The organism is Pseudomonas sp. UBA6315, from assembly GCF_002438125.1.
Lineage (GTDB): Bacteria > Pseudomonadota > Gammaproteobacteria > Pseudomonadales > Pseudomonadaceae > Aquipseudomonas > Aquipseudomonas faucium.
Map to the genome: position 1 here is coordinate 49955 of NZ_DJTF01000076.1, position 40998 is coordinate 90952.

Here is a 40998-nt window from a genome sequence, read left to right on the forward strand (position 1 = left end):
GGTCAGACGATCACCGCCCAGGGCAGCGATATCACCAACATAAAGGCTTCAATCTCGGCGCAGTCCGGCGAGAACCTTGTGCTTGATCCTGATTTCGCAGCAGGGCGTGATGCATTACCGGCTACCAGCAACGTGACGGTCACGATCGTCAATCGGAACGATGGCGCTGTGCCGGTCGGCGCGCCTTCTGCGAGACTGGCAAAGCTCGTCTACGCCTCGTCTCCATCGGCCAACCTGTATCAGCGGTTGCAATGGGCCGCGTCCGCTCGTGACAACACCACCGTGCGGCTAGCGGTGCGGGAAGGTGAGGTATTGGATGTCGCAGTGCAGATCTATCGAGAGGGGGCTTCGGCACGTCAGCTTGGCCTGTGGGCTCAGCCCTATGACGCATCAGGCGTTGCGGTGAATCATGGCTGGGTAGTTCCAACCTCAACGAGCGTCACGGCTGCAAACGGGCAATGGCTGACGTTGAGTGGTGCTATCACCATGCCGACTGGCGCAACGACTGTGCAGCTCAATCTTCGAGCCAGCACGGGCGCCGATGAGCTGACAGCTTGGATTGGGCGCCCTGTCGTAAACAGGAGAAGCGTGCAACAGTCGTCTCAGGCTGCGGCTTTGCAAGCGATCGACGCGCGCGTTACGTCCGCCGAGGGCGCAATCTCTAGCCAAGGCTCCGCGCTCACCCAGCTCAACAACACGGTGGCAGGCAAGGCCGACAACAGCGCTTTGCAGGCCCTGCAGAGCACCGTAACCCAGCAGGGTAACACCCTGACTTCCCAGGGCCAGGCGGTTACCCAGCTGCAGAGCACCATTGGCGGTATCGGCGGCAGCGGCGCCAACCTGCTGGGAGACGACTACAGCTGGTTGACCTCGACAACGCTTCCAGCCACGTCGATCGGGAGCGGTGTCACTCGTGTGGGCGTGGTGGTGCCGGAGGCCGATTCCGGCTTCGGCTACCAGGCGGGCAGCAGTACCAACAGCTTTCTGATGCTGACCCCGACCAACAATTTGGCCGGCTGGAACGTTCGGATCGAGCCGGGCGTTTACCTGGTCTCGATGTACATCCAGTCCAGTGCCCCCACCAATGGCCGGATTTCGCTGTACAACGGCACGCACCGCTACTCGCCGACCATAGCTCTGCCGACCACGCGTACCCGCATCACCTTCCCGGTCACCGTGACGGACAGTGCGAAGATCGGCATCACCATCTACTTCAACATGAGCGCCGTCGCGGGGCTCACGTCGATTATCGACTCGGTGATGATTGAGAAACGGGTAGGCGAGAGCAACATGCCTTCGCCGTTCGTGGCTGGGCCATCGGCTCGGGCGGTGAGTGGGCAGGCCACAGCTATCAGCCAGCTGAACACCACTGTGAACCAGCAGGGAACGGCAATTACCGCCCAGGCGGAGCGGATCGACGGGCTCTATGTCCAGGTCAACCCGGAAATGGAGGGTGATTCTAGCGGCCTGGCTGGCGCAGTCGGGAGCTTTGTCGGCGTCTGGACGGAGCAGTCCGCTCGGATCGAGGGCGGTATTGCCACCGGCAAGCGCATCGACACGGTGCAGTCACAAGTTGGTGAGGTCGAGGGATCGGTCCAGGCAGTCAGCGCGACTGTTCAGCAGGTCTCCGAGACGATCGCAGGAGTAGATGGGCGAGTTTCGGCCATGACGACCATCAAGGCCGAAACGATCTCTGGTGGTCGCCGAGTGATGGCCGGGCTGGCGCTGGGAAGCAACGGTGAAACAGGCGAAATTCTTGCCTATGCCCAGCGCTTCGCGATCGTTGACCAGTCGTCTGGCCAGGTGACGCTCCCGTTTGTGGTTTCGAACGGTCAGGTGTTCATCAACCAGGCGGTGATCAACACGGCCTTCATCCAGAACCTGGTGCTCGGCATGACGCTGAAATCCCAGGCGGTCAACTCACAGGGCTTGCCGCTCATTGAGATCAACTTGGTTACCGGGGCGTTCACCGTTCGCGGCCAGGACGGCAACGGCTCGACGCTGCTGAACAACGGCGGCTTGTATGTGTACGACGCCAACGGCGTAGAGCGTACAGCCGTGGGCAGGCTAACTCAGTACGTCTATAGCTTGGCCTATAACTCTGCGGGAGGAGTAAGTTAATGGCTGATTTGTATGGGCTCCGGACGCGAGATGCGGCCGGAGTCATCACCTTCGATACGACCATCACGCCAATTCGCTCGCTGAAAATGATGCAGGTAACAGGCAACAATGCTTTGGATCAATACATAGCCATTCCGGAGATCCAGGCGGCGTCATTTGTCGTTGTTGATTCCCTTTTTGATGGTGGAGACACCGGCTCTTACAGCCCGCAGGCATGGTATTCCCAAGGGCAGCTCCAGTTGCGGCGACCGATGAGTCGGCAGTGGCAGGTGATGATCTTGTCACAAGGTGGCGAGCCTTTCTCAGCAGCAGGGAGTTACGGCATACGGTCGAGCAATAACAATGTCCGCACGCAGATTGACGCCATCAACAAGGTGCTGACGGTTCGGTACAACGGCGCGTTCAACCTAGGACTGCAAGGGCCCTCTGGCAGCTTTATCGAGTGGGGCGAAGTTGTGTTTCCTTCGCCGGTCACCACCTACGAGCGGCCGCTGATCTTCTTCAATGCCGCCGACTACATGATGATTGGAAGTTTCCACGTCAAGGGGTCGCCGGGTAACTGGACTGGGTTTCGAATTAAGGGGTTTCCGTCCAGATCAGCTCATGGAGACGTAGCGCTGTACCCCATGGCCATCAAATGGTTTTGCGCGAGTTACTTGACGCCAATCACTCCCGCCGGGGGCTATGGCGCCTCGATCAAGGATGCCGAGGGAAACCGCCTGTTCGTAACCTCAGCCAACCTCTCTCTGCTGAATAGTCAGCCAGCTACCAACTCATTCTCCACGGCAGGGACGCCGATTACAGGGATCGGGTACTACGCTTCCCCGGCGCAGATGTCCTGGACGGGCAGCTATGACGATTACGTGCTGGGAAATGCTCTTTTTTCCAGCACACATGTAGGCCAAACAACTCAGCAGATAAGAGCCAATTTCGGCGGTTTTTTATCAGGGAATAGAAGCGTTCTGCAGATGTACTGCGAGAATTTCGACGGCATCAACCCTGCAAGCGTGAATGGGCGAACGCTTTTCGCCTCCCGTCCCATGAAACCTCTTTAAGGTAACGATATGGCAAAGCAAGTAATCAATCTCGGCGCTTCGCCAACGGGCGCAGGTGGCGACGATCGCCGGTCCGCCTGGGTAAAGGCGAGGGCAAACTTTACAGAGGTGTACAACTGGATCGCCGGCGTCTCTCAAGGTGATGACGTTGCGACTGCGCTGCCGGCCGCACTTCCGGTGGCAAAGGGCGGAACGGGCGGGACCACGCCGGCGGCCGCGAGGGCGGGACTTCAGTTGGGCAGCGCGGCTGTGGCCACGATCGGTACAGGCGCCGGCCAAGTGCTTACTGCACCTGCACTTGGGCTTGGCGATAAATCCGTTGTCGGAAATTCCTCGATAATGGGATCTATCGATACATGGAGCACGAGTTTTGGCGTAATCACCCCGGATACCCGTAATGGGCCAGTGGCTTTCGGAACCATGCTCAATTTGGCCTTCCCAGGAGCTGGATACCTAGGGTCACAACTGTTCATGGGGGTATCGCCAGCAGGCATATTGGGTTTCCGCTCTGGCGACTATAGCCAGAGCGCCGCCTTTAATGTCGTTTACCACACTGGCAATACCACCCGAGCCGCTGACGGCACATTGAAGGCGATCTGACCATGGCAAGAGCAGCAATCAACCTCAAGGGCGACGGCTCGATCCTCGACATCACGTCGCTCGGCAAGTCCGATATCACCGTCGAGCACCCTGGCCCCGGCCAGTACCTGGTGGCCGGCACGTTGGGCATGTGCCCGCCGCCTGAAGGTTGGGGCTATGTGATCAACCAGATGGACGCCGGTTCATCGGTGGCCACCAGCTTTGCCGATGGCGTCCTGCTAGTGAGCGTGACCAAGGATGGCGAGCCGGCAGATTTGCTTCACAGCATCACTCTGCATGTGTCAGTCGAGAATCCTCCCGCGATCGAGCTGCCTCAGCCGTTACCGCCTGAGCCGGTGGACCCGCTGCAGGTCGTGCAGGCAGAGGCTGCCCGGCTTCGGTTGATCGCGGATGCCGCCATTGCTCCTTTGCAGGACGCAGTAGACCTGGAAGAAGCTACCGATGCTGAGATAGCTCGGCTCAAGGAATGGAAGCACTACCGTGTGGCGCTGAACCGCTTGCCTGAGAAATCCGGCTATCCCGTCGAGATTGACTGGCCCGCGTTGCCGGCCTGAATACATCCAACTCACCGACCGCCGCCTGGCGGTATTTTTTTGCCTGGAGAAAACCCATGCCGTTCATCGTCATCAACCGCACCAATGCTCTGGACCCGACCCGCACCGTTGAGTACACCACCGAGGCCGAGGCGGATGCCGCCGCCAGGGAGCTGCTGAAAGTCCAACCCGGCGCCGAAGTTCTGACCGCACAGCTGATCAAACGCTACTCCGCCCAGGTCAACGTCACTGTTCAGGAGGCGGCGGACATCGTGTCCGAAACTACGGGAGAGGAGGAGGTCTGATGCCGATCACCGAGCAGCAGCTGCTGCAGATCCTCCCCAATGCCCGCCCAGTCGCGGGCATTTTTGTGGCTGCACTGAACCGGGCGATGGCGCGCTGGAAGATCGACAGCCGAATCCGGCAGGCTGCCTTCCTGGCCCAGGTCGGCCACGAGTCCGGCCAGCTGCGCAACCTGGTGGAGAACCTGAACTACAGCGCCGAGGCGCTGGTGCGGACCTGGCCCTCTCGGTTCACCATCCAGACCGCAACCGGCTACGCCCGGCAGCCGGAGAAGATTGCCAATAAGGTGTACGGCGGCCGCATGGGTAACGGCCCCGAGTCGTCCGGGGATGGTCATCGATATCGTGGGCGCGGCCTCCTGCAGGTCACCGGGCGCAACAACTACCGCGAGGCCGGCGCCGGCATGGGTCTGCCGCTGGAGGCTGAGCCGCAACTGCTCGAGCAGCCTGAGCATGCCGCCCAGTCCGCCGCCTGGTGGTGGGCGAAACGCGGGCTGAACGAAATGGCCGACGCCGGCCGCATCCGCGACATCGGCAGCATCATCAACACCGGGCAGCCTGGCAAGGTGCCTTTCGGCGCAGCCGAGCGCCTGGCGCTGTATGACCTGGCGCTGCGGGTGCTGGTATGAATTCCTGGGCCATCAGGTGTGCGCTGCTACTGGCGCTCCTGGGTAGTTACTGGCTGACGTACCAGCACGGCCGTTCGGTTGAGCGTGCCGAGGCCGCTGCCGCGTCAGCACAACGGGACGCCGGCGACCGCCTGGCCGAGGTGATCGGCGAGCGTGCCGCCCGACAGGAAGAACAACGACGCGCCCAGGCGCAGGAGGAAGCGAGAGCCCATGCTCAGGAAGAAAGAACAATTGCTGATGTTGGCACTGCTGGCGCCGATGTTGCTGGGCAGCGGCTGCGCAGTGACGCCACCCAGTTCGCCGCCACCGTCAGTTGTCCCGGCACGGATACCGCCGCTATCGCCCGAGGCCAGGCAGCCACCCGCGCCGCCATGGTGCTCTCTGACCTGTTCGCACGGGCTGATGCTCGAGCGGGAGAGCTGGCGAAAGCATATGACCGAGCCAGAATAGCCGGCTTGGCCTGCGAAGCCTCCTATAATGCGCTGATCAATTGATCAGGGTAGGGCAGTGGAAAAGCGCACTTTAATCGGAATGGTTGAGGCTGGCGAGCCCCTCATCCAGCAGGCTGTGGATGCTATGCGGATGTACCATGAGGCCGAGGCAGCTGGCCAGCCTCATGAAGAGGTCGAACGCCTTCGCCTGCTCGCGGAATCGCTGTTCCAGGCGGTCTCCGATTACCAGCTCCGCGTCGTGGCCAAGGCCCGAGGCAAGGATCTGCCGCCGCTTCACTGAGCCGCTGATCGGCAATTGCCCGAGTCCAGGTCCGTCTATACCATACTGTTTTTTTATACAGTGCTGGTGCCCTATGTACTTCCTCCTCGTGCGCCGCCGAGAGCGCGGCGTGGCAATCCCAAGCGACAAGCTCAAGAAGCTCACGCCATTGCGCGCCGACGTGCACATCGAGTACGGCGACAGCAAAGTGCTGGGGCGGCCGTGCATCGAGGCCTGGGTCTTCAATCCAACGCCGAGCGGCGACATCATCCCCCGGCTGCACGACGCTTGCGTGAACGGCATGGGCACGCTCGGGATGAATATCACCGGCTTCGAGGAAATCGACGGCGTGGTCTACGCGCAGTCCTGGTGGTGCAGGACAGGATGATGAGCAGATTGCCGACAGCATGGCTGGATGAGCTCAATGACCAGTGCGCCCTGGCTACCGACCCAGATGGACGGGCGGCCGTCCTGAGCGAGATGGCGATGGCCGCGCACCGGCGCCGAGAGGTGGATGCCGATCAGCTGTGTGAGATGCTCGAGTTTGTCGAGTCGGCGCGCCTGTACGGTCTGACCGAGCACGAGGAGTGGTACGCGTGCGGCCTGTTCAAATACACCGAGTCTGAGCCGAATTACTACGTTCACGAAATCTTGCGGCCGGCCAAGAGGTAGCCCGCCTGCGAGGGTTTCTACAGGGAATGGGGTGGTCGGCAGAACGCCGGAGGAGGGTGCTTAGGCTGTCTAAAACCGTGATTCAGTTTCTCGGTTTTACTGAGTGAAGTCGCCCAAAGTCGCCAATGCATATTAGACAGGTTCGACGCATAGGCCGCGAGCGGTGCGGCCTGAGGTCGCTTTTTCCACACTACTGCTGCAGTACTGGGAAGATGCGAGGGCGGCCGAATGCGGGTAAAAGTCAGATTTCCCAAAACCTAATTGCTCTATCCACTCCTCACAGATAAAATATACGCCGTATATTTAAAGTGAGAACCCAACCAATGACGACCGGACATGCCTTCATCGCAACCAGCCTGGATGGGTTCATCGCCCGGCTCAACGGCGATGTGAACTGGCTGATGGAGCGAGACGACCCATCCGAAGATCATGGCTACGGAGATTTCATCGCTGACATAGACCTGATCGTAATGGGCCGCGGAACTTACGAAAAGGTGTTAGACCTGGGGCCTTGGCCCTATGACCGCCCCGTACTGGTTTTGTCTGCAAGACTCAGCGAAGAACCTGTGCCTGATGCGCTAGTGGGCAAGGTCAATTTCACCAGCAAACAGCCTACAGAGCTTATGGCGGATCTGGCATCGCAAGGTATACGCCGGATCTATGTAGACGGAGGGAAGGTAGTGCAAGCCTTCTTGCGCGAGGGGCTTATCTCAGACCTTGTTATTACCGTCGTCCCGGTACTGCTGGGCCAGGGGAGACGTCTGTTTGGTGCAATGGAAGCTGATGTGGACTTGAAGCTTGTCAACAGCCGTAGTTTTCCTTCGGGGCTGGTACAGTCCAACTACAAGGTGCTCGGATGAAGCGAGCACGTGGCAGGCCTGCTCAAGGTAACGAGCTTGTACGAGCCGACATTATCAACGCTGCACTAGAGTTGATGCGCGAAAGTGGTGAAGTGGGCTTGACAATGCGCGCCCTCGCAAGCCGGCTCGGGGTCAGCCCAATGGCACTCTATCGTCATGTTGAGGACAAGGCCGGGCTTATCCGAGTGCTTTCGGATCATGTTTATGCAGGAGTATTAAAGGAGGTTCCGCATGAAGCTAATGCCATCTCAGTGATCCGGACGGTGTTGTCGCGATATCACGACGCAGTGAGCCATCATCCTCAATTGACGTTGGCAATTTTTGCTAACCCGGAAGCACTTGCTGGCGTGACGGCTCAGCTCACTGAGCTCCTTGCTACATGCTTGGAGCAGGTCGCTAAGAGTCCGTTGATATGGCGTGATGTTCTGATCGACCATGCGCATGGCAGCGCCCTAGCGCTTGTTTCGTCTCAGGGTGAGCAATTACATGTGCAGGCGCTGAGGTTGCATTATCAGGAAGCACTTGAGCTACTTCTTGAGTCCATGATTCGTGCTTGAAGTGCCTTATGTCCTTTCGGCAGGACTGCTGGAGCCAGCGATACAGTTAGATTGATGTTATGTAAACGGATGCTTTTTCGGTCAGTGCGGCACCGAGGATGGCTGAAATATCGATTCCAAAACTGAAAGCGTGAGCCTTGCAGTACGCGGCCTGTAGACGTGCCATTTCGTCTACATTTTGGAATCGATTTCAATGCTGACGCCTCATGGATTGGGCGCTTGTAGCACGGACTTGAAATCCGTTGAGCCGCACCTGGTGCACCCCTGGATTTTCACCTGAAGTCTTGGGCCAATTCTTGGGCCAATGAATGCGTTTTGGTGCGGTGTGGTGAGGCTGGAGCCCGCGAAAACAGGCACTGTACACCGCTCAAAACCGCGAAAATAATCGCATGGTGATGTTGGCGGTGGAGATCAAAGGGCTTACCTATCAGTAACTTACGACGCTGGATTTTCAGCTGATAGCGATTAGATACCAGTCTGCGGGCTTTCCAGCTCGCTCCAGTGGGAGCTTGAGTTGAGCCAACGGGCATACGTCGACAGCAGCATCTGAACGCTGTGACCCAGCTGTTGGGTGATGAATGCGGGGTTGAGGCCGGACATTGCGCCTATTGTCGCATAGGTGTGACGGCAGTTGTATGGGGGCCGACGCCTGATCCTCAATTCCCTCGGCACCGGCAGACCGCGCTGAGCGGTGATGGGGGGTGATATGCTTCGCCACCTACCAGGCAGGGACAGTGGCGATGAGAAAAACGCTGGATGCAATGCGCGAATGGCTAACGCCACGCAGGCGCCTTTGGGCAGGCATAGGCCTGTTCACGGTCACGCTTGTGGTTCCGGCTATCAGCCCAGGAACCAGCGTCAGTTGGCTGGTGGGGCCAGCCTGTGTTTTCTTCCTGAGTAGTTTCATGCCTGTATCGAGCGCAAAGCGTTAAGGCGCTTTCGGGCGATGCCGGAAAGTTCATCGAGGGTACGCTGAAGCGAGCGGTGTCTTGCGTTTTGTCGAACGGCGTCATGCCAGTTGTACTAGAGAGCAGTCATCAACAAGGAGGTTCTGATGAGCCAGAGCAAAGACAACAAGATCGATAACATCGAGTTCAACGTAGCGAACATCGAGCGCAGCAAGGCTTTCTATGGCAAGGCGTTCGGCTGGAACTTTGTGGATTATGGCCCCAGCTACACCGAATTCAGCGATGGGCGTCTTACCGGTGGTTTTACGACCGGCGAGCCTGTGCGACCTGGAGGCCCGCTGGTGATTCTGTACTCGGAGGATCTCGAAGCGTCGCAGCGTAAACTTATTTCAGCAGGTGCCAGTATCAGCCGAGAGACATTCTCCTTCCCTGGAGGACAAAGGTTCCACTTCATCGACCCCGATGGATACGAGTTGGCCGTTTGGAGTGCCGAGGCTCCTTAACGTTAGCGCTGGCACGCACCATAGTGGCAAAGTGATAGGTGGTGGAATTCAGAAATAGTCGTCAAAGGTGGCGATTTTCTTGCGAACTGGCTGTTATATTCCAACTCTCGCCGCGCCAAGGCTGGCAAAAGAGTGAGAAGCCAATGACTAATAATAATTCAACAAGTCTGAGTTCCTGCCACCCGCCTGTAGAGGCGATCCTGAATGCGCCTGGCGCGTGGGTGGAGCCCCCAAACATTCGACGAGGCGGGGAGAGTGGTGTGCTCCGTGTCGAGCTGGAGGGCCTGACGTTCTACAAGAAGCAGCAAGTTGGGCATGTCTATCGAAGTTTTCTGCACCCGTTGGGCTATCCAACCGTTGCCCGCGAAGCGAAGGCCCTTCGTGCGGCTGCGTTGTTGGGCGTATCAACGCCAGCACTTGTGCACGCCCATGTCGGTAAACAGCGCGGCGAGTGGCATGCGGTGATGGTGACGGCCGCGCTGGACGGTTATTTGTCGCTGGAAGACTTCTATCGCAACAAACTGGACCAAACACTTGGGTCCAGGCGCCACCATGAGATTCTAGAAGCGTATGGCCAAGCACTTGCCAGGTTGAACTTTGGCCGTTGGCAACATGGCTGCTTGTATCTCAAACATGTCTTCGTCGATTTCAGCGAGCCGAGCGTGAAAGTGGCATTGCTTGATCTTGAAAAGGCCAGGCAACGACTCACCGCGAAACGGGCCGCCCGCCATGACTTGCGGCAAGTCAAACGCAGGTCGGGATGGCCAGGCGAAGAGTGGGAAGCGTTTTGCCGAGGCTATCGATACGCGTTTGGATCGAATGCAGAGCGGCTCCTGGTCGCGTGCTGAGGCTCCAGCACCCTTGACGTCTATTCCTGCTGCCAAGGGTGCTTTTCGCTCATGCATTGCTCGAAAGCCCGCATCATCCTGCGCCTGGTCAACTCATCGGCCGGTATCAGATGTTCGATGCGCAGCGACTCCACGGTGATGTCCAGGGGCATTCCAAAGGTCGTGAACGTTGACATGAAGCTCAGCTCTCCCTCGGGCGTGTAAACGCGGGTCAGCAGCACAGGGTTGGCAGGCTGAGCCTGCAAGGCAATGGCAGGCGCTGGCAGGTCGCGCAAGCGCTTCGCCAGCAGCGGGTTGCCGACCGCCTCTCGGGACGCGCGTTGCCACGCCGCAGCGCGGACATCCTGCGGGTTGGCCAAGCGATCGCCGAGCCCGCCCGGGCGCAGCAGCGTCTCCAGCAGATTGAAACCTGAAGCCGCCTGCTGTGCCACGCCTGCCATTGCCAGCAGCAGCCCCGTGCTCACATTGGCCGCCGTGACATCCCAGTTGCTGTCGATCACGATGGCTGGCGCCGGATTGTTTGCCTGCAGGATGTGGTCGATTGCCGTGTGCACCATTTCCATGGCAGGTGCATCGAACGGCGTTGCGCTGTAGCGAGGTGCGAAGCCTGCGGCAAGGAAGACTTCGTTGCAGTGATCCAGCGGTGCGCCCAGGGCCCAGAGCAGGGCGTGCAAGGTACGGGGGCTGGCCTTGGCGCGGCCGGTCTCGATGCAGCTGAGGTGGCGCTGTGAAACCCCGGCCATCAGCGACAGGTCGAGCTGGCTGAGCCCTGCCTGGCGGCGCAGCAAGCGCAGGTGCTGGCCTGCCGATGGGGCTTGCGGCGGGCATTGATGATGGAGCAGGTGATGACGCATGTTTCGCCTCTGGCCGTCCTTGGGGTTTGGCGTTCATGACCTCACAGGTCATTGAGCCTGCGCAACCCTATCACTATCGTGCCAGCGAACCCTACCTAGGACCTGGTTATGGCACTTCGTTTGATTGCATTGAGCGCGCTGGTGCTCTTCTCGCTGTACACCGCCTGGACGATGCTGATCGCCGAGCAGTCGCTGGTGGCATTCGGGCTCGAGCTGATTTCCCAACCAGACACCGCGCAACTGGTCATCGACTTGTACCTGATGGCTGCGCTGGCCTGTATCTGGATGGCCGACGATAACCGTGCGCGTGGCAACTCGCTGGTGACGTTGCTTCCCTATCTGCTCCTGACGGCGGTGTTCGTTTCCGTGGGGCCGCTGCTGTACCTCGTGGTCAGAGGGTTTGGGCGGGAGCGCCAAGCATGACCGGTGGCTTGCAGATGAGTGGCGCACGGCTGCATGAACCTTGAGCTTGCACAGGGTCAAATCTATGCAGGGCCAGGTTTCGCCTGGCTGGAGACACTCAGATGAAACGTAAAGCAGCGTGGGCCGCCATTTTGTCGGCCGTTGTCTTACTCAGCGGTTGCTGGCCGTATTGGCATGATGGCGATCATCACCGGCACTACTACGATGACCGCGGTGGCCACGAGTACCGGCGCTACTGATCGCGGCTCAGGCCATCTGGCTGAGGGTGCGCCGGAAGCGGCGTAGCGAGGCCACGAACAGCAGCGTGCCGATCACCAGCAATGCCAGAAATGGCTTCCACACCGTTTCCAGCCCCGCGCCACGGAACAGGATGGCCTGGCCGAGGCTGACGAAATGGGTGGTGGGGGCTGCCAGCATCACGTGCTGCACCAGCTCCGGCATGCTTTCTCTGGGCGTTTGCCCGCCCGAGAGCATGTTCATCGGCATCAGCGTCAGCATCAGCAGCAAGCCGAACTGCGGCATGCTGCGCGCCAGCGTGGCCATGTAGATGCCCATCGAGGTCATGGCGAACAGGCACAGCGCCACCCCGCACAAGAACAGCCCGATCGAGCCCTGGATGGGCACGTGGAGCAACCCGCGCACCACGATATTGAGCGACAGCGCGGTGGCCACCAGCACCACCAGCCCCATCGCCAGCACTTTCGAAGCCATGATTTCCCCGGGCGTCACCGGCATCACCAGGATGTGCTCGATGGTGCCGTGTTCGCGCTCGCGAATCAGCGCCGCGCCCGTGAGGATGATCGACAGCATCGCCACCGAGTTGATGATCTCGGCGATGCTGCCGAACCAGGCTTTCTCCAGCGTGGGGTTGAACCGCGCACGCAGCACCAGCTCCACCGGCAGCGCGCTGCTGACCCGGTGGCGGCTGGCGAACTCGCTGACTTCGCCCATCACCACCTGCTGGATGTAGCCATTGCCGGTAAACGCCTGGCTCATGCGCGTGGCGTCGATGTTCAGCTGTATCTGCGGGTCGCGCCCGGCCAGCAGGTCGCGCTGGAAGTTGGGTGGGATGTTGAGGACGAAGGTGAAGTTGCCGTTGTTCATGCCGGGGTCCACCTCGTCCAGGGCGATCATGCGCGGGATGTTGAACTCCGGCGGGTAGAACGCCGTGGCAATGCGTGCGGACAGCGGCGAGTGGTCCTCGTCGACGATGGCGATGGGGGCGTTGTGCAGGGTTTCCGGCACGGCGGTGGCGGAGGTGTAGATCGACACGCTGAACACGTACACCACCAATATCAGCATCACCGGGTCGCGCAGCAGGCTCCACAGCTCCTTGCGGCCCAGGCGCAGGATGTTCTTCAGTTTGCGCATGTCATCGCTCCTGCTTCTTGAGCAAGGCCACCGCGGCGCCGAGGATCACCGGCACCGCCAGCAGCAGGTTGCCGATGGCGCCGCGCAGGTCCTCGAAGCCCAAGCCCTTGCTGAACACGCCGCGGCTGATATTGAACATGTGCGTGGCCGGGTACGCCTCGCCGACAAGGCGGCCCATGCCCTCCATCGACGACACCGGGTTGAGCAGGCCGGCCAGTTGGGTGGCCGGCAGCATGGTGCCGATCATGGCGAAGAACATCGCTGCAATCTGGCTGCTGGTGACCGTGGATGCCAGCAGGCCCATGCCGGTGGAGATGATGCAGAAGATGAACATCGCCACCACCAGCGTCAGGTAGCTGCCGGTCACCGGCACACCGAACGCGGTGACCGCCAGGAGGCTCATGCAGAAGAAGTTGACCATCGCCAGCAGCACGTAGGGCAACTGCTTGCCCAGCAGAAACTCGGTACGGGTGATGGGCGTGACGTACAGGTTGAGGATCGAGCCCAGCTCCTTCTCGCGCACCACCGACAGCGCCGTGAGCATGGCCGGCAGCATCAGCAGCAACAGCGGGATGACCGCCGGCACCATGGCCGGCAGGCTGGCGATGTCGGGGTTGTAGCGGTAGCGGCTCTGGATATCCACCCGTTGCGCAGCGCCGGCCCCGCGCAGGTGGCGCGTCTGCTCCTGCAGCCAGTGCTGGTGGATGCCTTGCACATAGCCCTGCACGGTTTCGGCGCGTTGCGGCATCGAGCCATCGATCCAGGCGCCGATCTGCACGTTGCGCCCCGCCACCAGGTCGCGCCCGAAGCCTGAAGGGATCTCGATGGCCAGGGCGATCTCGCCGCGGCGCATGCGCTGGTCCAGGTCCTCGTAGCTGGTCAGGGGCGGGCGCTCGATGAAGTAGCGCGAGCCTTCCAGGCTCAGGGTGTAGCTGTGGCTGAAGGTGGTCTGGTCGCGGTCGAGCACGGCGTAGGTGAGGTTCTCCACTTCCATGTTGATGCCGAAGCCGATCACGAACATCAGCAGCAGCGAACCGGCCAGGGCCAGGGTGGCACGGATGGGGTCGCGCCTGAGTTCCAGGGCTTCCCGCCAGCTGTAGCTGAGCAGGCGTTGCAGGCTGAACCGGCGCTGCCTGGCAAGCGGCGGCGCAGGCTCGGCTGGCGTGCCGGTAGCAGGCCCGGGTGGCTCGGCGGCAGTTTCACCGCTCGCTTCGATGAGGTAGCCGATGAAGGCTTGTTCAAGGCTGCTGGCGCCGCGCTTTTCCACCAGCTTGGCGGGGGTGTCGCTGTCCAGCACCTTGCCAGCGTGCATCATCGACATGCGGTCGCAGCGCTGGGCTTCGTTCATGAAGTGGGTCGAGATGAAGATGGTGACCTTGTCGCGCCGCGACAGCGCCACCAGCAAATTCCAGAAATTGTCGCGGGCCACCGGGTCGACGCCGGAGGTGGGCTCGTCGAGGATCAGCAGTTCGGGCTTGTGCACCATGGCCACGGCCAGCGACAGGCGCTGGCGCATGCCCAGCGGGATCGCGGCCGGCAGGCGGTCCAGCACCTGGCCCAGGCCAAAGCGCTCGACCATTTCCTCCACGCGCCCCGGCACCTCGGCGTCCGGTACATGGAACAGCTGGGCATGCAGCACCAGGTTCTGGCGCACGGTCAGCTCGCCATACAGGGAAAACGCCTGGGACATGTAGCCCACCCGGCTGCGGGTGTCGATGTCCCTGGGGTCGATCTCCTTGCCGAACAGCCAGGCCCGGCCTTCGCTGGCCGGCAGCAGGCCGGTGAGCATCTTCATGGTGGTGGACTTGCCGCAGCCGTTGGAGCCGAGGAAGCCGAAGATCTCGCCACGGCGGATGCGAAACGACACCTGGTCGACGGCCGTGAAGTCGCCAAAGCGCATGGTCAGGCCCTGGGCCTCGATGGCGATATCGTTTTCGTCGGCCTGCAGCGGCGGGATCAGCACCGGTTGATGGCCGCGCTTCTTGTCGTCGGGCAGCAGCGCGATGAAGGCCTCTTCAAGCGATGGGCAGCGGGTGCGCGCCAGCAGCGCCTCGGGCGTGCCGGTGGCGAGGATGCGGCCGTCGTCCATGGCCACCAGCCAGTCGAAGCGCTGGGCTTCGTCCATGTAGGCGGTGGCGACGATCACGCTCATGCCCGGGCGTTCCAGGCGGATGCGCGCGATCAGCTCCCAGAACTGCGCACGGGCCAGCGGGTCGACGCCTGTGGTGGGCTCGTCGAGCAGCAGGAAATCGGGGTCGTGGATCAAGGCGCAACACAGGCCCAGCTTCTGTTTCATGCCCCCCGACAGCTTGCCGGCGGGGCGGGCGAGAAACGGCAAGAGGCCGGTGCTGCGGGTCAGCTCGTCGATGCGCCGGCGGCGTTCATCGGCCGCGTGGCCGAACAGGCGGGCGAAGAACTGCAGGTTCTCTTCCACCGAAAGCGTGGGGTAGAGGTTCTTGCCCAGGCCCTGGGGCATGTAGGCGATGCGCGGGCATACGGCATCGCGGTGGCGTTTGCTGGCCATGTCGCCTTGCAGCACCTGGATGTGGCCCTGCTGGATCACCCGGGCGCCCGCCAGCAGCGACAGCAGGCTCGACTTGCCGACGCCGTCGGGGCCGATCAGGCCGATCATGCGGCCACTGGGGACGTCCAGGCTCAGGTCATCGAGCGCGACGGTAGCGCCATAGCGCAGGGTGACGTGCTCGACCTGAGCCACCAGGCCAGGGGGCGAAACGCGCATGGCTTACTCCGTGAGCTTCGAGTTCAGCGAGGCCGGCCACTGGGCCTCGGCGTCGAGCTTGACCCAGGCCACGCCGGGCAGGCCGGTCTTGACGTATTCCAGGTAGCGTTGCAGCAGATGTGGCGGGAGCTGGGCCTTGACCCTGAACATCAGCTTCTGCCGCTCGGAGGCAGTTTCCACGGTCTTGGGCGTGAACTGCGCGGCGCTGGCGACGAACGACACGGTGGCAGGCAGCGGCGTGTCCGGCGCCGCATCGAGGACGATGCGCACCTCACTGCCCAGGGCCACCTGGCCGGCGACTTCGTTGGGCAGGAAGAAGGTCATGTACACGTCCGCCAGATCGATCACGTTCAATACCCGGCCACCGGCGGCGAGCACCTCGCCGGGCTGGGCCACGCGGAACTGCACGCGGCCGCTGCGTGGGGTCTTGAGTTCGCTGTCGCGGATATCGGCCTCGACCCGGTGCAACGAGGCCCTGGCGGCGCCGACGGCAGACTGGGCACCGATGCGCTGGGCTTCGGCGGCCTTGATTGCCGCCTTGGCGGCCCTGACCTGGGCCTTGGCGGCAGCCAGGGCAGCCTGGGCGCCGCGCAGGTTGGCGCGGTCATCGTCCAGTTGTTGCTGCGAGGTGGCGCCTTCTTTGGCCAGGGTTTGCGTGCGGCCGTGGCGGCGCTGGGCGGCGTCCAGTTCGGCATCGCGCTGGCCGACCAGAGCCTCGGCGGCGGCAGCATCGCTTTCGCGCAGGGCAACCTGGGCCTCGGCGGCGGCCACCGCGTGCTCGGCCTGGTGCAGGGTGGCTTCGGCTTCGTCGCGCTGCGCCTGCAGGGTGTCGAGTTGCATGGTGGCCAGCACCTGGCCGGCTTTGACGAAGTCACCTTCGTTGACCAGGATGTCCTGGATACGCCCGGGCAGCTTGGTGGCCACGTCGATCTCGGTGGCTTCGATACGCCCGTTGCCACTGACGAAGCCGTCGCCGGGCCCGGTGTGCGCCAGGTTCTGCCAGGCCCACCAGCCCAGCGCCAGGGCGCCGGCGGCAATGGCGGCGACGAGGAGTTTGTTCTTGGGCAAAGCGGATAGCAGGGTCATGGGCAGCTCGACGCGTTTACGAGGTTGGGTTCGGTGACGGGCGAGAGGGGCGGTATCGACTTCGCCCGATGCTGCACAGCGTGCCAGTTTGCGCAAAGCGCATGTTGACTTGAGGCAAGGCTTGGGTGGGGGGCACTACTCAGTCAGTTCCGCGATAAACCGATATAGCGAACCAGCATATTGCCCCGATAGTTAGCAGGCGTACTATGTTCGGCATAGAGAATTAAAACAGGGGCTTTATGCAGTTGCGGGTTTGTACAGCGTTATCGACGGGGCAGCAGGAGTGTGTCGCGTGAAGCGTTCAAGTTCATTCGCAGGCGCAATACTGGTATCGGCGTTGGCCACCGTATTCATGGCGGGGTGCGCACAGAACCCTGATGTACGTGACGGCCACGATTACACCTCCGGTACCACCCAACGAAGTGCACCCGATTATTTGGGATGTGTAAAAGGAGAACTGCAAAGCAATACCGCCACCTTCGAAGAGGGCACCGGCGATTCGGTCAAGCTCTATGTGGACAGCACCGACCCCAACAAGGCCAATGGCCTGGTGGAAGTGCAGGGCAGTGGCGCCCAGCGTCACTTCACGGCCTATCAGCGCGATGCCTGGTATGACCATGGCCGGTTGCTCGATGCCGCGTTGATGTGTTCCAAAGCCTGATTGCAAGTAAGACAGAACAAAAAGCCCGCACCCTGGAGCGCGGGCTTTTTGCGATGGGTGCTGATCCATCAGCGCCGCGAATTCTACGCAAGTTGCCGGCGATTGAAATGCGACGGAAGTCTGGCGCGGCGGCGCAGGCATAAGCCACTACCTTGGTTGATTAGTACTTTTGCGCAAGCCTGGCTAAAATAGCGCACGTCCCTATCGGTCAATTGCAAATGCCTACTTTTCGCATTCTTTTCTGTGCCGCTCTGGCTTTGGGCCTTGCCGGCTGCGCCAACCCTGGCAAACCTACCGCCAGTAAGCTGACTCCAAAGTCGCCCAGTGAATATGCGGCCTGTGTGCTGCCAAAGTGGCAAGCCGTGGCCCCGGCCACCACCCAGAAGTCCATCGCCCATGGTTACCGGCTGACCGCTCCCAGCGCCTTGAGGTCGGACGAGGTGCTGGAAGTGGTCAGTTACCGCGAAGGTAGCCGTGCCACCTTCTACAAGGGCAGCTTCCTGTCTGGCGACAAACTGCGCGAGGCCGCCAGGGATTGCCTGGAGTGATGCCAGCCGGTGCTTCATTGCGCCAGTCTGCCCTTCATCATGCGTTTGTACTGACGCACTCTTCGTAACGTGCACCACTGCTCCTGCAGCAGCGCCCGCAGGGGCGAGGCCTGTGTGCCCGGTTGGTTGCCCGCGACCAGGCGGCGCATCTGCAGCTTGACCAGGGCCATGTAGGCCAATGCGGCGAATGCCTTGCGCTTCCAGCGGATGGGCTGCAGTGCAGCACTGGCGCTGCTATCGCCTTGCTGCCAGCGCTTGGGCAAGGCCGGGTCGACGGCCAGCGCCGTGGCAATGCCGGCCATGGCCACGCCACTGGCAAGTACCTCTTCGACCACCGGCAGGCGGCGGATACCGCCTGTGACCATCACCGGCATCCTGGCGATAGCGGCGATATCCCGGGCAAAGTCGAGGAAGTACGCTTCGCGCGCCAGGGTTCGCCCGTCACGGGCATCGCCTTGCATCGCCGGCGCTTCGTAGCTGCCACCAGAAAGCTCCACCAGGTCCACAGCCAGGTCGTTGAGCCAGAGCACCACCTGGCGAGCATCCGCCGGCTCGAACCCACCGCGCTGGAAGTCGGCCGAGTTGAGTTTGACGGCCACGCAGAAGCCGGGCGACACCGCCGCACGTACCGCCTTGACCACTTCCAGCAGCAGCCGCGCACGGTTTTCCAGGCTGCCGCCCCAGCGGTCCTGGCGCCGGTTGCTCAAGGGCGAGAGGAACTGGCTGAGCAGGTAGCCATGTGCGGCGTGGATCTGCACGCCAGTGAAGCCCGAGGCTTCGGCCAGGGCTGCAGTGCGGGCGAAGCGCTGGATCAATGCGCCGATTTGCGCTTCGTCCAGTGGCTGGGGCAAGGGAAACAGCTTGGACAAGCCGCCCATCTCCAGGCCAACGGCCGAAGGCGCCACGGTCGGCTGGCCGAGGTTGGCCTGCATCTGCCGCCCCGGGTGGTTGATCTGCATCCAGAACTGCGCGCCCTGCGCCCGGCCGATGCTTGCCCACTGGCGAAAACGCTGCAGTGGCTGGCTGTCGTCGAGCATCACGCCGCCTGGGCCGGTCATGGCGCTGGGGTCGATCATGACATTGCCGGTCAGCAGCAACCCGGCGCCGCCCTCGGCCCAGGCCTGGTATAGGCGCAGCAGTTGATCGGACGGGGTCTGGTCGGGGTTGGCGAGGTTTTCTTCCATGGCGGCCTTGGCGATGCGGTTGGCCAGGGTGCTGCCATTGGGCAAGAGCAGGGGGGTGAATGGGGTCATGGGTAGTCTCCAAAAAGGGCGCCGCGTATCGGCCGACACGCCGATCGCCTGGGCTTTGGAGAAGGCTAAGGTTAAAGTAAACCTTAAGGTCAAGAGGGAGAGTGCACATCATGAAAATCGGTGAACTGGCCCGGCGCACGGGCCTGACGGCCTCGCGCATTCGTTTCTATGAAGCCAGCGGGCTGATCGAGGCCCGCCGGCTGGGCAATGGCTACCGCGATTACCCGGAGCAGACGGTGCGCGCGCTGGAGATCATCGCCTGTGGCCAGCAGGCCGGCTTCAGCCTGGAGGAAATGCGCAAGCTCACCGGCGCATCGGCCGTCGGTGCCGAGCGTCATGGCCTGCTGCTGGCGAGCCTCAAGCGCAAAGTGGCGGAAATCGAAGCGATGCAGCAGCGCCTGGCGCACAACCGCGCGCAGTTGCTGGCGGTGATCGCCGGTATGGAGGGCAAGCCCGAAGGCATGGATTGCGAGCAGAATGCCGAGCGGCTGATCGGTGGCTGGCAGGCGGGCGAGGGGGCAGGAACAGGCCAGAGCCGTGCGTGAACCAATGCCCCCGCGGCGTTATTCGGCGTTCATGTTCAAGCGCTGGCATTGCAGCTCTGCAGCGGTCTTGCTGGGATAACTGGGTTTCAGGCGCTCCTTCGCATGGTTGTCGTAGATGTCGAAGCCGCCGCATACGGTCGCTGCGAAGCACCTGCTACCGATGCGCAATGACTCCTTTTCGAGGGGTACAGCCGGAACGATAACGAATCTCGGTTGCATCTTTCGTGCCTCCCCAGGCAGAGACTTAAGTATTAGTCTCTGGGTTGGTATGCATCAAGGCAGCTCATGAATTAAAGCTGGAGAGTAATGCGCGGAGAATGGGTAGGCCTAAATGAGACTCATTAGTCTAATTAGGTAAGGAATTTGTAAAAAAGTTTTAAGAAGACTTTAAGGCGCGTATCCTGTACGGGTTTACAGACCTGACAAATACCTGAATGAACACACTTCCGTCGCAGCAGCACACTGCTGAACGCGGGGCGTTCTCCAGTTTCGAGGCGTGTCGCAATACCCAGAAGGGCCCCGTGGTGATTCTTGCTTCGGGCGCTTCCGCTAAACATTTCCCCATGGGTGAGTTCGCTCACTTGCCAGTGATTGCCATGAACGGCTCCATCGCGCTCACTGCCGCCAGTGGCGTAAAACCGTTCTTTTACGTCTGTACCGACAAGAGCTTTCGCCAGCAACAGCCGGCACTGTTTGCCCAAGCCATGGGTGACAGCCAGCGCGTGGCCCTGTGGCCCGAACAGTTCGCCAATACCGACATACCGAGCGACACCCAGTGTTTCCCCTTGCGCAAGGCAGAAATCCCCGGCTTGTTCGACAGCCTGCGTGGGCATGGCGGCAGCCATGTCTGCAGCCGCACATTGTGGAGCAAACGGGCCCGTTCGATCGCCTTCAGCAAAGATTTGTCGACCGGCTTCTACGATGCCCGCACAGTCGCCTACGTTGCCCTGCAACTGGCTTACCACCTGGGCTTCGAGCAGGTGCTGCTGGTGGGCGTGGACCTCGACCAGTCGGTTGGGCGTTTCTACGAAGAGGAAGGCGCAGAGGGCGAACGCTCGCCGTGCGGGCTGGACCAGCACTGGGACAGCCGCATCCTGCCCTCGCTGACCTTGATGGCCCGGGAAGTGGTGAACGAGCATTTTCGCGTTTACAACCTGTCGGCCACCTCGCGCATACCGCAAGCGGTGATCCCCAAGATCGGCCTCACTGAAGCCCGACGCATCGCGGCCTGAAGATTGCCTGCGCAAGAAAGCGGATGCGCAGGCTGCCCTGCAGCGCTAGAGTGCGGGCAACCTTCGTTGCGGTGGAAACCTGCCCATGTCCTGCGCCTTCACGTTCCTGCAATCCCCCGTCGGCACCTTGACCCTGGTCGCGCGCGGCGAGCGGCTGGCGGCCGTGCTGTGGGAGGAAGAACGGGAAAACCGCGTGCGCCTGGGTGAACTGCACCGTGATGACCAGCTGCCGATACTGCGCGAGGCCGCACGCCAGCTGGGCGAGTACTTCGCCGGCACGCGCCGGCGCTTCGACCTGGCGCTGGATTTTGCCGGCACCGAGTTCCAGCGCCAGGTGTGGGCCGCGCTGCTGACCATACCGTTCGGCGAAACCCGCAGTTACAGCGATATCGCCCGGCAGATCGGCAACCCCAGCGCGGTGCGTGCAGTGGGCGCGGCCAACGGGCGCAACCCGATTTCGATCATTGCCCCTTGCCACCGGGTGATTGGCGCTTCCGGCAGCCTGACCGGCTTTGCCGGCGGCCTACCGGCCAAGCAATACCTGCTGGCGCTGGAAGGGCGCCAGAGCCTGGCCCTGGACCTCTAGCCCAGCCAATAGGCAACCAGGCAGGTCAGCAACGCCAGCAGCGAGCCCGCCATCAGCGTGTAGTGCCGCTGCGCCCGCCGGGCGAGTGGCCGTGCTTCGCGCAGGTACTGGTCAGGTGTCGGCGCATCGGGGCGGTGGCGCAGGCCCTCGGCGATGTCGGCCAACTGGCCTTGGATCAACAGCCCGACCAGGTAGTAGGTGGCAGCGAAGCTGCCCAGGGTCAAGAACAGATACTTCATGCAGCCATGGCATCCAGCCGGGCACAGCGTTCCATTTGCATTCGTTTGCACCTTCAGATCAAGGTGAAGAGCATACTACTGCGACACAACGGGTTACCAGCCATGGGACAAGTGCCCCTCGACCTGCGCGGGTCAGGGCCATGTGCCATGCTGTTGACTGTCAGCGCCATGAGCAGGTGCGCCTGCCCCGGCGCGGTAGCCGAGGAACACTGCAATGAGCCGGTTTCGGCGGGTAGCCGCCAATAGCAATGGACGCGACCTGGCCGTGGGCGATATCCACGGGCACTTCCAACGCCTGCAGGCGTGCCTGGACCAAGTGGGGTTCGACCCAGCGGTAGACCGCCTGTTCAGCGTCGGCGACCTGGTCGACCGCGGCCCGCACAGCGCGCAAGCGTTGGCGTGGCTGGCCAAGCCGTGGTTCCACGCGGTGCAGGGCAACCATGAGTCGCTGGCGATCACCCACTTTCATGGTGGGCGCCTGGATCTGGAGATGTACCGCGCTGCCGGCGGCGGGTGGTTCCTCGACCTGCCCAGGGACGAGCAAGAGGTGTTCGTCGAACAGTTCCTGCAATTGCCCATTGCCCTGGAGGTGCAGACCACTGCCGGCCTGGTCGGGCTGCTGCATGCCGACAGCCCCTTCAACGATTGGGCGGCATTGCGCGACAGCCTGCTGTTCGATGACGACGCCCAGGTGCGCGAAGTGTGCCAATGGTCCCGGCAACGCCTCAAGGATGGCGGTACCGAGCCCGTCGCAGGTTTGCGAGCGTTACTGGTTGGCCATACGCCGGTGTTGCAGGCCAAGCGCCTGGGCAATGTCTGGCACCTGGACACCGGCGGCTGGGCCAGCGGCCATTTCAGCCTGATGGACATGGCCAGCCTGACGCTGCTCAGCCCCGCAGCAAATGAATGAGCAGTGCCGCGCCCAACAGCACCAGCATCAGCCCCGACGCACGCTGCAACCCGGGCAGGGCGCGTGAGAAGCGCCGCAGCAGGCGCTGGTTGCCGATGGCCATGGCCACCAGCAAGTCCCAGCCCAGCACGATGCCGAACATCCAGGCCCCATACAGCCACTTCCAGCCCACGCTGCTGCTGGCGACCATGCTGGCAAGGCTGGCATAGAACAACCCGTTCTTGGGGTTGAGAAACCCCGACAGAAAACCCATGCCCAGGCCGCGCCACCCGCTGCTATGGGCCCGCCCAGCGCCGACGGCGGTGAGCTCGGCCTGCCCGGCGTGGCGCCAGAACAGCACGCCGATGTACAGCAGATAGAGCGTACCGGCCAGTTGCAAACCGATGAACACGGCGCTGCCTTCACGCAGGATGGCCAGGCCGGCGAATGCCACCGCGATGAACAACCCATTGGCAAGCGCGATGCCCAGGCACACGCCGCTGGCGGCGCGCCAACCGGCCTTGAGCGAGGTGCGGGCGACCAGGAAGAAGTCTGGCCCAGGCGAGAGCAGGGCAAGGAAGTGGGCGAGGGCGACGATCAGGAACTGCTCCATGGCTGCAGTGGCTCTCCGGTTGGGAAAACCGCAGTGTGCTGACCACCCCGCGCCAGGTATTGAAGATTATTGCAGCGCTGCCTACACAGCCGAACCCTGCCGATACTGGCCTGGGGTAACCCCGACGTGCGCCTTGAACACTCGCTGGAAATGGCTCTGGTCGGCAAACCCCAGGCGATACGCCACTTCCGCCAGCGCCAGGCCATCGCGCAGCCATTGCCGGCCGCGGTTGACCCTGGCGTTGAGCAGATAGGCATGAGGGGTGAAACCCGTGGCAGCTCGAAAGGCCCGGATCAGTTGGTAGCGGCCAAGACCAGCTTGCTGCGCCAGTGTCCCAAGGCTCAACTGGGCAGGGTCCAGCGCCTCGATGTGCGCGATTAGTTCTCCTAGCACCGCCGTGCCCAGCGCAGGTGCCGGGGCCGAGGGCAGCGGCGGATGCTCGGAAAAGTCGTGGTCACCCATGAAGGTGATCAGTGCCGCTTCCTTTTCCGCGCTGCCCGCGGTGCTGAACAGCAGGGCATTCAAGCTGCAGAACGCGCGGTACAGCGCAGGGCTGCGGCTGATGCGCGCCGGCTCGCCGGCTTCGGCGCCACGGAGGCCCGACTCCAGCCGCAACTGGCTCAACCACGGGCCATCGATGTGCAGCATCTGGTAGCTCCAGGCCTGCCCAGGCTCGGGGTTGCAGGCGTGCAACCGTTGCGCCGGCACCAGCACCAGGGTGCCGGGCGTCAGGCGTACCTGGCCGTCGCCGGCGCCGGTGAACTGGCTGCTGCCGGCATCCACGGCGCCGATGGAGAAGGTCGGGTGGCTGTGCGCCTTGTAACAGGCCCGGCTGTGGCAGGCCCGGCGGCTTTCCACCCAGGGCAGGGTCGGGTCACGCCAGAGCAGGGTATGCATTTCGGGCACGGCAAACTCCTCGGTCGGGCCCGGAGCTTAACAGCGCCAGGTGCGGTGCGGCAAAGCGCGGGCCGTACAGTTTTGCCTGCTGGCTGTACCTTGACCCGCTTGCCGCCAGGCGTCTGAATAGCGGCCTGACAACAAGGACTATCCAATGGAACTGTCGAGCCTGCTGCTATTCATCCCTGCCTGCTTCGCCTTGAACATGGCGCCGGGGCCGAACAACCTGCTGTCGCTGCACAACGCCAGCCGCTATGGCCTGCGCACGGCCTGTGTGGCCGGTGGCGGGCGCATCATCGCCTTCAGCGGCATGATCGCCCTGGCGGCGATGGGCCTGGCCGTGGTGCTGCACACCAGCGAGTACCTGTTCCTGATAATCAAGGTGGTCGGCGCGGCCTACCTGTTCTACATCGCCTGGCAACTGTGGCGGGCCCCGGTGGGCGAGGCCGTGGTGGCCAGCGATCATCCGCGCGGCACCTGGCGCCTGGCGCGCCAGGAGTTCTGGGTGGCGGCCGGCAACCCGAAGGCGATCCTGATCTTCACCGCCTTTTTGCCGCAGTTCGTTTCGGTCGGCAGCGCCACGCCGGTCAGCGAGCAGTTCCTCTGGCTGGGTGTGCTGTTCCTGCTGCTGGAATGGGCGGCGATCGCCATCTATGCCGGGCTGGGCGCGTACCTGCAGCGCTGGTTCAACCAGCCCGGGCCGCGCCGGCTGTTCAACCGGGTCAGCGCCTCGTTGCTCGGTTGCGCCGGCCTCGGGCTGCTGGCGGCGCGCCGCTAGAACTGCCAGCGCACGCCCAGGTTGACGCCGCTGGCCTCCTGCTGGCGGCTGTCGAGGTTGCTGCTGTACTGCACGCCGCCGTGCAGGCTCAGCGCCGGGTTCAACTGGGCGACCAGGCCGGCTTCGAGCTGCGCCGAGGTGTAGCGGTAGTCGGTCTTGATCTTGTCCACCCCATCGAAGGTCAGCGTGTCGCGGCCACCGTCGCCGTGCCACAGGTTGAGCTGGGCGTAAGGCTGCAGCAATCGCGCAGCGCTGCTGCTGAAGGTGCCTTCCAGGCGCAGCCCCAGGCGGCCGGTCAGCTCGACCTGGGCGTCTTGGCTGATGTGCGAAACACTGTCGCTGGCGCTGTCCAGCGAGACCTTCTGCGCGATCAGCTGGGCCTGCGGCTCCAGGCTCCAGCGCTCGCTCAGGCTGATCGGGTAGCCAGACTCCAGCGAGGCGGTCCAGGCTTGGCCGTCGATGTTCAGCTTGTCGCCCCGGTCGGAGCGTGCGCGGCCATCCAGGCGGGTGTATTGCAGCACCGCATCGAGGTACCCGCGTTGCGGCCCGACCAGGGTCCAGTAGCCGCCAACGCTGTCACCGTCGAGGCGCAGGTCACCGACGCTGCGGTGTTGCTCGGCCAGGGCGAAGCCTTTGACGTCGCCGTCCAGGCGGCCATGGCCGACATACAGGCCGACCTGCTGGCGATAACCGTCATCGTCGACGTTGGCGTACAGGTCCTGGCCGACCTTGAAACCGTACAGGTCGCCGTCCAGGCTCGGGCTGACCGTGCCACTCCATTGCTGACGCAAGTTGCCGCCATAGGCCTGGCCCCAACTGGCCGGCACGGCGCCCTGGCCACCGAGTAGCTGCTGATCGCCCTGGCGCTGGTGGAAGGTGCCCAGCGCCTGGCGGGCGATGATCGCGGCGCCGCGTGGCGCGGCGGCGTAAACCGCTACTTCCGGGCGGTACAGGGGCACGCTGGTGCCGGCCACGGCCGTTGGCAGTTCGGGCTGACCTGGCGCGGGGGCGGCCACGGGCGGCGTGGCCGCCGGTTCCTCGGCCGGCGTTTCGGGGGTTTCGGGCGGGGTGCCAGGCGCTTGCTCTGCCGGGGCCGGGGGCGCCACCAGGGTGGAGCGCAGGTACCAGCTGTTTTCCGAGCCGGCGGTGATGCCACCCTTGAACAGCCGATAGTCGTAGGCCCCGGCCGACAGCGTCTGGGTTTGCACGAACGCGCTGTTGCTGCTGGTGGCGCCGTCCCGCGCCTCGACCACCTGGATGCCGTTCTGCGACGTGGCAGCCCCGGCACCGCCCACGTTGTTGACCAGCAAGCGCGTGCTGCCGCCGATGCTGCCCTGGCTGACCACCAGCCGGTCGGATGGCGCACCGTCACCGGCCAGTACGCTGTTCACCCGCAAGGTACCGTCGTTGCCCTGGTAGTCGCCGTTGATCGTGAGGCGGCCTTGGGCATCATTGGCGCTGCCCAGGTCCAGGGTGCCGGCGTTGACCAGCACCGCACGCTGGCCCTGGCCGAACGCTGTGACCGTGCCCTGGCGAGACACCAAGGTGCTGCTGGCATCGAGGTTCAAGGTGCCGCTGCCGCTGTTGGCATCGCCCAGCACAAAGCGGTCATCCAGGCTGAGGCGGCTGTTGTCGCCGACGTGGACGGTTTCCCAGTTGGGATAGAGGGCGCCGCCGCCGATGGCGCTGTTGGCAAAGCTCAGCGTGTCGTTGCCATCGCCGCCGTCGAGGGGAACGCTACTGCCATCGAGGTTGCGGATGTTCGCCTGGTCATCCCCCAGGCCCATGTCGACGCGCCCGCCGATAGTGCCGCCCGACCAGTTGAAAAGGTCATTCCCGGCACTGGCCAGCACGTTGCCGCCCAGGCTGCCACCGCTGAGGGTGATGCTGTCCGCGCCGCCGCTGGTGCTGATGTTGCCGCCGATGGCGCCGCCCCGCAGGATGATCGTGTCGTTGCCGAAGCCGCTGACCAGGTTGCCATCGATGAGGGTGGGCTCGGCCGTGTCCTGGGACATTTCGAAGTAGTTGTCGGCAAGCTTCAGATCGACCCGGCCAATGCGCCCGCCGCTGAAGATGGCCCGGTCGCCGTCCTCGAAGGCGCCGATGATGCGCCCGCCGGACATGCTGAAGGTGTCGTAGCCCAGCCCCTGGTTGAGCGACTGGACCGTGCCACCGGTCATGTTGAAGTCGTCGATGGCCGGGGTCTGTGCCACGGCGCCAAGGTTGTCGCCGGCCGCTACCCGCAGGTCTTCGGCATGCGCCAGTAGCGGCAGGGTGAGCAAGGGCAGTGCGGCAGGTGCAAGCAGGCGGGCATAACGCATCGGCAGGTCTCCATGGCCATGGGGATGGACCACTGTCTGGAAGCGTGCCGTGCGCGGGCAGGTTCCGGCCCTGCCTGAGTTGTAGGGGTATGACGGGGTAAGCGCAACTGACAAAAATGCCAGGCGGCGATGGGCTATCAGTCGCGGTAGAAGGTCTGTACCAGGTGGTAGCCGAACTTGGACTTGATCGGGCCGTGCACCACGCGCAAGGGCTTCTTGAAGATCACCTGGTCGATGGCGCCCACCAGTTGCCCCGGCCGAACCTCGCCCAGATCACCCCCGCGCTTGCCCGACGGGCACGTGGAGAACTTCTTGGCCAGCACGTCGAAGGCCTCGCCGTTGGCGATGCGCTGCTTGAGCTTTTCGGCTTCGTCAGCGGTCTTGACCAGGATGTGGCGGGCTTGAGCTTTCATGGGACACCTGTGCTTCGGGGCAAAAAAAAGGCCGCCATTATGCCTGATCGCGCGGGCTGCGCGTTGGCACGATGGCGGCCGATCTTACTCTACCTTGGCCTTTTGCACGTCTTCGGAGGCCGACCACACGCGGTAGCGCACCTCGACGCCTTGCGGCACGTAGACCACCACCGGCAGCTTGCTGTTGTAGCGCAGCATGAAGCCTTCACCGACCACCGGCACGAAGGCCTCGGTCTTCTTGCCGTCCGGGCAGGCCATCAAGGTCGTGGCCGGGCCACCGACCTTGTCCAGGCGGTAGTAGCTGTAGCCCCAGCCTTCGAGGGTGCGTTCTTCCAGGCTGCCGGCCAGGCGCTGGCGGTTGCAGTCGACCTGCAGGGTCTTGCCCGCCAGGATTTCCAGCTTGTGGGCCGACTCGTCGGGTTGTGCCGGCAGGTGAATCACCTGCCGGGTGTAGCCTTTTTCCGCCTCGGGGTAGGGCGCGACATCTTTCAGGCTGGCCGCCATCACCGGGGCAGCGGCCGCCAGGGCCAGGGCGAACATCGCGGACATGTGGGTTGGGCGCATAGGGCCTCCTTGCAGTTGAACAGGTGCAAGACCACCGCCAGGCCCAGGCTGCCCGTCACTGGGCCAACCAGCCGCCATCGACGTTCCAGGCGGCGCCGCGGACCTGGCTTGCGGCCTCGCTGCACAAGAATAGTACCAGCTCGCCCAGGTGCTCGGGGGTGACGAAGGCCAATGAAGGCTGCTTCTCGGCCAGCAGATCCGCCTCTGCTTGATGTGGGTCTATGCCCTTGGCGGCGCGCTCGTCGATCTGTTTCTGCACCAGCGGGGTCAGCACCCAACCTGGGCAGATGGCGTTGCAGGTGACGTTGCTGGTGGCGGTTTCCAGGCCCACCACCTTGGTCAGGCCGACCACCCCATGCTTGGCGGCCACGTAGGCGGCCTTGCCGGTGGAGCCCACCAGCCCGTGCACCGAGGCAATGTTGATGATCCGCCCCCAGTTGCGCGCACGCATGCCCGGCAGAACCAGGCGGGTGCCATGGAACACGGCCGACAGGTTCAGGGCGATGATCTTGTCCCAGCTCTCGACCGGGAACTGCTCGACCGGCGCCACATGCTGGATGCCGGCATTGTTGACGAGGATGTCGATGCCGCCGAACTCACGCTCGGCCATGGCGAACAGCGCCTCGATCTGCGCCACGTCGGACAGGTCGGCCGGATGATGCGCCACCTTCACCCCGTGCTTGGCAACCTCGGCCAACGCCGCCGAAGGGTCGCCGAAACCATTGAGCAGAATGTCCGCGCCGGCGCGCGCCAGGACCTGGGCAATACCCAGGCCGATGCCGCTGGTGGAGCCGGTAACCAGTGCAGTCTTGCCTTTGAGTGTCATGCAAACATCTCCTTGGACTAGCTTCGTGGGTCGAACGCCTCGCGCAGGGCGTCGCCGATGAACACCAGCAGCGACAGGATCACCGCCAGCGCAAAGAACGCGGTAAAGCCCAGCCACGGGGCCTCCAGGTGCTGCTTGCCCTGGGTCACCAGCTCGCCCAGCGACGCACTGCCGGCCGGCATGCCGAAGCCGAGGAAGTCCAGAGCGGTCAGGGTGGTGATGGCCCCGGTGAGCATGAAGGGCACATAGGTGAAGGTGGCATTCATCGCATTGGGCAGGATGTGGCGCAGTATCACCTGGCTGTCGGGCAGGCCCAGGGCGCGGGCGGCCTTGACGTATTCCAGGTTGCGCCCACGGAGGAACTCGGCGCGCACCACATCGACCAGGGTCAACCAGGAGAACAGCGCCATGATGCCCAGCAGCCACCAGAAATCCGGCTCGACGAAGCCGCTGAGGATGATCAGCAGGTACAGCACCGGCAACCCCGACCACACCTCCAGCAGGCGCTGCCCGAGCAGGTCGACCCAGCCGCCGTGGTAGCCCTGCAAGGCGCCGGCGGTCAGGCCGACCAGCACGCTGACCACGGTCAGGGCAAAGGCGAACAGCAGCGACACCCGGGTGCCATACAGCACCCGCGCCAGCACGTCGCGGCCCTGGTCGTCGGTGCCCAGCCAGTTGCTCGCGCTGGGCGGGCTGGGCGTGGGTACCTGCAGGTCGTAGTTGGGCGTGTCGGCGCTGAAGGGGATTGGCGCGAACAGCATCCAGCCGCCCTGGCCCTCGATCAGCTGGCGCACGTAGGCACTGCGGTAGTCCGGCTGAAACGGCAGCTGGCCACCGAACTGCTGTTCGCTGTAGCGCTTGAGCGCCGGCACGTACAGCTCGCCCTTGAAGCCCAGCAGCAGGGGCTTGTCGTTGGCCACCAGCTCCGCGCCCAGGCTCAGCAGCAACAGCGCGGCGAACAGCCACAACGACACCCAGCCGCGGCGGTTGCGGCGAAAGCGTTGCAGGCGGCGACGGGAAACCGGCGACAACATCAGTGCGCCCTCGCGTCGAAGTCGATGCGTGGGTCGAGCACGGTGAAGGCCAGGTCACCGATCAGGCGGAACAGCAGGCCTGCCAGGGTGAAGATGAACAGCGTGCCGAACACCACCGGGTAGTCGCGCGACACCGCCGCCTCGTAGCTCAGGCGGCCCAGGCCATCGAGCGAGAAGATCACCTCGATCAGCAGCGAGCCGGCGAAGAACACGGTGATCAGCGCCTGTGGCAAGCCGGCCAGCACCAGCAGCATGGCATTGCGCAGCACATGGCCATACAGCACCCGCCGCTCGCTCAGGCCCTTGGCCCGCGCGGTGACCACGTACTGGCGGGAAATCTCGTCGAGGAAGGCGTTCTTGGTCAGCAGGGTGAGGGTGGCGAAGCCGCCGATCACCAGCGCCCCGACAGGCAGCACCAGGTGCCAGAAATAGTCGGCGAGCTTGCCCAGCAGGCTCAGCTGGTCGAAGTCTTCGGACACCAGCCCGCGCACCGGGAACCAGTTCAGCGAGGTGCCGCCGGCGAACAGCACGATCAGCAGCAGGGCGAACAGGAACGAGGGCAGGGCATAGCCGACCACGATCAGCGCGCTGCTCCAGGCATCGAAGCGGCTGCCGTGGCGCACGGCCTTGCGGATGCCCAGCGGGATCGACACCAGATAGGTGATCAGCGTGGCCCAGAAGCCCAGCGACAGGGTCACCGGCAACTTGTCGAGGATCAGGTCGGTGACCTTGGCGCCGCGAAAGAAACTCTGGCCGAAATCCAGCCGCGCATACTGGCCGAGCATCAGCCACAGGCGCTCGCTGGCGGTCTTGTCGAAGCCGTACTGGCGCTTGATCTCGTCGATCAGCTTCGGGTCCAGGCCCCGGGTGGCGCGGGATTCGCCGTGCACCACCTCGGCGCGGGCGCCCGGGGCTGCGCCGCCGAGCCCCTGCAGGCGCGCCACCGCCTGCTCCACCGGGCCGCCGGGTGCGGCCTGGACGATGGCGAAATTGACCAGCAGGATCGCCAGCAAAGTGGGGATGATCAGCAGCAGGCGGCGCAGGATGTAGGCGGTCATGGCTTAGCCTTCTGGCGCTCGGCCATTTGCGCGTTGGTCAGCGCCTCAGGGCTGATTTCCCACCAGCTGTCGAGCCCTTCGTCGTAAGCGGCCTGCACCTTGGGCAGGCCGAAGCGGTTCCACCACACGGTCGAGCTGCCGGGCGGGTAGTAGTTGGGCACCCAGTAGTAGTTCCATTGCAGCACCCGGTCCAGGGCATGGGCGTGGCGCAACATGTCGGCCTGGGTGCTGGCCCGCACCAGGCCATCGACCAGGCGGTCCACGGCCGGGTCCTGCAGCACCATCAGGTTGTTCGAGCCTGGGTCATGGGCGGCGGCGGAGCCGAAGTAGTTGTACATTTCCGCACCGGGCGACAGGGTCACCGGGTAGCCGGTGACGATCATGTCGTAATCGCGGGCCATTACCCGGTTGATGTACTGGGCCGAGTCGACGTTGCGGATGTTCAGGCTGATGCCGATTTGCGCCAGGTTGCGCTTCCACGGCAGCAGCAGGCGCTCGACGCCGGCCTGGCCATTGAGGAAGGTGAACGCCAGTGGCTGGCCCTGGGCATTGACCAGGCGGTCGCCGTCCGGGTGCCAGCCCGCCTCCTGCAGCAGGGCCAGGGCCTGCAGCTGTTGCGCGCGGATGATGCCGGAGCCGTCGGTCACCGGGGCGCTGAACACCTGGTCGAACACTTCGTCGGGCACCTGGCCGCGCAGCGGTTCGAGCAGTTTCAGCTCTTCGTCGTCTGGCAGCGCGCGGGCCGCCAGCGGCGTGTTGGAGAACACGCTCTGCTGGCGGATGTACAGGTTGCGCATCATCTGCCGGTTGCTCCACTCGAAGTCCCAGAGCATGGCCAGCGCCTGGCGCACCCGGCGGTCCTTGAACTGTGGCTGGTCGAGGTTGAACACGAAGCCCTGGGCGGTCTGCGGCTTGGCCGGGCCCAGGTGGGCGCGCTGCAGGCGCCCGTCGTCGAGCTGCGCGCCGTTGTAGCCAAGGGTGTAGGCGGTGGCGGAGAACTCGCGGTTGTAGTCGTAGCCGCCGCCCTTGAGCACCTGGCGGGCCACTTCAGTGTCGCCGAAGTACTCGATGCGGATGTGCTCGAAGTTGAAGCGGCCGCGGCTGGCCGGCAGGTCCCTGGCCCACCAGGCCGGGTCGCGCTCGAAGGTGATGCTGCGGCCGTTGTCGATGCGCCCGATACGGTAGGGGCCACTGCCCACCGGTTTGCTGAAGCCGGCGCCGTTGGCGAAGTCGCGCGTGGCCCAGTCGTGTTCGGGCAGCACCGGCAGGCTTGCCAGGTCCAGGGCCAAAGTGCGGCCATGGGGTTGGCGCAGGTCGAAGCGCACGTGGCGGCTGTCCTCCACGGCCACCCCGGCGACATCGGCGAACTGGGTGCGGTACTTGAGGCTGCCCTGGGCCATCAGCTTATCGAAGGTGAAGCGCACGTCTTCGGCGCGCACCGGCTTGCCATCGGCGAAGGTCGCCCGCGGGTCGACCTCGAAGCGCAGCCAGGCATCTTGCGGGCCGCGTTCCATGCGCCGGGCGATCAGGCCGTAGACGGTGTAGGGCTCATCGAACGAACGCACGGCCAGCGGCGCGTACAGCCAGCCATCCACCTCGCTGACGCCGGTGCCTTTGTCGATGAACGGCAGAATATGGTCGAACTGGCCAATCTCGATGGCCGAGCGGCGCAGCAGGCCGCCCTTGGGGGCATCGGGGTTGACGTAGTCGAAGTGGCGGAAGTTTTCGCTGTAGCGGGGCGCTTCACCGTAGACGGTGAGGGCGTGGGTGGGGGCGCCGTTGGCGGCGAAGCTTGCGCACAACAGCGCGATGCACGCCAGCCTGACGGCCCTATCGCCGGCAAGCCGGCTCCCACAGGTCAGGTGCAGGCCTTGAGCACCGCGCGCTTTGTGTGGGAGCCGGCTTGCCGGCGATGGGGCCATCGGCGCTGTCAGCCGATCAGTCCTGACGGCTGGTCACTTCCAGCAGGTGGTAGCCGAACTGGGTCTTCACCGGGCCTTGCACGGTGTTGATCGGCGCGCTGAAGACCACGGTGTCGAACTCCTTGACCATCTGGCCCGGGCCGAACGAGCCCAGGTCACCGCCTTGGCGGCTGGACGGGCAGGTGGAGTTGGCCTTGGCGATTTCGGCGAAGTCGGCACCGGCTTCGATCTGGGCCTTGAGTTCGTTGCACTTGTCTTCAGAGCTGACGAGGATGTGGCGGGCAGTGGCGCGTGCCATGGGGTACTACTCCTTGGGTGAAAAGGCCAAGCCTAGCGCACTTGCTCGGGAAATGTCTCGCTAGGCTTGCCGCGTATTTCCTACAGGCGGGCGGCTGCATCGCGCAGCATGGCCTCGGTCGCCGTCCAGCCCAGGCAACCGTCGGTGATCGACACGCCGTACTTCAGCGGGCCCTTGCCCAGTGCCTGGCAGCCATCGAACAGGTGGCCTTCGAGCATCACCCCGACAATCGAGCGGTCGCCGGCCAGGCGCTGGGCCAGCACGTCCTCGAACACCGCCGGTTGGCGCGCCGGGTCCTTGCCGCTGTTGGCGTGGCTGCAGTCGACCATGATCCGCGCCTGCAAACCGGCCTTGGCCAGCCCTTGGCGGGCCTGGGCAAGGCTGTTGGCATCGTAGTTCGGGCCTTTGTGGCCGCCGCGCAGCACCAGGTGAGTGTCCGGGTTGCCCAGGCTTTCGATGATGGCCGGGTAGCCCTGGGCATCCATGCCGAAGTGGCGGTGCGGTGCGGCGGCGCTGCGCATGGCGTCGCAGGCGATGGCCACGCCGCCGTCGGTGCCGTTCTTGAAACCGACCGGAAGCTGCAGGCCGCTGACCATTTCCCGGTGGATCTGCGATTCGGTGGTGCGCGCGCCAATCGCGGCCCAGCCCAGCAGGTCATCGAAGTAGCCGGCAGCCATCGGCTGCAGCAGCTCGGTGGCAATCGGCAGGCCGCGTTCGAGCATGTTCAGCATCAAACCGCGAGACAGGGCGATGCCGGCATGCATGTCGTCGCTGCCATCGAGGTGCGGGTCGTAGGCCAGGCCTTTCCAGCCCACCGTGGTGCGTGGTTTTTCCACGTAGGCGCGCATCACCAGCAGCAGCTTGTCGCCGACTTCGCGGCTCAAGGCTGCCAGGCGGTCGGCGTATTCCAGGGCCGAGCGGGGGTCGTGGATCGAGCACGGGCCGACGATCACCAACAGGCGCGGGTCGCGGCCTTCGAGGACGGCGCGGATGGCCTGGCGCTGGCTGTGGACTTGCTGGGCGAGTTCGCCCGAGAGCGGCATCTGCTGCTTGAGCAGGTGCGGGCTGGGCAGGCGCTGGCTGACGGTGGTGTTGGCAGCCTGCGGTTGGGTCAGGGGCAGAGCGAGGTTCGAAGCGTGCATGGCGTAGGTTCCCTGGGCGGACGGCGGGTTCTGGCCCGCGTGGTCGGCCCTATCGAGGTGTTCGACTAGTCGTTGATTGATTGTCTGCAGCATTGCCACCGGAGATGGACCGATCGGAGGCGGCAGGCTGGCCCGAACGGGATTGGCTAAATCGCCAGGCGTAGGTGCTTGCGTAGTAATAAGTGGCGTAGTTCATGAATCTGTCCTCAAGATGAATCGGTAATTTTTCAAAGGCCTGAAAAGCAAAACCCCCGGTCGGGGAGCCGACCGGGGGTTGAGTATTCTCATGTTCGGCGGCCCCTCGAAGGTGGGCGCCGTGTGAGTATCGGCGCCTAGTGGCTAAACCAATACCCAAAATAGAAGCCGACAGCAGCCTTGCAGCCAGCAACGGCCAGCACAGGGCGCAGGCTGCGGCCGGTGTGGTTGGCGTGGTTGCGGGTGTGTTTCGGCATGTTGCTCTCCAGTGAATGAGCCCGAGCTTACTGCAGGTAGTGCGCCGCGTTCAATGGAAAATTGCTATGGCGCCGATCATTTGTGCCTTGGCCTGCAGAAAACGGATAGCACTGTGCAGCCATTGGATATTGCCGCCAGGCCCTGCGCCCTAACCTGAGCCGGTCTGAACAATAACAATGGAGACCCTGGCCATGCCCCTGGGATTCGACTACCTCAATGCCATGCTCGAGGACGACCGTGAACAGGGCATCTACCGCTGCAAGCGCGAGATGTTCACCGACCCACGCCTGTTCGACCTGGAGATGAAGCACATCTTCGAGGGCAACTGGATCTACCTGGCCCACGAAAGCCAGATCCCCGAGAACAACGACTTCCTCACCCTGACCATGGGGCGCCAGCCGATCTTCATCGCGCGCAACAAGGACGGTGAGCTCAATGCCTTCCTCAATGCCTGCAGCCACCGCGGCGCCATGCTCTGCCGGCACAAGCGCGGCAACCGTGCCAGCTACACCTGCCCATTCCATGGCTGGACCTTCAACAACAGCGGCAAGCTGCTCAAGGTCAAGGACCCAAGCAACGCCGGCTACCCCGAAAGCTTCAACTGCGACGGCTCCCACGACCTGACCAAGGTGGCCCGTTTCGAGTCGTACCGGGGCTTTCTGTTCGGCAGCCTGAACGCCGACGTCAAACCCCTGGTCGAGCACCTGGGCGAGTCGGCGAAGATCATCGACATGATCGTCGACCAGTCCCCTGAAGGCCTGGAAGTGCTGCGCGGCGCCAGTTCGTACATCTACGAAGGCAACTGGAAGCTCACCGCCGAGAACGGTGCCGACGGCTACCACGTCAGCTCCGTGCACTGGAACTACGCCGCCACCCAGAACCAGCGCAAGCAGCGCGAGGCGGGCGACGAGATCAAGACCATGAGCGCCGGCGCCTGGGCCAAGCAGGGCGGCGGCTTCTACTCCTTCGACCACGGCCACCTGCTGCTCTGGACCCGCTGGGCCAACCCCGAGGACCGCCCCGCCTACGAGCGCCGCGACCAGCTCGCCGCCGATTTCGGCCAGGCCCGCGCCGACTGGATGATCGAGAACTCGCGCAATCTGTGCCTGTACCCCAACGTCTACCTGATGGACCAGTTCAGCTCGCAGATCCGCATCGCCCGGCCGATTTCGGTGAACAAGACCGAAATCACCATCTACTGCATCGCCCCCAGGGGCGAGAGCGCCGATGCCCGCGCCAAACGCATCCGCCAGTACGAAGACTTCTTCAATGTCAGCGGCATGGCCACCCCGGACGACCTGGAGGAGTTCCGCTCCTGCCAGACCGGCTATGGCGGCGGTACCGGCTGGAACGACATGTCTCGCGGTGCCCTGCACTGGGTCGAGGGCGCCGATGAAGCCGCGCAGGAGATCGAACTCAAGCCGCTGCTCTCGGGCGTGCGCACCGAGGACGAGGGCCTGTTCGTGCTGCAGCACAAGTACTGGCAGGACACCATGATCCAGGCGCTCAAGGACGAGCAGCGGCTGATCCCCGTGGAGGCCGTGCAATGAACCTGCATGACACCGTGCGCGACTTCCTCTACCGCGAAGCGCGCTACCTGGACGACGCCCAGTGGGACCAGTGGCTGGAGCTGTACGCCAGCGACGCCACGTTCTGGATGCCGGCGTGGGACGACGACGACCGCCTCACCCAGGACCCGCAAAGCGAGATCTCGCTGATCTGGTACGGCAACCGCGGCGGCCTCGAGGACCGCGTGTTCCGCATCAAGACCGAGCGCTCCAGCGCCACCGTGCCGGACACCCGCACCTCGCACAACATCAGCAACATCGAAATCGTCGAGCAGGGCGAGGGCCGCTGCCAGGTGCGCTTCAACTGGCACACCCTGAGCTTTCGCTACAAGACCACCGACAGCTACTTCGGCACCAGCTACTACAGCCTCGACCTGCGCGGCGAGCAGCCGCTGATCCTGGCCAAGAAGGTGGTGCTGAAAAACGACTACGTGCGCCAGGTCATCGACATCTACCACATCTGAATCCCAGGTAACGCGAGCCGCTCGGTGTGCCCCAAGGGCGCGCCGCGGCCAGCTTCGCCCGCGAGGTGCAACATGAGCTTCCAGATCGCGCTTAATTTCGAAGACGGGGTCACCCGCTTCATCGAGGCCAGCGGCCATGAAACCGTGGCCGACGCCGCCTACCGCCAAGGCATCAACATCCCCCTGGACTGCCGCGACGGCGCCTGCGGCACCTGCAAGTGCAAGGCCGAATCCGGGCGCTATGCGCTGGGCGACAACTTCATCGAAGACGCCCTGAGCGAGGAGGAAATCGCCGGCGGCTATGTGCTGACCTGCCAGATGCGCGCCGAAAGCGACTGCGTGCTGCGCATTCCGGCGTCCTCGCAGCTGTGCAAGACCGAACAGGCCAGTTTCGAGGCGGCCATCAGCGACGTGCGCCAACTGTCGGCCAGCACCATTGCCCTGTCGATCAAGGGCGAAGCCCTGAGCCGGCTGGCGTTCCTGCCGGGGCAGTACGTCAACCTCAAGGTGCCGGGCAGCGAGCAGAGCCGGGCCTATTCCTTCAGTTCGCTGCAGAAGGACGGCGAGGTCAGCTTCCTCATCCGCAACGTGCCTGGCGGGCTGATGAGCCGCTTTCTCACCAGCCTGGCCAAGGCCGGCGACAGCATGAGCCTGGCCGGGCCCCTGGGCAGCTTCTACCTGCGCCCGATCCAGCGCCCGCTGTTGCTGCTGGCCGGCGGCACGGGCCTGGCGCCGTTCACGGCGATGCTCGAGAAGATCGCCGAGCACGGCAGCGAGCACCCGCTGCACCTGATCTACGGGGTCACCAACGACTTCGACCTGGTCGAACTGGACCGCCTGCAGGCTCTGGCCGCGCGCATTCCCAACTTCACCTACAGCGCCTGCGTGGCCAACCCTGAAAGCGAGTACCCGCGCAAGGGTTACGTGACCCAGCACATCGAGCCGCGCCACCTCAATGGCGGCGATGTCGACGTGTACCTGTGCGGGCCACCGCCGATGGTCGAGGCGGTCAGCCAGTACATCCGCGAGCAGGGGATTACGCCGGCCAACTTCTACTACGAAAAGTTCGCCGCGGCGGCTTGAGCAGGCGAGGGCTGCGCCCTCGATCGCCGGCAAGCCGGCTCCCACATTCAATTGCCAAGCCTGAACAACCTGTGGGAGCCGGCTTGCCGGCGATGAGGCCAGTACAGGCAACCCAAGGTTCAAGCCTGCAATCAGGCTAAGGAAGCGACAGATGAACAACAGATTCCAAGGCAAGGTCGCCCTGGTCACCGGCGCCGCCCAGGGCATCGGCCGTGGCGTGTGCTGGCGGCTCAAGGCCGAAGGCGCGCAAGTGGTCGCCGTGGACCGTTCCGAACTGGTCCACGAACTGGCCGGGGAGGGCATGCTGACCCTCACCGCCGACCTCGAACAACACAGCGACTGCGCCCAGGTCATGGCCACCGCGGTGCAAACCTTCGGCCGCCTCGACATCCTGGTCAACAACGTCGGCGGCACCATTTGGGCCAAGCCATTCGAGCACTACGAAGTCGAGCAGATCGAAGCCGAAGTGCGTCGCTCGCTGTTCCCCACCCTGTGGTGCTGCCACGCGGCGCTGCCCTACATGCTCGAGCGCGGCAGTGGCGCCATCGTCAACGTCTCGTCCATCGCCACCCGCAGCGTCAACCGCGTGCCCTACGGCGCGGCCAAGGGTGGCGTCAACGCGCTCACCGCCTGCCTTGCCTTCGAAACCGCCGGGCGCGGCATCCGCGTCAACGCCACCGCCCCCGGCGGCACCGAGGCGCCGCCGCGGCGGGTGCCGCGCAACGCCGCCGAGCAGAGCGAACAGGACAAGGTCTGGTACCAGCAGATCGTCGACCAGACCCTGGCCAGCAGCCTGATGCACCGCTACGGCAGCATCGACGAACAGGTCGGCGCAATCCTCTTCCTGGCCTCCGACGACGCCTCCTACATCACCGGCGTAACCCTGCCGGTAGGGGGCGGCGACCTCGGCTGAACGCCCCCCAGGCACGCTTTTACTCCACAAAAACAACAACAGAGACCGATGCCATGCGAACACTCGACGTGCACCCGATCATCGACAATGCCCGCTTCAGCCCCTTCCACTGGATGGTCATGGCCTGGTGCGGCCTGCTGCTGATCTTCGACGGCTATGACCTGTTCATCTACGGCGTGGTCCTGCCGGTGATCATGAAAGAATGGGGCCTGACCCCGCTGCAAGCCGGTGCCCTGGGCAGCTATGCGCTGTTCGGCATGATGTTCGGCGCCCTGGCCTTCGGCAGCCTGGCCGACCGCATCGGGCGCAAGAAAGGCATCGCCATCTGTTTCGCCCTGTTCTCCGGGGCCACCATCCTCAACGGCTTCGCCAGCAGCCCCAGCGAGTTCGGCATCTACCGCTTCATCGCAGGCCTGGGCTGCGGCGGCCTGATGCCCAACGCCGTGGCGCTGATGAACGAATACGCGCCCAAGCGCCTGCGCAGCACACTGGTGGCGATCATGTTCAGCGGCTACTCGCTGGGCGGCATGCTCTCGGCCGGGGTGGGCATCTTCATGCTGCCGCGCTTTGGCTGGGAGTCGATGTTCTTCGCCGCCGCCATCCCGCTGCTGCTGTTGCCGGTGATTCTTTACTACCTGCCCGAGTCGATCGGCTTCCTGGTGCGCCAGGGCCGCAGCGACGAGGCGCGCAAGCTGCTCAAGCGCCTGGACCCAAGCTGCGACATTCAGCCCGGCGACACCCTGCAGTTCACTGTGGGAGCGGGCTTGCCCCGCGACAGGGCCGGCAAGTTCAGCGCCGTTGTGGACTTGTTCCGCAACGGCCTGGCCACCCGCACCCTGGCCCTGTGGCTGGCGTTCTTCTGCTGCCTGCTGATGGTCTACGCCCTCAGCTCGTGGCTGCCGAAACTGATGGCCAACGCCGGCTACAGCCTGGGTTCGAGCCTGTCGTTCCTGCTTGCGCTGAACTTCGGCGGCATGGCCGGGGCGATCCTCGGCGGCTGGCTGGGTGACCGTTACAACCTGGTAAAGGTCAAGGTCGCGTTCTTCCTGGCGGCGGCGTTGTCGATCAGCCTGCTGGGCGTCAACAGCCCGATGCCGGTGCTGTACCTGCTGATCTTCATCGCCGGCGCCACCACCATCGGCACGCAGATCCTGCTGTATGCCGGCGCCGCCCAGCTCTATGGCCTGTCGGTACGTTCCACCGGCCTTGGCTGGGCCTCGGGCATCGGCCGCAATGGCGCCATCGTCGGCCCGCTGCTCGGCGGGGCGCTGATGGGCATCAACCTGCCGCTGCAACTCAACTTCATCGCCTTCGCCATCCCCGGCGCCATTGCCGCGCTGGCCATGGCCGTGCACCTGGCCAGCGGCCGACGCCAGGCCCTGGCGGCGACGGCCTGACCCTTACTGACTGAACTGGAGCCTATGGCATGACAAGCCCGACCCTCGAGCGTATCGACGCGATCATCGTCGACCTGCCGACCATCCGCCCGCACAAGCTGGCCATGCACACCATGCAGCAGCAGACCCTGGTGGTCCTGCGCGTCACATGCAGCGACGGCGTCGAAGGCCTCGGCGAGGCCACCACCATCGGCGGCCTGGCCTACGGCTACGAGAGCCCCGAGGGCATCAAGGCCAACATCGACGCGCACCTGGCCCCGGCGCTGATCGGCCTGCCGGCCGACAATATCAACGCCGCCATGCTCAAACTCGACAAGCTGGCCAAGGGCAACACCTTTGCCAAATCCGGCATCGAAAGCGCGCTGCTCGACGCCCAGGGCAAGCGCCTGGGCCTGCCGGTCAGCGAGCTGCTCGGCGGGCGCGTGCGCGACAGCCTGGAAGTGGCCTGGACCCTGGCCAGCGGCGACACCGCCCGCGACATCGCCGAGGCCGAGCACATGCTGGAAATCCGCCGCCACCGGCTGTTCA

45 protein-coding genes and 2 pseudogenes (1 of these 47 running past the window's edge) are annotated in these 40998 nt (G+C 63.9%); 28 read left to right on the forward strand and 19 right to left on the reverse strand.

The window, feature by feature from the left end; genetic code table 11:
• From B3E94_RS25680 to B3E94_RS09795, 12 genes are all read left to right on the forward strand, one after another.
• Positions 1–2121, forward strand: the 3' portion of a protein-coding gene (locus B3E94_RS25680; RefSeq protein ID WP_409521169.1) for a phage tail tip fiber protein. The gene continues 123 nt to the left of window position 1, outside the view; the window shows 2121 of its 2244 coding nt (coding positions 124–2244); the start codon falls outside the window, past its left edge; it ends in the stop codon at positions 2119–2121.
• Positions 2121–3176, forward strand: coding sequence for a hypothetical protein (locus tag B3E94_RS09745; RefSeq protein ID WP_286913296.1), 1056 nt, complete (start codon positions 2121–2123; stop codon positions 3174–3176). The genes B3E94_RS25680 and B3E94_RS09745 overlap by 1 nt, the downstream gene beginning before the upstream one ends.
• 9 nt (positions 3177–3185) lie before the next feature.
• On the forward strand, positions 3186–3776 hold the full coding sequence (locus tag B3E94_RS09750) for a hypothetical protein (protein WP_286913297.1): 591 nt from the start codon (positions 3186–3188) through the stop codon (positions 3774–3776).
• Between the two features lie 2 nt (positions 3777–3778).
• The gene (locus B3E94_RS09755) at positions 3779–4330 is read left to right on the forward strand and encodes a tail fiber assembly protein (RefSeq protein ID WP_286913298.1); all 552 of its coding nucleotides are present in this window, start codon (positions 3779–3781) and stop codon (positions 4328–4330) included.
• 56 nt (positions 4331–4386) lie between these two features.
• Positions 4387–4614 (forward strand): hypothetical protein, encoded by a 228-nt coding sequence (locus B3E94_RS09760; protein ID WP_286913299.1) that lies wholly within the window; start codon positions 4387–4389, stop codon positions 4612–4614.
• Entirely contained in the window at positions 4614–5240 is a 627-nt protein-coding gene (locus tag B3E94_RS09765; protein WP_286913301.1) for a glycoside hydrolase family 19 protein, read from the forward strand. The genes B3E94_RS09760 and B3E94_RS09765 overlap by 1 nt, the downstream gene beginning before the upstream one ends.
• Complete coding sequence (locus tag B3E94_RS09770) at positions 5237–5734, forward strand: DUF2514 domain-containing protein (protein WP_286913302.1); 498 nt, start codon at positions 5237–5239, stop codon at positions 5732–5734. Before B3E94_RS09765 ends, B3E94_RS09770 begins: the two co-directional genes overlap by 4 nt.
• 13 nt (positions 5735–5747) lie before the next feature.
• Complete coding sequence (locus B3E94_RS09775; RefSeq protein ID WP_286913304.1) at positions 5748–5972, forward strand: hypothetical protein; 225 nt, start codon at positions 5748–5750, stop codon at positions 5970–5972.
• Between the two features lie 73 nt (positions 5973–6045).
• Positions 6046–6339, forward strand: a complete 294-nt coding sequence (locus B3E94_RS09780; RefSeq protein ID WP_286913305.1) for a hypothetical protein — start codon at positions 6046–6048, stop codon at positions 6337–6339.
• Positions 6336–6623, forward strand: a complete 288-nt coding sequence (locus B3E94_RS09785; RefSeq protein ID WP_286913306.1) for a hypothetical protein — start codon at positions 6336–6338, stop codon at positions 6621–6623. Before B3E94_RS09780 ends, B3E94_RS09785 begins: the two co-directional genes overlap by 4 nt.
• A gap of 323 nt (positions 6624–6946) precedes the next feature.
• A complete protein-coding gene (locus tag B3E94_RS09790; RefSeq protein ID WP_286913307.1) occupies positions 6947–7483 on the forward strand; it encodes a dihydrofolate reductase family protein in 537 nt (178 codons plus the stop codon).
• Positions 7480–8040 (forward strand): TetR/AcrR family transcriptional regulator, encoded by a 561-nt coding sequence (locus B3E94_RS09795; protein WP_286913308.1) that lies wholly within the window; start codon positions 7480–7482, stop codon positions 8038–8040. Before B3E94_RS09790 ends, B3E94_RS09795 begins: the two co-directional genes overlap by 4 nt.
• A gap of 465 nt (positions 8041–8505) precedes the next feature.
• On the opposite strand, the pseudogene B3E94_RS09800 reads toward B3E94_RS09795, so the two are convergent.
• Positions 8506–8700, reverse strand: a pseudogene (locus B3E94_RS09800) (site-specific integrase); the annotation flags it as partial.
• 394 nt (positions 8701–9094) lie between these two features.
• Between B3E94_RS09800 and B3E94_RS09805 the strand changes: the two are divergent.
• Positions 9095–9451, forward strand: a complete 357-nt coding sequence (locus B3E94_RS09805) for a VOC family protein (protein ID WP_286913309.1) — start codon at positions 9095–9097, stop codon at positions 9449–9451.
• A 143-nt stretch (positions 9452–9594) separates the two neighbouring features.
• Positions 9595–10299, forward strand: a complete 705-nt coding sequence (locus B3E94_RS09810; protein WP_409521166.1) for a lipopolysaccharide kinase InaA family protein — start codon at positions 9595–9597, stop codon at positions 10297–10299.
• A gap of 20 nt (positions 10300–10319) precedes the next feature.
• Here the strand turns inward: B3E94_RS09810 and B3E94_RS09815 are convergent, their stop codons facing one another.
• Complete coding sequence (locus B3E94_RS09815; RefSeq protein WP_286913310.1) at positions 10320–11153, reverse strand: helix-turn-helix domain-containing protein; 834 nt, start codon at positions 11151–11153, stop codon at positions 10320–10322.
• A gap of 108 nt (positions 11154–11261) precedes the next feature.
• Between B3E94_RS09815 and B3E94_RS09820 the strand changes: the two genes are divergently transcribed.
• Positions 11262–11576, forward strand: a complete 315-nt coding sequence (locus B3E94_RS09820) for a DUF2834 domain-containing protein (RefSeq protein WP_286913311.1) — start codon at positions 11262–11264, stop codon at positions 11574–11576.
• Positions 11577–11822: 246 nt separating this feature from the next.
• On the opposite strand, the gene B3E94_RS09825 is transcribed toward B3E94_RS09820, so the two are convergent.
• Genes B3E94_RS09825 through B3E94_RS09835 form a run of 3 tightly spaced genes read right to left on the reverse strand, consistent with a single transcriptional unit; the run spans position 11823 to position 16773 of the window.
• Entirely contained in the window at positions 11823–12947 is a 1125-nt protein-coding gene (locus B3E94_RS09825) for an ABC transporter permease (RefSeq protein WP_286913312.1), read from the reverse strand.
• A 1-nt stretch (position 12948) separates the two neighbouring features.
• Positions 12949–15687 carry a ribosome-associated ATPase/putative transporter RbbA gene (gene rbbA / locus B3E94_RS09830; protein ID WP_286913313.1) on the reverse strand — a complete coding sequence of 913 codons (2739 nt, stop codon included), beginning with the start codon at positions 15685–15687 and terminating at the stop codon, positions 12949–12951.
• 3 nt (positions 15688–15690) lie between these two features.
• Positions 15691–16773, reverse strand: coding sequence for an HlyD family secretion protein (locus B3E94_RS09835; protein ID WP_286913314.1), 1083 nt, complete (start codon positions 16771–16773; stop codon positions 15691–15693).
• Positions 16774–17065: 292 nt separating this feature from the next.
• On the opposite strand from B3E94_RS09835, the gene B3E94_RS09840 reads away from it, so the two are divergent.
• Positions 17066–17434 (forward strand): hypothetical protein, encoded by a 369-nt coding sequence (locus B3E94_RS09840; protein ID WP_236235942.1) that lies wholly within the window; start codon positions 17066–17068, stop codon positions 17432–17434.
• Positions 17435–17652: 218 nt separating this feature from the next.
• Entirely contained in the window at positions 17653–17982 is a 330-nt protein-coding gene (locus tag B3E94_RS09845; protein ID WP_236193343.1) for a hypothetical protein, read from the forward strand.
• Between the two features lie 14 nt (positions 17983–17996).
• Here the strand turns inward: B3E94_RS09845 and B3E94_RS09850 are convergent, their stop codons facing one another.
• Positions 17997–19235, reverse strand: coding sequence for an NADH:flavin oxidoreductase/NADH oxidase family protein (locus tag B3E94_RS09850; RefSeq protein ID WP_286913315.1), 1239 nt, complete (start codon positions 19233–19235; stop codon positions 17997–17999).
• A 110-nt stretch (positions 19236–19345) separates the two neighbouring features.
• Between B3E94_RS09850 and B3E94_RS09855 the strand changes: the two genes are divergently transcribed.
• Positions 19346–19780, forward strand: a complete 435-nt coding sequence (locus B3E94_RS09855; protein WP_286913317.1) for a MerR family transcriptional regulator — start codon at positions 19346–19348, stop codon at positions 19778–19780.
• Between the two features lie 18 nt (positions 19781–19798).
• On the opposite strand, the gene B3E94_RS09860 is transcribed toward B3E94_RS09855, so the two are convergent.
• Positions 19799–19999 (reverse strand): hypothetical protein, encoded by a 201-nt coding sequence (locus B3E94_RS09860; RefSeq protein WP_286913318.1) that lies wholly within the window; start codon positions 19997–19999, stop codon positions 19799–19801.
• A 215-nt stretch (positions 20000–20214) separates the two neighbouring features.
• Between B3E94_RS09860 and B3E94_RS09865 the strand changes: the two genes are divergently transcribed.
• Positions 20215–21012, forward strand: coding sequence for a lipopolysaccharide biosynthesis protein (locus B3E94_RS09865; protein WP_286913319.1), 798 nt, complete (start codon positions 20215–20217; stop codon positions 21010–21012).
• Between the two features lie 85 nt (positions 21013–21097).
• On the forward strand, positions 21098–21598 hold the full coding sequence (locus B3E94_RS09870) for a methylated-DNA--[protein]-cysteine S-methyltransferase (RefSeq protein WP_236193345.1): 501 nt from the start codon (positions 21098–21100) through the stop codon (positions 21596–21598).
• Here B3E94_RS09870 and B3E94_RS09875 read toward each other — a convergent pair.
• Positions 21595–21837: a hypothetical protein gene (locus B3E94_RS09875; protein WP_286913320.1), complete on the reverse strand. Its 243-nt coding sequence runs from the start codon at positions 21835–21837 to the stop codon at positions 21595–21597. The genes B3E94_RS09870 and B3E94_RS09875 overlap by 4 nt on opposite strands.
• Before the next feature lie 214 nt (positions 21838–22051).
• Between B3E94_RS09875 and B3E94_RS09880 the strand changes: the two genes are divergently transcribed.
• A complete protein-coding gene (locus tag B3E94_RS09880; protein ID WP_286913321.1) occupies positions 22052–22747 on the forward strand; it encodes a metallophosphoesterase in 696 nt (231 codons plus the stop codon).
• On the opposite strand, the gene B3E94_RS09885 is transcribed toward B3E94_RS09880, so the two are convergent.
• Positions 22725–23339 carry a LysE family translocator gene (locus tag B3E94_RS09885; protein ID WP_286913322.1) on the reverse strand — a complete coding sequence of 205 codons (615 nt, stop codon included), beginning with the start codon at positions 23337–23339 and terminating at the stop codon, positions 22725–22727. The two genes, B3E94_RS09880 and B3E94_RS09885, sit on opposite strands and share 23 nt — an antisense overlap.
• Positions 23340–23420: 81 nt before the next feature.
• Positions 23421–24236: an AraC family transcriptional regulator gene (locus tag B3E94_RS09890; protein ID WP_286913349.1), complete on the reverse strand. Its 816-nt coding sequence runs from the start codon at positions 24234–24236 to the stop codon at positions 23421–23423.
• A 154-nt stretch (positions 24237–24390) separates the two neighbouring features.
• On the opposite strand from B3E94_RS09890, the gene B3E94_RS09895 reads away from it, so the two are divergent.
• Complete coding sequence (locus B3E94_RS09895) at positions 24391–25014, forward strand: LysE family translocator (protein WP_286913323.1); 624 nt, start codon at positions 24391–24393, stop codon at positions 25012–25014.
• Here the strand turns inward: B3E94_RS09895 and B3E94_RS09900 are convergent.
• From B3E94_RS09900 to B3E94_RS09940, 9 genes are all read right to left on the reverse strand, one after another.
• Complete coding sequence (locus B3E94_RS09900) at positions 25011–27335, reverse strand: autotransporter outer membrane beta-barrel domain-containing protein (RefSeq protein ID WP_286913325.1); 2325 nt, start codon at positions 27333–27335, stop codon at positions 25011–25013. The genes B3E94_RS09895 and B3E94_RS09900 overlap by 4 nt on opposite strands.
• A 137-nt stretch (positions 27336–27472) precedes the next feature.
• The gene (locus B3E94_RS09905) at positions 27473–27748 is read right to left on the reverse strand and encodes a peptidylprolyl isomerase (RefSeq protein ID WP_008095636.1); all 276 of its coding nucleotides are present in this window, start codon (positions 27746–27748) and stop codon (positions 27473–27475) included.
• A gap of 84 nt (positions 27749–27832) precedes the next feature.
• Positions 27833–28312, reverse strand: coding sequence for a serine protease inhibitor ecotin (gene eco / locus B3E94_RS09910; RefSeq protein WP_176512075.1), 480 nt, complete (start codon positions 28310–28312; stop codon positions 27833–27835).
• A 55-nt stretch (positions 28313–28367) separates the two neighbouring features.
• Positions 28368–29138, reverse strand: a complete 771-nt coding sequence (hbdH, locus tag B3E94_RS09915) for a 3-hydroxybutyrate dehydrogenase (protein ID WP_286913327.1) — start codon at positions 29136–29138, stop codon at positions 28368–28370.
• A 17-nt stretch (positions 29139–29155) separates the two neighbouring features.
• A complete protein-coding gene (locus B3E94_RS09920) occupies positions 29156–30172 on the reverse strand; it encodes an ABC transporter permease (RefSeq protein WP_286913329.1) in 1017 nt (338 codons plus the stop codon).
• The gene (locus B3E94_RS09925) at positions 30172–31230 is read right to left on the reverse strand and encodes a microcin C ABC transporter permease YejB (protein ID WP_176512078.1); all 1059 of its coding nucleotides are present in this window, start codon (positions 31228–31230) and stop codon (positions 30172–30174) included. Before B3E94_RS09925 ends, B3E94_RS09920 begins: the two co-directional genes overlap by 1 nt.
• A complete protein-coding gene (locus tag B3E94_RS09930; RefSeq protein WP_286913331.1) occupies positions 31227–33152 on the reverse strand; it encodes an extracellular solute-binding protein in 1926 nt (641 codons plus the stop codon). Before B3E94_RS09930 ends, B3E94_RS09925 begins: the two co-directional genes overlap by 4 nt.
• 16 nt (positions 33153–33168) lie before the next feature.
• The gene (locus B3E94_RS09935) at positions 33169–33450 is read right to left on the reverse strand and encodes a peptidylprolyl isomerase (protein WP_039602126.1); all 282 of its coding nucleotides are present in this window, start codon (positions 33448–33450) and stop codon (positions 33169–33171) included.
• 80 nt (positions 33451–33530) lie between these two features.
• Positions 33531–34592 (reverse strand): 3-deoxy-7-phosphoheptulonate synthase, encoded by a 1062-nt coding sequence (locus B3E94_RS09940; RefSeq protein WP_286913335.1) that lies wholly within the window; start codon positions 34590–34592, stop codon positions 33531–33533.
• A 644-nt stretch (positions 34593–35236) separates the two neighbouring features.
• Here B3E94_RS09940 and benA point away from each other — a divergent pair.
• The 6 genes and pseudogenes from benA to B3E94_RS09970 all read left to right on the forward strand — a co-directional run.
• Entirely contained in the window at positions 35237–36595 is a 1359-nt protein-coding gene (benA, locus tag B3E94_RS09945) for a benzoate 1,2-dioxygenase large subunit (RefSeq protein WP_286913337.1), read from the forward strand.
• Positions 36592–37077, forward strand: a complete 486-nt coding sequence (gene benB / locus B3E94_RS09950) for a benzoate 1,2-dioxygenase small subunit (protein WP_286913338.1) — start codon at positions 36592–36594, stop codon at positions 37075–37077. Before benA ends, benB begins: the two co-directional genes overlap by 4 nt.
• A 72-nt stretch (positions 37078–37149) precedes the next feature.
• Positions 37150–38160, forward strand: a complete 1011-nt coding sequence (gene benC / locus B3E94_RS09955) for a benzoate 1,2-dioxygenase electron transfer component BenC (RefSeq protein WP_286913339.1) — start codon at positions 37150–37152, stop codon at positions 38158–38160.
• A gap of 151 nt (positions 38161–38311) precedes the next feature.
• Positions 38312–39073, forward strand: coding sequence for a 1,6-dihydroxycyclohexa-2,4-diene-1-carboxylate dehydrogenase (locus tag B3E94_RS09960; protein ID WP_286913340.1), 762 nt, complete (start codon positions 38312–38314; stop codon positions 39071–39073).
• Between the two features lie 53 nt (positions 39074–39126).
• Positions 39127–40470: an MFS transporter gene (locus B3E94_RS09965; protein WP_286913341.1), complete on the forward strand. Its 1344-nt coding sequence runs from the start codon at positions 39127–39129 to the stop codon at positions 40468–40470.
• 29 nt (positions 40471–40499) lie between these two features.
• Positions 40500–40998 (forward strand): annotated as a pseudogene (locus tag B3E94_RS09970) (muconate cycloisomerase); the annotation flags it as partial.

Excerpts from the sequence above, each read along its gene's own strand:
- B3E94_RS09820 (WP_286913311.1), top strand. The coding sequence starts at position 11,262 with ATGGCACTTCGTTTGATTGCATTGAGCGCGCTGGTGCTCTTCTCGCTG.
- B3E94_RS09905 (WP_008095636.1), bottom strand. The coding sequence starts at position 27,748 with ATGAAAGCTCAAGCCCGCCACATCCTGGTCAAGACCGCTGACGAAGCC.
- B3E94_RS09765 (WP_286913301.1), top strand. The coding sequence starts at position 4,614 with ATGCCGATCACCGAGCAGCAGCTGCTGCAGATCCTCCCCAATGCCCGC.
- B3E94_RS09965 (WP_286913341.1), top strand. The coding sequence starts at position 39,127 with ATGCGAACACTCGACGTGCACCCGATCATCGACAATGCCCGCTTCAGC.
- B3E94_RS09895 (WP_286913323.1), top strand. The coding sequence starts at position 24,391 with ATGGAACTGTCGAGCCTGCTGCTATTCATCCCTGCCTGCTTCGCCTTG.
- B3E94_RS09925 (WP_176512078.1), bottom strand. The coding sequence starts at position 31,230 with ATGACCGCCTACATCCTGCGCCGCCTGCTGCTGATCATCCCCACTTTG.
- B3E94_RS09755 (WP_286913298.1), top strand. The coding sequence starts at position 3,779 with ATGGCAAGAGCAGCAATCAACCTCAAGGGCGACGGCTCGATCCTCGAC.
- B3E94_RS09885 (WP_286913322.1), bottom strand. The coding sequence starts at position 23,339 with ATGGAGCAGTTCCTGATCGTCGCCCTCGCCCACTTCCTTGCCCTGCTC.
- B3E94_RS09760 (WP_286913299.1), top strand. The coding sequence starts at position 4,387 with ATGCCGTTCATCGTCATCAACCGCACCAATGCTCTGGACCCGACCCGC.
- B3E94_RS09825 (WP_286913312.1), bottom strand. The coding sequence starts at position 12,947 with ATGCGCAAACTGAAGAACATCCTGCGCCTGGGCCGCAAGGAGCTGTGG.
- B3E94_RS09845 (WP_236193343.1), top strand. The coding sequence starts at position 17,653 with ATGCCTACTTTTCGCATTCTTTTCTGTGCCGCTCTGGCTTTGGGCCTT.
- rbbA (WP_286913313.1), bottom strand. The coding sequence starts at position 15,687 with ATGCGCGTTTCGCCCCCTGGCCTGGTGGCTCAGGTCGAGCACGTCACC.
- B3E94_RS09930 (WP_286913331.1), bottom strand. The coding sequence starts at position 33,152 with ATGGCCCCATCGCCGGCAAGCCGGCTCCCACACAAAGCGCGCGGTGCT.
- B3E94_RS09810 (WP_409521166.1), top strand. The coding sequence starts at position 9,595 with ATGACTAATAATAATTCAACAAGTCTGAGTTCCTGCCACCCGCCTGTA.
- B3E94_RS09750 (WP_286913297.1), top strand. The coding sequence starts at position 3,186 with ATGGCAAAGCAAGTAATCAATCTCGGCGCTTCGCCAACGGGCGCAGGT.
- B3E94_RS09855 (WP_286913317.1), top strand. The coding sequence starts at position 19,346 with ATGAAAATCGGTGAACTGGCCCGGCGCACGGGCCTGACGGCCTCGCGC.
- benC (WP_286913339.1), top strand. The coding sequence starts at position 37,150 with ATGAGCTTCCAGATCGCGCTTAATTTCGAAGACGGGGTCACCCGCTTC.
- benB (WP_286913338.1), top strand. The coding sequence starts at position 36,592 with ATGAACCTGCATGACACCGTGCGCGACTTCCTCTACCGCGAAGCGCGC.
- B3E94_RS09770 (WP_286913302.1), top strand. The coding sequence starts at position 5,237 with ATGAATTCCTGGGCCATCAGGTGTGCGCTGCTACTGGCGCTCCTGGGT.
- B3E94_RS09935 (WP_039602126.1), bottom strand. The coding sequence starts at position 33,450 with ATGGCACGCGCCACTGCCCGCCACATCCTCGTCAGCTCTGAAGACAAG.
- B3E94_RS09940 (WP_286913335.1), bottom strand. The coding sequence starts at position 34,592 with ATGCACGCTTCGAACCTCGCTCTGCCCCTGACCCAACCGCAGGCTGCC.
- B3E94_RS09890 (WP_286913349.1), bottom strand. The coding sequence starts at position 24,236 with ATGCATACCCTGCTCTGGCGTGACCCGACCCTGCCCTGGGTGGAAAGC.
- B3E94_RS09900 (WP_286913325.1), bottom strand. The coding sequence starts at position 27,335 with ATGCGTTATGCCCGCCTGCTTGCACCTGCCGCACTGCCCTTGCTCACC.
- hbdH (WP_286913327.1), bottom strand. The coding sequence starts at position 29,138 with ATGACACTCAAAGGCAAGACTGCACTGGTTACCGGCTCCACCAGCGGC.
- B3E94_RS09870 (WP_236193345.1), top strand. The coding sequence starts at position 21,098 with ATGTCCTGCGCCTTCACGTTCCTGCAATCCCCCGTCGGCACCTTGACC.
- B3E94_RS09795 (WP_286913308.1), top strand. The coding sequence starts at position 7,480 with ATGAAGCGAGCACGTGGCAGGCCTGCTCAAGGTAACGAGCTTGTACGA.
- B3E94_RS09805 (WP_286913309.1), top strand. The coding sequence starts at position 9,095 with ATGAGCCAGAGCAAAGACAACAAGATCGATAACATCGAGTTCAACGTA.
- benA (WP_286913337.1), top strand. The coding sequence starts at position 35,237 with ATGCCCCTGGGATTCGACTACCTCAATGCCATGCTCGAGGACGACCGT.
- B3E94_RS09780 (WP_286913305.1), top strand. The coding sequence starts at position 6,046 with ATGTACTTCCTCCTCGTGCGCCGCCGAGAGCGCGGCGTGGCAATCCCA.
- B3E94_RS09835 (WP_286913314.1), bottom strand. The coding sequence starts at position 16,773 with ATGACCCTGCTATCCGCTTTGCCCAAGAACAAACTCCTCGTCGCCGCC.
- B3E94_RS09785 (WP_286913306.1), top strand. The coding sequence starts at position 6,336 with ATGATGAGCAGATTGCCGACAGCATGGCTGGATGAGCTCAATGACCAG.
- B3E94_RS09920 (WP_286913329.1), bottom strand. The coding sequence starts at position 30,172 with ATGTTGTCGCCGGTTTCCCGTCGCCGCCTGCAACGCTTTCGCCGCAAC.
- eco (WP_176512075.1), bottom strand. The coding sequence starts at position 28,312 with ATGCGCCCAACCCACATGTCCGCGATGTTCGCCCTGGCCCTGGCGGCC.
- B3E94_RS09880 (WP_286913321.1), top strand. The coding sequence starts at position 22,052 with ATGAGCCGGTTTCGGCGGGTAGCCGCCAATAGCAATGGACGCGACCTG.
- B3E94_RS09815 (WP_286913310.1), bottom strand. The coding sequence starts at position 11,153 with ATGCGTCATCACCTGCTCCATCATCAATGCCCGCCGCAAGCCCCATCG.
- B3E94_RS09860 (WP_286913318.1), bottom strand. The coding sequence starts at position 19,999 with ATGCAACCGAGATTCGTTATCGTTCCGGCTGTACCCCTCGAAAAGGAG.
- B3E94_RS09865 (WP_286913319.1), top strand. The coding sequence starts at position 20,215 with ATGAACACACTTCCGTCGCAGCAGCACACTGCTGAACGCGGGGCGTTC.
- B3E94_RS09850 (WP_286913315.1), bottom strand. The coding sequence starts at position 19,235 with ATGACCCCATTCACCCCCCTGCTCTTGCCCAATGGCAGCACCCTGGCC.
- B3E94_RS09790 (WP_286913307.1), top strand. The coding sequence starts at position 6,947 with ATGACGACCGGACATGCCTTCATCGCAACCAGCCTGGATGGGTTCATC.
- B3E94_RS09875 (WP_286913320.1), bottom strand. The coding sequence starts at position 21,837 with ATGAAGTATCTGTTCTTGACCCTGGGCAGCTTCGCTGCCACCTACTAC.
- B3E94_RS09960 (WP_286913340.1), top strand. The coding sequence starts at position 38,312 with ATGAACAACAGATTCCAAGGCAAGGTCGCCCTGGTCACCGGCGCCGCC.
- B3E94_RS09745 (WP_286913296.1), top strand. The coding sequence starts at position 2,121 with ATGGCTGATTTGTATGGGCTCCGGACGCGAGATGCGGCCGGAGTCATC.